Below are 48,944 nucleotides of genomic sequence, written 5' to 3'. Positions count from 1 at the left end.
CGCCACACGGTCGCATCCAGCGCCGCGAGGTAGTCGGCCTTGCGTACGCCGACGTAGAGGATGCCCAGGACCTCGCCGGCGGGATCGAGGATGGGTTCGTATGCGGTGAAGGTCGGGGTGCCGAGAACGTCGGCCTCGCCGCGGTAAGCTTCGCGCCGTACCAGGACGGCGTCGCGGACCGGCCCCTGGGCGAGCTTGGTGCCGGTCGCGCGCTTGCCGTCCGCACCGACGACGTTCGTGGCGAGGCGGGTGTCGCCGACAAAGATTGTGGCGTTGCCGCCCAAGACCTCGCGGACGCGGTCGACGGCCGGCTCGGCCGTGTCGACGACGTGGGTGCCGACGCGCAACTGGCCGTCGACGACCGAGAAAGTCGCCGCGCCGCCCTCGTCGGCGAGGGTGAGACGCAGCAGCCTCATGTTGCGGTCGAGGGCCTCGCCGGCGCGGCGGGCCATATCGGCGCGGAGATCAATGAGCATGAGGGCGAGGGCGCCGGCGCAGGCCAGGGCAGTCACCGTGATGCCGATCAGGCTGATCCGGGTCGTGAGTGAAAGGCCGATTGTCCAGGGTCTGCGCGTCGACATAGAGTGTCCCCGAAGAGCAAGTGGCGGCACTCCTCCGATCGACGAAGTAATCCGCGTTGAAACTCGTCCGCATCGGCGCTGAACGTCTCAGAGGCGAGGCTGAACCCAGGGACATACAGTTGCGGAACACCTTAAAGCAATCTTGTCAAAATCTTAGGATCAACGCTCACGAGGGTATATCACTCAAGTTCAATGGGCTTAGACGAAAAGAGCTAGTCCTAATACTAGATGATGCGATTGCACCAGATTATAGAAGCACTCTTTTAACGCTGTGGCGAATGGCTTGGCGGTTCCGCGTGAGTGCTCGGGGTTGCCGCACACGGTGATGTGCCGCCGTCCTGCGCCATCGGGAACTCACGAAAATCGGCGTCTTAGGCGCGGCGGGGTTTGCGGCGGATCACGACAACTCGTCCCCTTTCCACCGCATCCAAAAAAGAACATCATCACTCGATTTTGAGAACGTTATTGATAGCTTGAACTTACCGCCTCTCAATATTTGAGCGGGCAGCATTGTTGATCCGGGGCAAAACTCCCGTACCCAGTCTGCGATTTCATTATAGAGGCGGCTCGGGAAAATTGGCTGCTTTCGCATCGGAATCGACCTCAATCAATGATTGATGCGTACCGGCTGGCCCGTCCCCCCGTCAAAATGAATCCGCCTCGTCAGTCCGGCCGCGCCAGCAGGATGGCTGTCCGAACGGCCATCCGCCGCTGTCCCTGTGGCGCGCCCTCCCGGGCCAGCGTCTCGCGGGCGTAGGGGTTGGAGAGCATCACGGCCGCGGGGTCGAGGGTGACGCCCTCGGCGATCGTGCGCGGACCCGGCGAGGGATCATCGAGGTCGCCGTGAACGGCCGCGTCGAGCTGCTTGCGCGTCACTCGCTGAAGCTTGAAGAGCTCGCCGATGGTCGGAGCGTCGGGCATGGAACCTCGGATCCGCAGACATCCCCCTGGACACAGGGGGCTGAACGGGAACAGGGCGGAGCGATCCAGCCCGGCCGGTGTGCCGGGATTTGTGCGTTCGTAACCACCGTTTGTTCCGCCCTGTCCGCGATGCCCGCGCATGCAAGGTCCAGGAAACAAAGGAAAAGGTGGCTGGGGCGCCAGGATTCGAACCTGGGAATGGCGGTACCAAAAACCGCTGCCTTACCGCTTGGCGACGCCCCATCGCCCGAATGCGGTTTCCATAGCGGCGGCGCGTCACCCTGGCAACCTCCCGGTGGAGTGGCCGCCGGCCCGGTGCTAAGCCCTGATCCGCGAACAATCAGGGAGGACAGCATGGCCGCGGAGAAGATCGCGCTGGTGACGGGTGCCGGGTCGGGCGTGGGGCGGGCGGTGGCCCTCGGGCTCGCGGGGGCGGGCTACGACGTCGCCCTCTCCGGCCGCAGGCCCGAGCCGCTCCAGGCCGTGAAGGCCGAGATCGAGGCCAAGGGCCGCCGGGCCCTCGCGCAGGCGACCGATGTCGGCGACGAGCATTCCGTCGCGGCCCTGTTCGCGGCCGTGGCCGAGACCTTCGGCCGGCTCGACCTGCTCTTCAACAACGCCGGCATCGGCGCGCCGCCGGTGCCGATCGACGAGTTGCCGGTGGCGACCTGGCGCGCCGTCGTCGACACCAACCTCACCGGGGCCTTCCTGTGCACCCGCGAGGCGGTCCGGCTCATGAAGCACCAGACCCCGCGGGGCGGGCGGATCATCAACAACGGCTCGATCTCAGCCCACGCGCCGCGGCCGAACTCGGCCCCCTACACGGCGACGAAGCACGCGGTCACGGGGCTCACCCGCTCCACCTCCCTCGACGGGCGCGCCTTCGACATCGCCTGCGGCCAGATCGACATCGGCAACGCCGCCACGGACATGACCGCGCGGATGCAGAGCGGCGTGCTCCAGGCCGACGGTTCCACCAAGGCCGAGCCGGTGATGGATGTGCGCCACGTCGCCGACGCCGTCGTCTACATGGCGAGCCTGCCCCTCGACGCCAACGTGCAGTTCCTCACCGTCATGGCCACCAGCATGCCGTTCATCGGCCGCGGCTGACGGGGCGATGGCGGGGGCGGCGTCCCTGCGCTAGAAGGCCCGGGGGCGCTGACGCGGCGCCCCCGACACCCCATCTCCGCGCCATCGTCTCCGCCCGCGCCCGCCGCGCGGCCCCAGGTTTCCCACCCATGCTGATGCAGACCGATCCCACGACCGCGCCGACGCGGCCCGCCGACCCCGTCGCGCGGCGGCGCACCTTCGCGATCATCTCCCACCCGGACGCGGGCAAGACCACGCTCACCGAGAAGCTGCTGCTGTTCGGGGGCGCGATCCAGCTCGCCGGCGAGGTCAAGGCCAAGCGCAACCGCATCGCCACGCGCTCGGACTGGATGGGCATCGAGAAGGAGCGCGGGATCTCGGTCGTGACCTCGGTCATGACCTTCGAGTACGGGGACTGCGTCTTCAACCTCCTGGACACGCCGGGCCACGAGGACTTCTCGGAGGACACGTACCGCACGCTCACGGCGGTCGATTCCGCCGTCATGGTGATCGACGCCGCCAAGGGCATCGAGGCGCGCACCCGCAAGCTGTTCGAGGTCTGCCGGCTGCGCGACATCCCGATCGTCACCTTCGTGAACAAGCTCGACCGGGAGTCGCGGGACCCCTTCGACCTCCTCGACGAGATCGAGAAGACCCTGGCCCTCGACGTCGCGCCGGTGACCTGGCCGATCGGGCGCGGGCGCAGCTTCGCGGGCACCTACGACCTCGCGCAGAAGCGCGTGCGCCGCCTCGACGCCGCGGACGAGGCCGGCACGGTCGCGGTCTCGGGCCTCGACGACCCGCTCTTCGACGCGCTGCTGCCCGAGCCGGGCGAGGCGGAGGCGTGGCGCGAGGAGGCCGAACTCGCCGAGGGCGGCTGCAAGCCGTTCGATCTCGCGGCCTTCCGCGAGGGCCACCTCACGCCGGTCTTCTTCGGCTCCGCCCTGCGGAACTTCGGCGTGCGCGACCTCATCGACGGGCTCGCGAGCGTCGCCCCCCCTCCCCGCGGCCAGTCCGCCGACCGCCGCGAGGTGGTCCCGACCGAGCCGAAAATGACGGGCTTCGTGTTCAAGATCCAGGCGAACATGGATCCCAACCACCGCGACCGCATCGCCTTCCTGCGGGTCTGCTCGGGCAAGCTGTCGCGGGGCATGAAGGCGCGGCTGGTGCGGACCGGTAAGCCGATCTCGCTCTCGTCGCCGCAATTCTTCTTCGCGCAGGACCGCGCCATCGCGGACGAGGCCTTCGCGGGCGACGTGGTCGGCATCCCCAACCACGGCACGCTGCGCATCGGCGACACGCTGACCGAGGGCGAGGATCTCGTGTTCCGCGGCGTGCCGAGCTTCGCGCCGGAGATCCTGCGGCGCATCAAGCTCACCGATGCCATGAAGGCCAAGAAGCTCCGCGAGGCGCTCCAGCAGATGGGCGAAGAGGGCGTCGTGCAGCTCTTCCTGCCGCAGGACGGCTCGGGAGCGATCGTCGGCGTGGTCGGCGCCCTGCAGCTCGACGTGCTCAAGGAGCGCCTCCAGGCCGAGTACGGCCTGCCGATCGACTACGAGCCCACCCGCTTCACGATCTGCCGCTGGATCGACGCGGACAGCGAGACCGAACTCGACAAGTTCATGACCGCGCACGGCTCGTCCATGGCCGCCGACCTCGACGGGGCGCCGGTCTTCATGGCCACCACCGCCTTCTCCCTGCGCTACGAGCAGGAGCGCTGGACCGAGATCCGCTTCACCGACGTGAAGGACTACCAGAAGCGCGCGGCCTGACGGCGCCGCCCGGTCGCGGGGATCCGCGGGACGCGGCGGATCCGCGCGTCAGAGCTTGCCCAGCAGCGGGAAATCGGCGGAGAGCGTGGTCTCCGCCGAGGCGGCGATGCGCTCGCGCTTGCGCGGACGGCGGTTGAGCACCTGCTTGAGCTTCGCCTTCAGCAGGGCGAGGTCGAAGGGCTTGAGGATGAACGCGTCCGCCCCGGCCACGTGCGCCACGTTGATGTCCTCGAAGCCGAACGCCGTCTCGGTGAGGATGAAGGGCGTGTTGACCAGCGCGTCGTCGGAGCGGATCTCGCGCAGGAGCTGGATGCCGTCCATCGGCTCCATCTCCAGGTCCGAGATGACCAGGCCGTACTTGCGCGCGCGGAGCATCTCGAGCGCCTCGGGCCCGCTCGAGGCGCCATCGACCTCGGGAAAGCCCAGGCGATTCATCAGTTCGGTGACCAGGCGGAGCAGCTTCACCTGGTCGTCGACGATGAGAATCGGAGGAGCATCGCTCATGAAGGACCAGCCAACCCGTCGTGTCCCGACGCGCCATCCGCGATGACGCATCCTGTCTCCCGACCCCACACCAAATTGGTTGAGGAAGCGTCACGCGGATGCGGCGCAATCGACCCGCGCGCCTCAGACGAACAGGTGATCGATCCCCTGCTTGGTCAGCGATTCGGCCTGGAGGGCGCGGGCGAGCGAGTGGACGATGGGCGCCTTCGGCGTGCCGCGCTGAAGCATCGGCAGGATATTGGCCTTCTGGAACAGGGCCTCGTTGTTGGCGTTGCGCTGCACGACGTTGAACGAGGTGAAGAACTCGCGCTTGGCGACCTCACGCCACTCGATGATCTGGACGTCCCGGTGACGCCGGTCGTTGCCGATGCGCGTGAACGTGTCCTGGACCGAGTTGCGCTCCCCCTCCAGCACCTGCAGGAAGTAGCCCTGCTCGTAGAGCAGGAAGCTCGTGATCACCGAGAACTCGTTGCGCTTCTGCGCGTGCCGGGCGATCTCCCCGAGCTCCCGCGCGCGCGCCGCCGGTTCGGCGGAGAGCAGCGCGCGCGAGAAGTAGATCAGGTGGATCAGATTGTTCCGCTTGCTGCGCATGCGCCCTGTCCGGCCGAAGAACCGTATATCCCTAGCCCCCGCTGGCTCAACAGGCGGTAAATGTTGCGTCGCCGCCCTCCCGCTGCGGAACCCGGGCGCGGCAACCTTTGCCGACCGGGCGCGGGCGGGCGGCAGGATCTGCCGCCTCCGATCGCGCGCCCCTCAATGAAACCAACGACTTGGCCGTGGCACCGGGCTTGCGGGGCGGGGGCCCAGAATGCTGGCGGGACGGTGCCACGATGGACATTTTCAGCGCGCTGCAGACCGCGGTCTCGGGCCTCAAGGCCCAGTCCTTCTCGCTCGACAACATCTCGGGCAACATCGCGAATGCGCAGACCACCGGTTACCGGCGCATCGATACCAGCTTCGTCGACCTCCTGGCCGAGGAGCCCGCCAACCATCAGACGGCGGGCTCCGTCGCGGCCTTCTCGGAACTCACCAACACGCTCCAGGGCAACCTGACCGCGACGGGCGTGACGACGAACATGGCGCTGAGCGGCGACGGCTTCTTCGTGGTGCAGAAGCCGGACTCGACGGTCGGCGGCGCGCCGAGCTTCTCCGGACAGGCGCTCTACACCCGCCGCGGCGACTTCAAGCTCGACAAGAACGGCCACCTCATGAACGGCGCGGGCTCCTACTTGGTCGGGCAGAGCCTCGACCCGGTCACCGGGCAGGGGACCGGCAGCGGCGTCATCACCATCGCCAGCCAGGCGGTCCCGGCCAAGGCCACGACCAGCATCTCCTACGCGGCGAACCTGCCGAGCACGCCGACCACCACCGGCGCCTCGCTGCTCGGCGCGCTCCCGGGGGGCGACGTGCGCGTGCTCTCGGGCAGCACCGCCAGCCCCGCGACGGTGGCGGCGAGCGACACCGACAGCTTCCTGTCCTCCAGCCTCTCGGGCGGCTCGCTCACCGCCTACGCGCCGACCGGTGGGGCGGTGAACGTGCAGCTGCGCTGGGCCAAGGTCGCCTCGGCGGACAGCACCGCCGGCACCAGCGACACCTGGAACCTGTTCTACGCCAAGCAGAACGGCTCGACCTCGACGTCGACGACCTGGACCAACGCGGGCACGGCCTTCGCCTTCAACGGGAACGGGCAGCTCACCTCCCCGACGGACGGCACGGTCACGATCCCGAACATGACCGTCGACGGCACGGCGCTCGGCTCGATCACTCTGAATGCCGGGTCGGGCGGCCTGACGCAGTACGGGGCCGCCAACGGCCAGGTGACGACGAACACCCTGCAGCAGAACGGCTACGCGTCCGGGAGCCTCTCCGGGCTGTCCGTGTCGAGCGGCGGCAAGGTCACCGGCACCTACACCAACGGCAACACGGTCGCCCTGGCGCAGGTGGGGGTGGCGCGCTTCACGGCTCCCGACGCCCTGAAGCCGCTCTCGGACGGCAACTACGCCGAGACGGCGGATTCCGGCGCCGCCCTCGCCGGCCTCAAGGGCGCGACCATCGTGGGCGGCAACGTCGAGCAGTCCAACACCGACACGGCGGGCGAGTTCTCGAAGCTCATCGTCACCCAGCAGGCCTACTCGGCCAACACCAGAGTGATGTCGACCGCCCAGCAGATGATGTCCGACCTCATCAACATCATCCGGTGAGCGGGGCGCGGTCCGACGGCGAGGTGCGGCCATGGCGTTGAACGCGCTCTACACGGCGACCGCCGGCCTGCAGGTGACGCAGGCGGCGATCGGGATCGTGTCCCAGAACGTCGCCAACCAGGGCACGCCCGGCTACGTCAAGCGCACCCTCACCCCCGTCTCGACGACCGGGAACGCCGGGGTCGCGGCCGGCACGGTCTCGCGCGCGCTCGACGCCACCGCCCTCAATCAGCTGCGCCTCGAGACCTCGGGCGCGGCCTATACGGGGCTCGTCTCCACGACCCAGGCCCAGGTCGACGCCCTCTACGGAACGCCCGGAAGCGCGTCCGCCCTCGACGGCGTGATGAACACCTTCGCGCAGTCGCTTCAGGCGCTCGCCAGCGACCCGACCTCCTCGGCCAGCCGCGCCGCCGTGGTGAGCGATGCCGGGCAGCTCGCGAGCGCGATCGGCCAGGCGGCGACGGGGGTGCAGCAGCTCCGCACGGGCATCGAGTCGCGCATCGGCACCGACGTCGCGACGGCGAGCCAGCTCCTGGCGCAGATCGCCGACCTCAACGTCAAGATCGTGAGCGCGGGCAACGGGACCGGGACGGGGGATCCCCGCACCGCCGACCTCCAGGACCAGCGCGATCAAGCGATCACGCAGCTCGCCCAAACCATGGACGTGCAGACGACCACGGTCGCGGACGGCTCGGTCTCCGTGATGACCGGATCGGGGGTCACGCTCGTCGATCACGGCGCGGCCTCCCGGCTCTCCTTCGACGGGCGCAGCCAGATCGGCCCGCAATCGGTCTACACGGCGGATCCGAGCACGCGGGGCGTCGGCACCATCACCGCGACCACGCCCTCCGGCACGCGGATCGACCTCGTGGCCGACAAGGCGATCCGCTCCGGCACGATCGCGGCGGGGCTGACCCTGCGCGACGACACGCTGGTCCAGGCCCAGCGCCAACTCGACGACCTCGCCTCCGGCCTGTCCCGGTCGATGAGCGACCGCGCCGTCACCGGCACGGCGGCGACCGGCACGGGCGGGAGCGGGTTCGACATCGAGCTCACCGGCCTGCAGGCCGGCAACGCCGTGACCATCGGCGTGCGCACCGCCTCGGGGGCGAACCGGAACGTCATCCTGGTGCCGACCACCGGGAACGCGCCGGCGACGATCGACCCCGCCCAGACGGACGATCCCAGCGCGCTGGTCGTGCCCTTCGACATCTCGGGCGGTCCCGCGACCTACGCCGCCGCGATCGGCGCGGCGCTCGGCAGCGGCTTCACGGTGAGCGCGGCGCCCTCAGGTGGCGCGGGCGCCGTCCAGATCCTGACGAGCGGGCTCACGCTCACCGGCGCCTCCGCCTCCATCACCGTCCCGACGAGCGCCACTGACACGAGGAGCGGGTCGCCCCAGCTCCCGCTCTTCGTCGATTCGGGCGACGGCAACGGCGTCTTCACGGGGTCGTTCGAGGGCGGCTCGCACCTCACGGGCCTCGCCCAGCGGCTCGCCGTCAACCCGTCGCTGAAGGCCGACACGACGCAGCTCGTGGCCTACGCCAGCGACACCGCCTCCGGCGACACGGCGCGCCCGGCCTTCCTGCGCGACGCGCTCTCGTCGACGAACCGCACCTTCTCGGCGTCGAGCGGCATCGGCGGCGTCCACGCGCCCTACAGCGCCAGCGTCCAGTCCTTCGCGCAGGCGATCATCGCCGCGCAGGGCTCCGCCACCACCGAGGCGCAGCAGCTCGACCAGGGGCAGCAGATCGCGCTCTCCACCGCCCAGAGCCGCTTCAGCACGTCGTCGGGCGTCAACATCGACGAGGAATTGTCCAAGCTGATCCAACTCCAATCCGCCTACAGCGCCAACGCCCGGGTGCTGAGCGCGGCCAAGGACATGCTCGACACCCTGATGCGGATCTGACGCCATGGCGATCACCCCCTACGCCGCCGGCACCTACGCGAGCGACCTCAACGCCGCCCGCCTCGTCGGCATGAAGTCGCAGCTCACGGACCTCTCGGCGGAGCTCTCCACCGGCAAGGTCGCGCAGACCTACGGGGGTCTCGGCAACGGCCGGACCACCAGCCTCTCCGCCCACGCGACGCTCTCGGCCCTCGACGGCTACGATTCCGCCATCGGGCTGGGAACGACCCGCATCAAGCTCGCGAGCGCCAGCGTCTCGCAGGCGGCGAGCCTCGCCTCCGACACCTGGAACCAGCTCGCCAATCCCTCCTCGCAAACCGGCGGCGTCGCGCGCACCAACCTGCGGTCGATGGCGGTCGGGCGGCTCGGCGGACTCGTCGACGCCCTCAACCAAGCCTCCGGCGACACCTACCTGTTCGGCGGCCGCGTCACCAACCGCGCCCCGGTCGCCACCGCCGACCAGATCCTCAACGGCGATCCGGGCGCGAGGCTCGACGGCGTCGACGCGGTCATCGCGGAGCGCCAGGCGGCCGATCTCGGGACCGGCACGCCGAAGACCGGGCGGCTCACGCTCGCGGGAAGCGGCACGGACGTGTCGCTGGCGGAGAGCGCCGACCCCTCGGTACGGGCGAATTTCGGCTTCACCCTTGCCGGCGCCACGAGTTCGAACACCGCCGCGCTCGCGGTCACGAGCGTCGCGGGCACCCCCTCCTCCGCCGCCCTGTCCTTCGCCACCCAGCCGAAGGACGGCGACATCGTGCGGGTGACGGTCCGCAACCCGGACGGCAGCCAGGGCTTCTTCGACCTGACGGCGCGCACCGCGCCGGCGGCCGGCAGCCAGAACACCTTCGCGATCGGGGCCGATGCCGCGGCGAGCGCCGCCAATCTCACGGCGGCGCTCGGCGGTCGCGCCGCGGTCGGCGCGCAGAGCGCCGCCCCGCCCGGCGCCGTCGCGACCCTGACGGGCGGCACCGCCGCCTCGGTCTCGGTGTCCGTCGCCGCGCAACCCGCGGCGGGCGACACGATCAGCGTCACGCTCGGCCTGCGGGACGGCACCAGCAAGGTCGTGACCCTGACGGCGGCAGCGGCCGGCACCACCAACCCGGCCGCCGGGAGCTTCGCCATCGGCGCCACCCCGGCCGACACCGCCGCCAATCTCCAGGCGGCCCTCTCGACCGCCCTCGACCGCGCCGCCTCGGCGAATCTCTCGGCGAGTTCGGCGGTGCGGGCGGCCTCGGACTTCTTCGCGGGTTCCGCCTCGCCGGGCCTGGCGCCGCGCCGCGTGACCCTCGACGCCTCGGGCAACGCCACCGGCTTCGCGGCGGACCCGAGCGGCCGGACGGTGATCTGGTACAAGGGGGACGACACCTCCACGGACCCGCGCCAGACCGCGCAGGTGCAGATCGGGGCGGGCGAGTCGGTGGGCGTCGGCCTCCAGGCCAACGAGACGCCATTCCGCCAAGCGATGACCGGCATCGCGGTGGCGGCGAGCGTCAGCTTCAAGGAGGATTCGAGCGACGACGCGCGCTTCGCGGCCTATTCCAGCAGCCTGGAGGGCGTCCTCGACCCCTCCACCGGCCCGACCCTGAAGGGCGTCAACACGGAGCTGAGCCTGGCCTCCGGGCGCCTCGCCGACCAGAAGACTCAGAACGCCTCGACCCGCCTCGTCCTGCAGAATTCCCTCGACGGCACGGAGAACGCCAACACGCAGGACGTGGCCGCCAAGCTGATGACGCTGCAGACGCAGCTCCAGGCGAGCTACCAGGTGACGGCGACGCTCGCCAAGATGTCCCTGGTGAACTACCTGCCGGCCGGCTGATCCCGGCGGCAGGCGAACGCGGCGGTCTCGTACGGGAACGCGACCGTCTCGTGCCCGGCGAGGTCCGGCGTCGCGGCGATCAGCGCCCGCACCTCCGCCTCCACCTGCGCGCGGGCCTCCTCGGGCATCGCGGCGACGAAGCTGACCGAGAGGGTGCGGTCCACGATCACACTGTCGGGCGCGCCGACATGGCGGTGGGCGAAGCGGGTCTCGCGCAGGGGGCCGAAGCCGGGGGCCGGGAAGACGGAGCGCCACGCGCCCGTGTGGAAGCGCGGCACGTCCCCCTCGTGGCGGTTCATGATCCGGGTCAGGGCGGCAACCCAGGGCGTGCGCTCGTCGCGGATGTTCCAGACGAGGCCGAGCGCGCCGCCGGGGCGGAGCACCCGGGCGATCTCCCGCAGGGCGGCCGGGGTTGCGAACCAGTGGAAGGCCTGCGCGCAGACCACCGCGTCGACGCTCGCGTCGGGCAGCGGGATCGTCTCGGCGGTGCCGGCGAGCGCCGTCACGGCGGGGTGGCGGGCGACCAGCTCCGCCCGCATGGCCGCGACCGGCTCGACGGCGACGAGGTCGGCGCCGGTCTCGGCGAGACGCGGCAGGAATTTCCCGGTGCCGGAGCCGAGGTCGAGGGCGGTCCGGCCGGGACCGAGGCCGAGTTCCTCGCGCAGCCAGGCCACGATCTCGGGCGGGTAGCCCGGCCGTCCGGCCGCGTAGGTCTGCGCCTTCGCCGAGAAGCCGGTCGCGGCGGCGTGGTGGATGTCGGGCATCGGGATCTCGCTCGGGCGGCAGGGCCGGGACGAGCGGCCTTGTCGCATTCCGCGGCCGGCCGCGGAAGGGCGCCGGGCGCCGCCGCGAGGGGCCGGCGCGGGACCCTCGCGCCGGCCCTCACGCGATCTCCCGCCGGTGCGCCTCCGCCAGCGCCGCCATGCTGGTGAAGCGGACATCGAAACGGGGCATCGTCCCGGGATCCATCGTCGCCCCGAACCCCTCCTCGGCGTGGCGGCGGTGAATCCAGCACGAGGCGAGGCCGAGGGCGTTGGCCGGGCCGTGGTCGTGGAACAGGCTCTCCGCCGTGTGCAGGATCCGATCCTGCGCGATCCCGCGCGCCGCCAGCGTCTCCAGCATGGACCGGAAGCCGATGAGGCTCGGCTTGTAGGCGCCGGTATCCTCGGCCGTGAACACCGCGTCGAAGGACACGCCGAGCCGGCGGTTGGACTGCGCGAAGGACGCGTTGTCGACATTCGACAGGATCACGAGACGGAAGTGCCGCTTGAGATAGGCGAGCGCCTCGGCCGTGTCCGGAAAGGCCGGCCAATCGCCGACCGAGGCGCCGTAGCGCAGGCACTCGTCCCAGGTGACGGGCAGGTCCCAGTCCTCGGCGAGGCGCCGGTACACCACCGCCAGGACATCGCGGTAGAGCTTCGCGGGCGTCTGGCGCTGCTGCTCGGATTCGTACCGGGCATGGGCCTGCAGCACGGCATTGCGCGGGAGCGGCGCGGGCAGCCGGCCGGTCAGCGGCCGGAGCGCCGCGATCATCCCGCTCTCCCAGTCGATCAGCGTGCCGTAGCAGTCGAAGGTGAGCGTCGAGAAGTCGGACAACCGCATCGCCACCCCTCCTCAGGCCGGGAGTTCGTTCTTCACGAAGCGCCCCGCCATCATGATCGCCGGCATGTGGCGGCCCTGACCGGTGAGGAGCGCGAGATCCGCCAGGGGGTCGCCGTCGACGACGATCAGGTCCGCATGGGCCTCCGGCGCCACGATCCCGACCTTGCCCTCCTGGCGCACCACCGTGGCGGCGTTGACGGTGGCCGAGCGGATCACCTCGATCGCCGGCATGCGACGGCCGCGGATCACGAATTCCTCGGATTGGTGCCGGTGCATCTCGCCCAGGAGATCAGTGCCGTAGGCCATCATCACCCCGGCCTCGCGCAGGGTGTCGAGGGCCGCGAGGCCGGCCTCGCGCACATCCTCGATCTTGGCGACGGAGGCCGGCGGCAGGCCGAGCGCCGCGCCCTCCTTGGCGAGCGCGTCGAAGGTCACGTTGGTGGGCACCACGAAGGCGCCCTTCTCGCGGATCAGCCGCGCGGTGGCCGGCGTCACGAGGTTGCCGTGCTCCACCGAGAGCACGCCGCATTCCACCGCCCGGCGGATCGCCTCGTCCGTGTAGAGGTGGCCGGCCACGTAGGTCTGGGCGTTGCGTGCCTCCTCGACGATGGCGCGGATCTCGTCCACCGAATAGCCGAGGGAGGCGATCGGGTCGGTGGGCGAGGAGACGCCGCCATTCGCCATGATCTTGATGAAGTCGGCTCCCCCCTTGATCTCCTCCCGGGCGACGCGGCGCACGGCGTCGATCCCGTCGCAGACCCGACCCATCGCGCCGAGCTTGGTGGCGTAGTGGCCGACGTCGCGGGCGTGGTAGCGGCCGCGGTAATCGGTATGGCCGCCGGTCTGGGACAGGGCCTTGCCGCAAATGACGAGGCGCGGCCCCGGGATCAGGCCCTCCTGGACCGCGAGCACCAGCCCGTGATCGGCGCCGCCGAGGTCGCGCACCGTCGTGAAGCCGCGCATCAGCATGCCGTGCATGATCCGCGCGGCGCGGAGCGCCACCAGGGAATCCGGCAGATCGGCATTGGCGCCGAGATCGGGGATCGTGGCGATCACGTGCACGTGGCAGTCGATCAGGCCGGGCATCAGCGTGCGACCGCCGAGGTCGATTGCCCGGGCCGACGCGGCGGTGATCGGACGCTCCGAAACCTCCCGGATGGTCCCCCCCTCGACGAGGACGTGGTGTCCGTCGAGGGCGGTATCCTCGCGGCCGTCGAGGATGCGGGCGTTGCGGAACAGGACGAGGTCGGCGGTCATGGGGGCTCTCTGTCGAATGGGGCCGGGGGCGTTCCCCTGCCAAGTCTTCCCCCTTTCCCGGACGACTGCAGCGTCAGCGGAAGGAGATCCGGGAACCAGCACGGGACTCTGCCGCGAAGCGGCTCCGCGTGCGCGCACCGTCGCGAGAAGCGGACGCTTCGCGCCTTCTTGCGCTGGTTTCCGGGTCGCATTCCGCTGGCGCTGCATGCGCCCGGAAAAGGGTGGAGAGGGAAGAGTTCATAGCTTTGGGAGGAGCCGTCTACGCCGCGTTCCGGCTCCGCCATTCCTCGAGTTGCCCGAGCACGGTCGCGAGGTCGGACACGTCGACGTAGCGGCGGCCGAGGTCGCGCAGGTTGTCGCGGTGCGGCCCCTCCTCGATGTCGCCGACGCAATCCTCGGGCACGATCGTCCGGTAGCGGTAGCTGAAACTGTCGATCGCCGTGGCCCGGATGCAGCCGCTGGTGTTGCAGCCGGTCACGATCACCGTGTCGACGCGCTCCTTCGTGAAGTAGTCGGAGACGCCGGTGCCGAAGAAGATCGACGGTCCCTTCTTGGTGACCGCGAGGTCGTAATCCGCCTGGTAGATGCGCGGGTCCAGGACCACGCTGGGATGGTCGTGCAGGAAGGTCTCGCGCACGGCGGTGATCTTCCAGTACGGCATCTCGCGCTGGTTCATGTAGGCGGTGTTGCAGACCGCGACGGGCACGCCGGCCCGGCGGGCGGCCGTCAGCAGCGTCGCGGTGCTCTCGACCGCCCGGGCAACGAGCGGGGCGCCGCCGAGCGGGTAGCGCGGGTCGGTGAACCCGACCTGGAAATCCACCACCACGATCCCGGGCTTGGCGCCGAAGCCGACCGGGATCTCGCCGTAGCTGCGGTTCGCGTAATCGTCCATCGGATCCTCCCGGGTCGGGCGTGCCGCCGGGGAGAGACTGGACAGGGCGAAAAAAACAGGCAAGCTTGTTTTTTTAGCAGGCGCCTGTCGGCGCGCGGGCGGTCACGGATGAGGGATCGGTGACGCGGACGGGACGGCAGCAGCAGGCGCGCAGCCTCGCCACGCGGGAGCGGCTCATCCGGGCGGCGCTCGATGAGATCCACGAGGTCGGCTACCACGCGGCGACGACTCACCAGATTGCCGAGCGCGCCCGCGTCTCGCGCGGGGCACTCCTCCACCACTTCCCGACGCGCGCCGACATCATCCAGGCCGCCCTGGAGGCGCTGCTCGCGGAGGGGACGGCCGAGATCAAGGCGGTCTCGACCGATGTCCGCGCCGGGGCGCTGCCGCTCTCGGACTTCGTCGAGTTCCTGTGGCAGCTCTTCTCCGGCCGCTTCTTCTACCTGTCGCTGGAGATGATCACGGAGGCGCGCAACGACCCCGATCTGCGCGCGAGCCTGATCCCGGTGGTCCAGCGTTTCCACGCCGCCCTCGACGGGATCTGGGCCGAATTCTGCGACGCCGACACCCGGCCGCCGCGCGAAGCGCGGATCATCCTCAACCTGACGGTGAACCTCGTGCGCGGCATGGGCGTGCAGACCGTGCTGCGGCCCGATCCCGACTATTATCGCGACCTGATCGAGGCCTGGAAGGCGGTGCTGCCGCAGCTCATCGCCGGGCCGGCGGGCGACGCGGCCTTCGCGGGCCCGCGCTTCCGGGCCGTCGCCGGAGAGCCCGTCGCGTGAGCCGGGTGCGCATGCCTCTCAGGTCGGACTCGATGTCGGGCGCGCCATGTGGCATCCGTCTTGCGCACGGGAGGGCATTCCGATGAGCGTCGCATCCCTCTCCCCCGCCTCGAATGCGGCCACCGCCGCCAAGCCCGGCCTCTCGGTCGCGATCGGCCGGCTCGCCTTCGTCGCGGCCGTCATCCTCGCCTACGCGATCGTCTTCGCGCCGATCGTGGCGGTGATCGCGATCTCCTTCTTCGAGCAGGAGATCGTGACCTTCCCGCCGGACGCCCTGACCCTGCGCTGGTACGTCAACGCGTGGTCGCAACGCGACTTCGCCCGCGGCTTCCTGACCTCGCTGGAGATCGCGCTGGCCGCGACGGCAATCGGGGTGCCGATCGGCACGGCCGCCGCGCTGGCGCTGGTGCGCGGCCGCATCCCCGGGCGGGGGCTGATCAGCACCTTCCTGCTCGCCCCGCTGGCCGTGCCGGCAATCGTCGCGGGCTCGGCCCTCTACATGTTCTATCTGCGGGCCGAGGACTGGCTCGACATGGACATCAAGGCGACGCTCGGCGGCCTCGTGGCGGCGAACGTGCTGATCACCATTCCCTGGACGGTGCGCCTCGTCACCGCGAGCCTGTCGGGTCTCGACCGCTCGGCCGAGGAGGCGGCGGCCAATCTCGGCGCCCGGCCCTTCACGGTGTTCCGGCGCGTGACCCTGCCGATGCTGCGGCCCGGAATCGTGGCGGCCGCCCTGTTCTCCTTCGTGTCGAGCTTCGAGAACCTCGAACTCAACCTGCTTCTGGTCGGGCCGGGCCGCACGACCCTGCCCGTCGCCATGCTGAGCTACCTGGATTTCCGAATGGACCCGACGCTCGCCGCCGTCGCCACTGCGCAGATCGTGATGGTGTCGATCCTCATGCTGGTCACCGACCGGTTCGTGAAGCTGTCGCGGATCGTCTGATGGGCACGCTCCTCCTCGATGGCGTTGCGAAACGCTATGGCGAGGCGACGGCGGTCGCCCGCGTCGACCTGGACATCCGGCAGGGCGAACTCGTCGCCCTGCTCGGGCCCTCGGGCTGCGGCAAGACCACGACCCTGCGGATGGTGGCGGGCTTCATCGAGCCGAGCGCCGGCAAGGTGTTCATCGGCGGGCGCGACGTCACGCGGCTGCCGCCCTATGCGCGGGACACCGGCATGGTGTTCCAGTCCTACGCCCTGTTCCCGCACATGAGCGTCGCCGACAATGTCGGTTTCGGGCTGGAGATGCGGAAGGTCGGGCGCGCCGAGCGCGACCGGCGCATCGCCGAGGCCCTGCGCCTCGTGCGGCTCGACGCGCTGGCCGACCGGCTGCCGCGGCAGCTCTCGGGCGGGCAGCAACAGCGTGTCGCCCTGGCGCGCGCGCTGGTGGTGAGCCCCGCGGTGTTCCTTCTCGACGAGCCGCTGTCGAATCTCGACGCGAAGCTGCGCGCCGAGGTCGGGCTGGAGATCCGCGAGTTGCAGCGGCGGCTCGGCCTCACCACCCTGATGGTCACCCACGACCAGGACGAGGCCCTCGCCATGGCCGACCGGCTCGTGGTGATGGAGCACGGCCGCGTCCTGCAGGTCGGCAGCGCCGAGGATCTCTACGAGCGCCCGGCCAACACCTTCGTGGCCGGGTTCGTCGGGCGCTGCAACCTGCTCGCGGGCGAGCGGGAGGGCGCCGACCTGTTCCGGCTGAACAGCGGCGCGGCGGTCCCCTGCGCGCCGGATGGCACGTCGCGCGCCGGCATGCTGGCGATCCGGCCCGAGCGGATCATCGTCTCGCCCGATCCCGCCGACGCCGGCTCGCCCGGCACGCTCAAGGCCCTGACCTATCTCGGCGCGCGCACCGAATACCACCTCGACCTCGCCGGCGAGGCCATCGTCGCCGTGACGTCGACGCCGCTCGCGGGGGATCCGCGCCGCCGCCTCGCGGCCGGCGATCCCGTCCGCATCACCTGGTCCGCCGACGCGGCCCGCGTCATCCCGCTCGACACCGCAGGAGTCCCCGCCCGATGATCTCCCGTCGCACTCTCCTCGCCGGCGGCGGCGCTCTCACCCTCGCCGGCACCCGCTCCCTCCCGGCGCTGGCGGATTCCGCCTCCATCGTGGTCGGCACCTGGGGCGGCGACTACGGTGCGCTCCTGCAGCAGAACATCGACATCCCGCTGGTGAAGCCGCTCGGGATCGAGGTCTCGCAGGACATCGCCAACAACGACCCGCGCCGCACCAAGCTCATCGCCGAGAAGACCAGCCGCCGCGGCAGCATGGACGTCGCCTGCATCAACGACATCGACAGCTACATGCTGAGCCAGCTCGGCGTGCTGGAGACAGTGCCGAGCGCCGAGGTGCCACGGCTGCCACAGGTTCTCGACGTGTTCCGTAAGCCGCACTCTGTGCCGCACATCTACTCGGCGCTGGTCGTGCTCTACAATCCGAGCAAGGTGACGACCGCGCCGACGCGCTACGCGGACATCTTCGACCCAAAGTACAAGGGCCGGGTCGGCTTCTCCGACATCCTCTCCAGCTACAACCTGGCGGGCGCGAATATCGGCGCCGGGGGCACGCCGGGCGACTTCGCCAAGGGCAAGGCGGCGCTCATGGACCTGAAGAAGCTCGGCCCCAAGGTCTATCCCTCGAACGAGGCGCTCGCCGCGGCGCTCAAGTCCGAGGAGGTCTGGCTCACCCCGATGTGGCTCGCCCGCGGCTTCATGTGGAAGCAGGCTGGCATCCCGGTGGAGATGGCGGTGCCTGAGGAAGGGGCGTTGCCGATTCTGTTCGAGGCCGGCGTGCCGAAGAACTCCCGCGCCAAGGACGCTGCCTTCAAATACCTGAACGCCATGCTCGACCCGAAGGCCCAGGTCGCCTTCGCGGCGAGGATGGGCTACGTGCCGACCGTGAAGGACGCCAAACTGCCCGAGGATCTCGCCAAGCAGATCAGCCTCACGGAGGCGCAGCAGGCCAAGCTCCACCCGCTCGACTACGCCTATATGCAGCAGCAGCAGGCCGCCTTCACCGATTTCTGGAATAAGGAGTTCAAGGCCTGAGCCGGAGCCGGCCATGATCCCGCTGATCCTGCCGGCCGTCCTGGTCGTCGCCGCACTGTTGGTCGGGCCGATGGTGCTGCTCGCGCGCATCTCGCTCAACCTTTACAGCCCGACGCAGCTGATGATCGAGGCGACGACGGCGCAGAACTACCTCAACGCCATGACCGACCCCTATTACCGCGGCGTGATGGGCACGACGCTGGTCATGGCCTTCACTTGCACGGCCCTGACCCTGGCGCTCGGCTTCCCGGCGGCCTATCGGCTCGCCCGGATGCAGAGCCGCTGGAAGAGCCTCGCCACGGTGCTGACGCTGATCCCGCTCCTCGTCGGCAACGTGGTGCGGGCGGCGGGGTGGATGGGGCTGCTCGGCCATGATGGGTTCATCAACGCCACGCTCCAGGGGCTGCGCATCACCTCGGAGCCCCTGCGGCTGATCTACACGCCGGGCGCGGTGGCGGTCGGCACGATCGCGGTGGTGCTGCCCTACATGATCCTGACCCTGTCCTCGGTGATCGAGAGCATCCCGCGGGCGGTCGAGGAGGCGGCGGCCAATCTGGGGGCCGGCGCCCTCACGGTGTTCCGCCGCGTGGTGTGGCCGCTCGCCCTGCCCGGCACGGTGGCGGGCTGCGTCCTCGTATTCATCCTGTGCATGAACACCTACGCGACCGCCGTCCTGCTCGGCGGCTCGCAGTTCAAGATGATGGCGCCCGCCGTCTACGACCAGTTCTCGAAGGGGATGAACTGGCCGTTCGGCGCCGCCCTCGCCTTCATCCTGCTGGCCGCGACCCTGGTCCTGACAGTGCTCGGCACCGCGCTGCTCGGCCGCCGCTACGCGCGATGAAGAGAGAGAGGCACTCCCGGAGATCAGGATGGCCTGATCCCATACCGCCCCCTTTTCCGGACGACTGTAACGAAGTGGAAGGAGATCCGGAAACCAGCGCAAGACTCCGCGAAGCGTCCGTATGTTGCAACGACTCTCCTATACGGAGCCGCTTCGCGGCTGATTCCTGTGCTGGTTTCCGGATCTCCTTCCGCTGGCGCTGCCGTCGTCCGGAAAAGGGGAGCTTGAGGTGACGCAGGCGCCTTTCGATTTCGTTCGCCGAGGTCCGCCTCGCCGATAAGACACTCTATCAGGGAGAGAATACCATGAGCGACGCGGCGATCCCGGCCGGCAGCCTGCCCGGCAACGAACTCGCGGCCGAGCGGGCCAAGGCCGGTCAGCCCTCCCTGGTCCCGGCGAGCGCGCGCGACCGCGGGATCGGCCCGCACCGGCGGCTGGTCCTGCGGGGCGCCACGGTCATCGACGGTACCGGCGCGCCGCCGATCGGCCCGACCGACATCGTGGTCGAGAACGGCCGCATCACGCTGATCAAGAAGGTCACCGGCAACCTCGCGACGAGCGCCAACCGCCCGGCGCCGGGCGACCACGAGATCGATTGCCGCGGCAAGTGGGTCACGCCCGGCTTCGTCGACTGCCATGCCCATGCGGGCGTCGCCTACCATGCCGCCAACGGCTGGGTGCCGCCGGTCGAGTACGTCTACAAGCTCTGGCTCGCCCACGGCGTCACCACGGTGCGCGAGATGGGCTCGTTCAACGGCCTCGACTGGATGCTCGACCAGAAGCGACGCTCGGCCGAGAACACGATCGCGGCGCCGCGGCTCCTCGCCTACAGCTACTTCCCGGCCGTGAACGACATGCTGAAGCTCGTCCACACCCCCGAGGAGGGGCGGGCCTGGCTGCGCCGACTCAAGGAGCGGGGCGCCGACGGGGTGAAGTTCTTCGGCGCGCCGCCGGCCATCATGGATGCGGCCCTCGACGAGTGCCGGAAGCTCGGCCTGCGGTCGGGCTGCCACCACGCCCAGATGGCGGTGACGCGCATGAACGCGCTCACCACCGCCCAGTGGGGCCTCACCAGCGCCGAGCATTATTACGGGCTGCCCGAGGCGCTGTTCGAGGACCGCGTGGTCCAGAACTTCCCGCTCGATTACGACTACAACGACGAGTATTTCCGCTTCTCGGTCTCCGGCCAGATGTTCCGCCAGGGCGCGGAGCCCGGCTCGAAGAAGTGGAACGAGGTGCTGGAGCGATTCCTGGAGATCGGCTTCACCTTCGTGCCGACCTTCACGATCTACGACGCAAACCGCGACCTGATGCGGGCGCGCCAGGCCGACTGGCACAAGGAGTACACCTGGAAGTCGATGTGGGACTACTTCACGCCGCAGCGCGGCGGCCACGGCTCGTACTGGTATCGCTGGTCGACCCAGAACGAGATCGAGTGGAAGGAGAACTATAGACTCTGGATGGCCTTCATCAACGAGTACAAGAACCGCGGCGGCCGGGTCTGCGCCGGCTCTGATTCCGGCTTCATCTACCAGATCTTCGGCTTCGGCTACATTCGCGAACTGGAGCTGCTGCAGGAGGCCGGCTTCCACCCGCTGGAGGTGATCCGCGCCGCGACCTCGCAGGGCGCGGCCCTGTGCGGGCTGGAGGACGAGATCGGCACGGTCGAGACCGGCAAGCGGGCCGACCTCCTGATCCACGACCACAACCCGCTCACCGACTTCAAGCTGCTCTACGGGACGGGAGCCCTGCGCCTCGACGAGGCGACGAACGGCGCCACCTGGCATCGCGGGCTCACGCATACGATCAAGGACGGCGTGATCTACGACACGGCCGAATTGCTCGCCGATGTGCGCGCCCTCGTGAAGGCGACTTGGCAGGAGGACGTTCCGGCCCAGTACGCGGGCGCGGCCGAGCCCACGGACGGAGCGCCGGTCCGGTGACGGAGCCCCTCGATTTCGTCGTCCTGACGGGCTTCCTCGGCTCGGGCAAGACGACGCTCCTGCGGGATTTCCTCGCCCGTCCGGAGGCGGCGGACACGGCGGTCATCGTCAACGAGGCGGGCGAGATCGGGCTCGACGGGCTGATCCTGCGCGAGACCGGCGGCGACGTGCCGATGACGATGCTGTCGAACGGCTGCGTCTGCTGCCAGATGACGAGCGACCTCGCCCGGACGGTCGAGGCGCTGCTTTCGGCCGAGCGGCCGGAGGCGTCGGGGCCCCTGCGCCGGATCGTCCTTGAGACGAGCGGACTCTCGAAGCCCGGGCCGGTTCTGCGCCAACTGGCGAGCCTCGCGGCCCACCGGATGCGGGTCGCGGTGCTGGCGACCTACGACGCCCTGTGCGGCATGGAGAATGCCGGGTTCGAGGAGGCGGCCGCGCAATGGGCCGCCGCCCACCGCATCGTCCTGACGAAGCGCGACGCGGTGACGGACGAGCGCTCCGGCGCGGCGCGGGCGGAGATCGCCGCGCTCAATCCGCTCGCCGAGACGGTGGCGGATCCCGATCGCGCCGCCGCCGTCCTGGCCGCCTTCGCGCCGCTCATCCGCCCGGACCCGTCCGCCCTGCCCGCGCGGCCGGACAGCGGCGGCCCCCACCCGCGCGTCGCGGTGCGGCTGGCGCGGCCCGTCCGGTCGCTCACCTACGACGACCTCGCCGCCTGGCTCGACAACCTCGCGGGGCGGCTCGGCGAGCGTCTGCTGCGCCTGAAGGGTCTGGTGCGCGTCGCCGAATCCGACCGCCCGCTCCTCGTCGAGAGCGTCGGCACCCTGTTCTCCCCGCCCCGTCCCTTCGGGCGCCCAGGCGAGGACGGCCCGCCCTTCGTGGTGATCATCGCCCGCGATCTCGCCGCGGCGGACCTGGAGGGCGTGGATCCGGTCGGGCTGTTCCGGTTCTCGCCCTGGACGGAGGGCGACCCTTTCCGGCGCCCGGCGGCGGGCGTCCCGCGGGCCGAGCGGGTCGGGTGATGCGGGATCCGCTTGAGCAAAGCGGATCCCGTCTCACTCCTTCCCTCGTCCGGCCCGCCGCAGCGTCACGGCCAGCAGCTCGATCTGGGCCGCAATGCGGGTGAGCGGCTCGGCCTCGGGGGCGTCGGGACGGGGCGGCGGCGCCTCGCCCGAGGCGATGCGGGCGAGCGCGGCGGCCATCCAGGTCCCCCAGCCCCGCCACGCCTCCGGGGGCAGTCCCCGCGGCTCCGGATCGTGCCGCAGGCTGGAGAGGCGGCCGGCCATGCGCCGGAGCGTCGCGTCGGCAACCATCGCGGCCTCGATCCGGGAGCGCCTCCGCCGCCGCGGCTCCTGCAGGGCGCGGGACAGGGAGGCTTCGAGGTTGTTGGTGGCGAGGCCGGCCGCCCGGGCCGCCGCCTCGGCGCTGCCCTCGCCCAGGCGCTCGGCCACCACGGCCTCGGCGTAGCGGGAATGCGTGAGGAGCGCATTGCGCAGCTCGGTGCGCACCCGCTCCGGCTCCCAGATCGGCCACAGCACGAGGCCGCTCAGCACCGCGACCGCCCCGCCCAGCACCGTGAACAGGGCGCGCATGCCGACGATCTCCCAGGACGAGTGGCCCGGCTCGACGAGTTCGACCAGCACCACCACCAGGGGCGTCAGGCAGGCGATGAAGGTGCCGTAGCTGACCCCCCGGGCCGCGAAACCCACGACGCTGAGCGGCACCATCATGACGGCGAGCACCAGGGGGGATGTCGCGAAATAGGCGAGGAACGCCCCGATCACGCCGCCGAGCACCGTGCCGCCGATGCGCTCCAGCGCCCGCTGCCACGTGGCCGCGTAGAAGGGCTGCATGGTCAGCACCACCGTGATGGTGAGCCAGTGGGTGAAGGGCCCCGGGAACAGGAAGGTGACCGCCAGCGCGGGCAGCGCCACCACGGTCGCCCGCACCGCGTGGCGCAGATTCGCCGAGGACCACGTCAGGTTGGCGCGCAGCGGCTGCATCACCCGCTCGCGCCAGGGCGGGGCCGGCGCCCCCGTGAGGCCGCTGTCGCCCGCGAGGTCGCTCGCGCCCGAGAGCTTGGCGGCGATGCGCAGGCGGTCGAGCGCCCGCTCCGCCATCCGCCGCAGGGCCGGGTCGGAATCGGCAGGCGGACGCGCGCGCGCCAGCACCCGCTCGACGCGGGCGAGGTCCACGGGCCGGTCCTGGCGGATCGCCTGGGACAGGAGGCGCAGGAGCGGCGGCAGCAGGCGCAGGAAGCGCGCGGCCTCGGCGCGCCGCGCCGGCCCGGCCCGCTCCAGGTGATCGGACAGACCGATCAGCACCCCGAACAGCTGCTCGGCCGCCTCCAGGCGGATCAGCGCCCGGGCATTGCGCTCCGACAGCCGGGCGCGGCTGCGGGCGAGATCGAGCACCAGGGTGCGGGCGGCCTCGATCGCGTCGCGCACCGCCCGGCGATGGCCGCGGGCATGCCGCTCCCACACGACCGCGTCGGCCCCGTCGGGGCCGGCCGCGAGCTGCCGCAGGTCCTGGGCGAGGCGCTCCAGGCCGGACCACACGCGGGCGATGGCCTCGTGGGCGGGCCGGTACGGGTGGAGGCGCCAGACCACCAGGGCCAGGACGGTCGCCCAGAGCCCGCCGGCCCAGAACATCGCGGCGATCACCGCGCCCTCGACGGGGCTGAGCGCCCGGTCGAGGGCGATGGCGAGCACCACCACCAGCACGTTGCCAACGGTCTGCGCAGGCACGCCCCAGATCCGCGCGAAGGTGCAGCAGAACACCACCGCGCAGGCGGCGGGCAGGACCACGGCCGGCCCTGCCGCCTCCATCACCCCGAAGGCGCCCCAGACCACGCCGCCCAGCCCCGCGAAGGCCGCGAGCGCCCGCAGCCGCGGCCCGATCGGCCCGCCGATGTCGCAGAAGCAGGTCATGTTGGCGGCGAGCGCCATGGTGAGGAGCGGCGGCCAAGCCAGCCACTCGTTGAGGAGGATGATCGCCGCGAAGGCGACGGCCGCCCGCAGCCCCTCCTCCACGTTGATGCCCGTGAGGTCCGGCGCCACCGGCAGGCGGGCGAGGTCGGGACCGGGGTTGCGCAGCGTGCCGCGGCGGATCGGGGCGGACTTCATCGGGGCGCGGGGACCGGTGCGGCACGCTCCGCGCCGTGATCGCCGGTCGGATGCCCAACCCGTGTCCTCACGCTCCCACTCCCCCGCTCCCGCGCGCCCATCCGGAGGGCTCCCGCGCGATCTCCCGCGCGGCCCGCGGCGGCGAGAGGGGGGCGAGCGGAGGCACTCCGGAGGACCCTCGCAATATCGGTCGCGCGCCCGTCGCGGCTAGCCCAGCCACGCTCCCGCGATACGCCCGCCCCGAAGCAAGTCCGGCGCCGGTCCCAATCCGGCGCACCCCGCCGCGTCGGGGCACGCCGAGCAGGTGCCCGACCCGGCCGGAGCCGCCGCTCGCGGATTGACAAGCGGCCCCGCCCGGGCGCATAATCGTCTGGTATACAGTCGACCTGATACAAAGACGTCGACGGATCTGAGCCCGCCCGCACAGCGCGCCGGCTGCCCGCCGCGAGGAGGAACGCCGATGCCGCATGCCCCCTCGTCCCCTTCGGAGTGAGCCGGGTCCCCACCCCCATCGCACCGTCCTTTCCGCGCAGCCTCCTCCCGCGAGCCGGGAGCCGCACCCGGCCGAACACCCAACCGTACACAGGGGATCCACCATGGAAACCACCGTCAAGACGCCGCTCGAACCCGATCACGACCTCCTCGCGGCCGGCTTCGACGCGGCCGGCGCGCCGGCCGAGCCCGAGCTGACCGACGGCTTCCACCTCGTCATCGACGCCCTCAAGCTCAACGGCATCGACACGATCTACGGGGTCCCGGGCATCCCGATCACCGATCTCGGCCGCCTCGCGCAGGCGGCGGGCATGCGGGTGATCTCCTTCCGGCACGAGCAGAATGCCGGCAACGCCGCCGCCATCGCGGGCTTCCTGACCAGGAAGCCGGGCATCTGCCTCACCGTCTCGGCGCCGGGCTTCCTCAACGGGCTGACCGCGCTCGCCAACGCCACCACCAACTGCTTCCCGATGATCCTGATCAGCGGCTCCTCGGAGCGCGAGATCGTCGACCTGCAGCAGGGCGATTACGAGGAGATGGACCAGCTCGCCATCGCCAAACCCCTGTGCAAGGCCGCCTTCCGGGTGCTGCACGCGGCCGATATCGGCATCGGCGTCGCCCGCGCCATCCGCGCCGCCGTGTCGGGCCGCCCGGGCGGCGTCTATCTCGACCTGCCCGCCAAGCTGTTCGCGCAGGTGATGGACGCGCAGGCCGGCGCCAAGTCGCTGGTGAAGGTCATCGACCCGGCCCCCGCCCAGATCCCGGCCCCCGCCTCGGTCGCCCGCGCCCTCGATCTCCTCAAGGGGGCCAAGCGCCCGCTGATCATCCTCGGCAAGGGCGCCGCCTACGCGCAGGCCGACGAGGCCGTCCGCGCCCTCGTGGAGCGCAGCGGCATCCCGTACGTGCCGATGAGCATGGCCAAGGGCCTCCTGCCCGACACGCACCCGCTCTCGGCCGGCGCGGCCCGTTCGCTGGTCCTCAAGGACGCGGACGTGGTGCTGCTGCTCGGCGCCCGCCTCAACTGGCTCCTGTCCCACGGCAAGGGCAAGACCTGGGGCGAGCCGGGCTCCAAGAGATTTATCCAGGTCGACATCGAGCCGCGGGAGATGGACTCGAACGTCGAGATCGCCGCGCCGCTGGTCGGGGATATCGGCTCCTGCGTCGAGGCGCTGCTCGCCGGGATGGGCGCCGACTGGCCGGCCCCGCCCGCCGACTGGACCGGGACCATCGCGCGCAAGAAGGAGGAGAACGCCTCCAAGATGGCGGCGAAGCTCGCCAAGACCGCCTCGCCGATGGACTTCCACGGGGCGCTCGGGGCTTTGCGCGAGATCATCCGGCAGCGGCCGGACGCGATGCTGGTGAACGAGGGCGCCAACACCCTCGATCTCGCCCGCTCGGTCATCGACATGTACCAGCCGAGGAAGCGCCTCGACGTCGGCACCTGGGGCGTGATGGGCATCGGGATGGGCTTCGCCATCGCGGCCGCGGTCGAGACCGGCAAGCCGGTGCTGGCGGTCGAGGGCGACAGCGCCTTCGGGTTCTCCGGCATGGAGATCGAGACGATCTGCCGGTACGACCTCCCGGTCTGCGTGGTGGTGTTCAACAACAACGGCATCTACCGGGGCACCGACACCGACCCGACCGGCCGCGACCCCGGCACGACGGTCTTCGTGAAGGGTTCCCGCTACGACCGGATGATCGAGGCCTTCGGCGGCGTCGGCGTCCACGTCACCACGCCCGAGGAGCTGAGCCGCGCGGTCACCACGGCGATGGATTCGGGCCGCCCGACCCTGATCAACGCGGTGATCGACCCGCGCGCCGGCACCGAGAGCGGCAATATCGGCAGCCTCAACCCGCAGAGCAGCGTCCGCAAGAAGAAGTGAGGCGCCCCGGCCTCTCGTCGCGGCGGGTGCGTGCGGCCCGCCGCCTTTCCCCGCCGGCGCGTCCCGCCGGCGGGTTTTTTTCGGTCCGCCCGGGAGGCCCCATGATCGACCCCGACCTCGCCGGCTGCCTCGCCTTCGCGCACCGGCTGCCGACGCGCCCTCCCCTGCCGCCGGGCCGGCAGGCCCTCGGGCTGTTTCCCGAGCGCGACGCGCTCCTCGTCGTGCCGCCCGGCGTCGCGCCGCGGCGGCCGACGCCTCTCGTGGTCCTGTTCCATGGCGGCGGCGGCAGCGCCGAGCGGATCCTCCCGATGCTGGAGGCGCACGCCCTGGCCCGCGGCTTCCTGCTCCTCGTGCCGCAATCGCTCTTCCCGACCTGGGACCTCGTCATCGCGGGCCACGGCCCGGACCGCGAGCGCCTGGACGTGGCCCTCGCGGCGGTCGCGGACCGCTTTCTCCTCGCTCCCGACCACCTCGCCTTCGCGGGCCACTCGGACGGGGGCAGCTACGCGCTGTCGATCGGGCTCACCAACGGGCACCTGGCGAGCCACCTCCTCGTCTCCTCGGCGGGTTTCCTCACCGTGCAGGTCCAGCGCGGCGCGCCGCGGATCTTCCTCGCGCACGGCACCCGGGACGCGCAGATCCCGATCGACCGCAGCGCCCGGCGACACGCACGGCTGCTGCGCGAGGCGGGCTACGATCTCACCTATGTCGAGCATGACGGGCCGCATGCGTGGCAGCCGGACGTGGTGGCGCGCGGGGTGGAAATGATCCTGGCGGAGCGGCATCATTACCCTCCCCCCTCTGCGGGGGAGGGTGCCCCGCTGCGAGTGCGAAGCACTCGTGCCGGGGCGGGAGAGGGGAACCCCGCTTCAAGAGAGGCCTGAACCGTTGTGACGCGCTCCACACCCTGAAGCGTGGTTCCCCTCTCCCGGCCTGCTCCGCAAAGGGGAGAGGGTTCCTCTGCGCGCATCCTCCGCCCTACCTTCCACGAGGCCCCGACGGCTGGAACGGAGACACAGGATGGAGATCAAGCGCAGCGGCTCACGCCCGTCCGAGAAGGGTTCGCCGGATTACTTCACCGGTTCGGTCCGCATCGATCCGCTCCTCAGCCCGCCCGATCCAGCCCGGGTCGCGGGCGCCCACGTGACCTTCGAGCCGGGCGCGCGCACCGCCTGGCACACCCATCCGCTCGGCCAGACGCTGATCGTCACCGCCGGCCTCGGCTGGGCGCAGCGGGAGGGTGGGCCCGTCGAGGAGATCCGCCCGGGCGACGTGGTCTGGTTCTCTCCGGGCGAGAAGCACTGGCACGGCGCCACCGCCACCACCGGGATGAGCCACATCGCCATTCAGGAGAAGCGGGACGGCAAGACCGTCGAATGGCTGGACCCCGTCACCGACGCCCAGTACCGGGCCTGATCGGCGATCAGGCGGCCCCGGCGAGCACGCCGCCGGCGGCCGGGGTCGCGGCCATGCGCGCGCCGTTCGCGAGCAGCAGCGCATGCGCCACGTCGGCCTGCGAGACGAGGCCGATCAGGCGGTCGTCGGGGCCGATCACAGGCAGGTGGAGCAGCCCCGTGCGCGACATCCACAGGGCCGCATCCGCCAGCGGCGTCTCGGGACGGACCGGCACCACGGGGGCCGTCATCACATCGGCGACGCAATGGTGCGGGGCGCGGCCGCGCTCCAGGGTCAGGCGCAGGCGGCGGGCCAGGCCGAGCCGTGGCCCGCCGCGGTCCCAGGCAGCCTTGTCGATGAGGTCGTGGTGCGTGACGAGGCCGAGCACCCGCGCGCCCTCGTCCGTGACCGCGAGCGCCCGGAGGCGCCGCCGCCGGAACAGCGCGAGCGCCTGGTCGAGGGACGCCTCGGGCGCGATGCCGACCACCTCCCGCGACAGGACCGAGGCGCAGGTGGCGGAGCCCAGCGCCCGGCGGGAGGCCCGCAGCAGGGCGTGATGCAGGAGCGCGTCGAGGTCGGCGCGGCCGACATCGAGCACCTCGCCGAAATCCTGCAGCGCCGCGTCGAGATCGGCGGCGGTGAAGCCGAGGCTCGTGAAGGGCGACGGCGCCGCGCCGCCCGAGGGCGCGGCCTGGGGCGCGCGGTGCGGGTAGCTGCGCCCGGTGAGGTTGTTGAACAGGAGCGCGGTCGCGAGCAGCAGCAGCGAGTTCACGCCGACCGGCCAGAGCACGAAGCCGTAGCCGAGGTCGCGGATCGCCGGGCCGCCGAGAACCGCGGTCAGCGCCACGGCGCCGCTCGGGGGATGGACGCAGCGCAGGGCCGTCATCAGGGCGATCGCGACGCTCACCGCCACCGCCGCCGCCACGAACGGATCGGCGATCAGCCCCGCCGCCGTCACGCCGATCAGCGCCGCCACCGCGTTGCCGCCGAGGATCGACCAGGGCTGGGCGAGCGGGCTCGCGGGCACCGCGAAGAGCAGCACCGCGGAGGCGCCCATCGGGGCGATCAGCACCGGCAGCGCCGCGTGGTCGCCGAGGATCGCCCGGCTGATCAGGCCGGTCGCCAGGATGCCCAGCAGGGCGCCGAGGGCGGCGCGGGCGCGCTCGCGCAGGCTGACGGGGGCGAGGTCCGGCAGGAGGCGGCGCAGGCTCTGGAGCATCGACGACGGATCCTCGCGGCGCGGGACGGACGGCCCGCCCGGGTGGGGCACCCGGGAGAGCGGGCGCCGGAGACACGACGACGGCGCGCCCGGGGGCGCGCCGTCGCTGGTCGCGGGGTGTCTATCAGACCGCACGCTCCTGGTGCAGCATCTCGATCTGCTGCTCGGTGTAGCCGAGGTCGCGCAGCACCTCGTCGGTGTGCTCGCCGAGCAGCGGCGAGGGCTTCACCTCGACGGCGAGGTCCGAGAACTTGATCGGGCTGCCGACGGTCAGGTAGGTGCCGAGCTGCGGATGCGGCACCTCGACGATCGAGCCGCTCGCCCGCAGCGAGGTGTCCGCGGCGATCTCCTTCATCGACAGCACCGGCGCACAGGGGATGTCGAACTTGCGCAGGATGTCGACCGCCTCGTACTTCGTCTTGTCGGCGAGCCAGCTCTCAATGAAGGCGAAGATGTCGAAGATCTTGTCCTGGCGGGCGCGGGGCGTGTTGTAGGCTGGATCCTCGATCCATTCCGGCTTGCCCAGCGCGCGGCAGATCGGTGCCCAGGCGTGGCCCTGGATCGTGAAGTAGATGTAGGCGTTCGGGTCGGTCTCCCAGCCCTTGCACTTCAGCACCCAGCCCGGCTGGCCGCCGCCGCCCGCATTGCCGCCGCGCGGCACCACGTCCCCGAACTCGCCGTGCGGGTATTGCGGGTACTCCTCCAGGTAGCCCAGCGCGTCGAGGCGCTGCTGGTCGCGCAGCTTCACCCGGCAGAGGTTGAGCACGGCGTCCTGCATCGACACGGCGACCTTCTGGCCCTTGCCGGTCTTGGCGCGGCCGTGCAGCGCGGTCAGGATGCCGATCGCGAGGTGCATGCCGGTGTTGGAATCGCCCAGGGCCGCGCCGCTGACGGTCGGCGGTCCGTCCCAGAAGCCGGTGGTGGAGGCCGCGCCGCCCGCGCATTGCGCCACGTTCTCGTAGACCTTCAGGTCCTCGTAGTGGTGCCCCTCGCTGAAGCCCTTCACCGAGGCGACGATCATGCCGGGGTTCAGCTCGTTGATCCGCGCCCAGGAGAAGCCCATCCGGTCGAGGGCGCCGGGGCCGAAATTCTCGACGAGGACGTCGGATTCGCGGATCAGTTTCTCCAGCACCTCCTTGCCCTGCGGCGTCTTGGTGTCGAGGGTCAGCGAACGCTTGTTGGAGTTCAGCATCGTGAAGTAGAGCGCGTCCGCGTCGTCGACGTGCCGCAGCTGCGAGCGGGTGACGTCGCCCGCCCCGGGCCGCTCGACCTTGATCACGTCGGCGCCGAACCACGCGAGCAGCTGCGTGCAGGCCGGCCCCGCCTGGACGTGCGTGAAGTCGATGATCTTGATGCCTTCGAGCGGCTTGCTCATGGGTCACTCCTCCGCTGGGGTGTTCGGCGGCTCACTCCGCCTTGGAACGATGGGGGCCGGGGCGGCCCGTCCTCAGACAGCGATCCCCCTCAGCCCGCGGCTTCGAGGTCGCTGATCCGCTGGCGCAGGGCCTTCTCCTCGGCCCAGCGGCTGGTCTCGTCGCGGATGGAGGCGACGATGCCCGTGACCCGGCCATCCTCTCCGCGCAGGAGCCCGACCGTGAAGGCGATCGACAGCGACCGCCCGTCCTTGTGCAAGGCCGGCACGCGCAGGAGCGTGGTCCCGTACTTGGTCACGCCGCTCGCCATGGTCCGGGCATAGCCCTCCCAGTGGCGGGCGCGGTGCCGGTCGGGCGTGATCAGGTCGAGCGTCTGGCCGAGGGCCTCGCGCTTGGTGAAGCCGAAGATCCGCTCCGCCGCCGCGTTCCAGGCCGTGATGCAGCCCTCCGCATCGGACACCACGATGGCATCGCCCGCCGCTTCGACGACCTGTTCGTAATCGCACGCGACCAGAAGCATTGAGGCACCCCTCATAGACGATCAACTCGGCCCCGGATCGGCCGCTTCACCGTGGCACGAACCGGAATTCGGACGCATGATCTTGCGAACGCCAGAGGTGTTCGGTCCGTTTCTCGAAAGAACAGGCCGCATTCCTCCCGGTTCGTCTTCAACCAACGGCACCTATAGGGTCGGCGTCGCAGCGAGTATTTGTGTTTCGCTGTTGGCATGTGGTATGCCAGGACTCAGACGGTGTCAAGCGGAGGTTCTGCGGATGCCGGGCACGGCCGTGCAGGAGGATCGCCGATGACCGAACCCGACGGGACGCCGCGTCCCCGGCCCCGCGCCCGATCCGTCGCGCTGCCGGTGACGCCGATCCCGGTGGCGGCCAATCTGCGCATGCGCGTCTACGCGACCCTCAGGGCGTCGATCGCCGAGTTGGACGTCTACGGGGCCTCCGGGGAGATCCGGCTCGACGAGCGCCGCCTCGCCCGCGACCTCGGGGTGAGCCGCACGCCCGTGCGGGCGGCCTTCACGGTGCTGGAGCAGGAGGGGCTGGTGCGGTCCGAGGCCCGCCGCGGGGTCTTCGTGGTGAAGAAGACCCGGCGGCAGATCATCGACATCATCCACGCCTGCGCGGCGCTGGAGGGGATCGCGGCCCGGCTGGCCTGTCGACACGCCAGCGACGCGGAGCTGGCGGAGCTGGACACCCTCTTCGCGGCCTTCCCGGACAACCCGCCCGCGGAGGCGCTCGACGCCTATTCTGAGGCGAATCTCCGCTTCCACCAGACGGTGGTCGCACTGGCGGGCTGCGCGGTGTTCGACGGGCTGGCGGGGCACCTGCTGGTGCATCTGCGCGGCATCCGCCGACTCGCGATGCGCAGCGAGGGACGCGCGGCGCGCTCGCGCGAGGAGCACCGGGCGATCCTGGTCGCCCTGCGGGCGCGGGACGGCGCCGGGGCGGAGGAGCTCGTCCGCGCGCACGGGCTCGGCCTCGCGGCCCATCTGGAGAGCTGCGGCGACGCCCTTCCGTAACGGCGCGCCCCGAACCATCGCGCCGCAGGGCGCTTGTCTCCGGCGCTCCGCGTCCCGACGATGAGGGACGACTTCGCCGCCGAGAGGCCCGCCCGCGATGACTGCCCTGCCCTTCGACAACAGCTACGCGCGTCTGCCCGACCGCTTCTACGCCCGCACGCCGCCGACCCCGGTCGCGGCCCCGCGGCTGATCCGCCTGAACCGGCCTCTCGCAGAGGCGCTCGGCCTCGATCCGGACTGGCTCGCGGGCCCGGACGGAGTCGCGATGCTCGCCGGGAACCGGATGCCGGCGGGCGCGGAGCCGCTGGCGGCCGCCTATGCCGGCCACCAGTTCGGGCAGCTCGTGCCGCAGCTCGGGGACGGGCGCGCGATCCTCCTCGGCGAGGTCGTCGGCCGCGACGGGATCCGGCGCGACGTCCAGCTCAAGGGCTCGGGCCCGACCCCCTTCTCCCGGATGGGCGACGGCCGCGCCGCGATGGGGCCGGTTCTGCGCGAATACGTGGTCAGCGAGACGATGGCCGCGCTCGGCATCCCGACGACCCGGGCGCTCGCCGCCGTGGCGACGGGCGACCGGGTGATCCGGGAGGAGATCCTGCCCGGCGCGATCCTGACGCGGGTCGCCTCCAGCCACATCCGGGTCGGCACGTTCCAGTACTTCGCGATCCGCCGCGACACGGAGGCCGTCCGGGCGCTGGCCGATCACGTGATCGCGCGCCACTATCCGGAGGTGGCCGGCGAATCGAATCCCTACCGGGCGCTGCTCTCGGCCGTGATCGCCCGGCAGGCGGCCCTGGTGGCGCGGTGGCTCTGCGTCGGCTTCATCCACGGGGTGATGAACACCGACAACATGTCGGTGGCGGGCGAAACGATCGATTACGGCCCCTGCGCCTTCCTGGACGCCTACGACCCCGGGGCGGTGTTCAGCGCCATCGACGCGCAGGGCCGCTACGCCTACGGCAACCAGCCGATGATCGCCCAGTGGAACCTCGCGCGCCTCGCCGAGGCCCTGCTGCCCCTCCTCGGTGAGGAGACGCAGGCGGCGATCGAGGACGCGCAGGAGCGGCTCGGCGCCTTCGTGCCGCTGTTCGAGGCCGCCTATCATGGCGGCTTGCGGCGCAAGATCGGGCTCGCGACGGAGCCCGAGGAGGACGTGGCGCTGGCCTCCGACCTCCTGGCGGCCATGGCCGAGAACGCGGCGGACTTCACGCTCACCTTCCGGCACCTGGGCGCCGCCGCCGAGGACCCGGCCGCGGATCGGGCCGTGCGGGACCTCTTCGTCGACCCGACCGCCTTCGACGCCTGGGCGGGGCGCTGGCGGCAGCGCCTCGCGGCCGAGCCGATGCCGGGCGCGGAGCGGCGGGCGGCCATGGACCGGGTGAACCCGCTCCTGATCCCGCGCAATCACCAGGTCGAGGCGGTGATCGCGGCGGCGGTCGGGCAGGAGGATTTCGGGCCGTTCCACAGGCTGGTGGAAGCGCTCGGCGAGCCCTACACGGAGCGGCCGGAGGCGGCGCCCTACGCCGCGCCGCCGGCCGAGAACGAGCGGGTGCTGCGGACCTTCTGCGGGACGTGAGTCTCGCTCGCCCTCAAACACCCCTTTTCCGGACGACGGAAGCGTCAGCGGAAGGAGATCCGGAAACCAGCATGAGACTCTGCCGCGAAGCGGCTCCGCATGCCAGCAACGGCGCTGAAAAGCAGAGGCTTCGCGGAGTCTTGCGCTGGTTTCGGGGTCGCATTCCGCTGGTGCTGCATGCGCCCGGACAATGGGAGCGAGCCTTCAAGCCCCGCCGGACATCGTCCGTCCGGGCTTCACGGATCCAGTCAGGGCTTCGCCCCGCCCGACATCTTGGCCTTCTGCTGCGCGGCGAGGTCCTTGTAGTCGTAGGTCGGGTAGAACTCGGTGCGATAGGGGCCCCAGGCCGTGTTCTCCAGGGCGACGTTCACGTCGCGCAGCTTCGCGGCTGGGACGCGCAGGGTCACAACCTGCCCGATGCCCATCATCACGTACCAGGACACGACCTCGGTCCCGGCGGGCGGGAACTGGTCGTAGTAGCCGTTCTTCTGGAGCTGCGCGTTGATCTCGTGCAGGTTCTTCGACTGGTCGTGCTTGAGGAACACGGTGAGCAGGACCGCGTCGCTGCCCGCGGCCGGAGCCGTCTGGGCGGCGGCCGGACCGAGGCAGGACGCGGCCAGGAGCATCGCCAGACACGCACGTTTCACAGCCATCGTCTCATCCTCGCGGAGCCGGATCGCGCCGGTAACTGCGCCCGGACGGACGCACGGCAAGGGTGATCAGGGCTGATTTCGCAACCGTTCGAGGAGAGCCGGGTCGGCGTAGCCGTCGGGCGGCAGCCCGATCTCCTTCTGGAACGACCGCAAAGCGGCCCGGGTCCGCGGCCCGATCCGGCCGTCGACGCCCCCGGCCGGGTGGCCTTTCGCCTCCAGGCGGGTTTGGAGGTCGCGGCGCTCGTCGCGGGTGAGCGCCCGGTCGCCCCGCGGCCAGGGCTGGACCAGCGGTCCCTCCCCGCGCAGGCGGTCCGACAGGTGCGCGACCGCAAGCGCGTAGGAGAGGGCTGTGTTGTAGCGAAGGATCACCTGGAAGTTCGGCAGCAGCAGGAAAGCGGGCCCCCGGATGCCGGCGGGCAGCACGAGATGGGCCTTGGAGGGCACCGGCGCGAAGGGCTGCCCGTCCGCGCGCCGCACGCCGAGGGTGTCCCAGTCCGCGATCGTGCGCTCGACGCTCTCGTCGGAACCCGCGAGGTCGAAGCCCGGCGGCAGCACCACCTCGTCGCCCCAGCGCTCCCCGGCCCGCCAGCCCTCCGCCTGAAGATACGCCGCGGTGGAGGCCAGCGCGTCCGGGACCGAGTGCCAGATGTCCCGCCGCCCGTCGCCGTCGAAATCCACCGCGAAGCGCAGGTAGGTCGAGGGCATGAACTGGGTATGGCCCATGGCGCCGGCCCAGGAGCCGGTCATGTCGGCGACGGGCACGGGCCCCTCCGCGGCGATGCGCAGGGCGGCGACGAGTTCGTCCCGCCAGTAGGCGGCCCGGTCCCCCGGCGTGCAGGCGAGCGTCGCGAGGGAGCGGAGGACCGGCCGCACCTTACCGGGCTTGTCGAGCACGGCCCCGTAGCCCGACTCGATGCCCCAGATCGCCAGCAGCACGAACCGGTCGACCCCGGTCCGCGCCTCGATCGCCGCCAGGGTCGCGTCCCAGGCCGCGCGCTTGGCGCGCCCGTCCGCGACGGTCTCCTCCGTCACGGCGGCGTCGATGTAGTCCCAGAGCGTCTTCTCGAACTCGGATTGGTGACCGGCGGCGGCGATGACCTCCGGGTCCGGGGTGAGCCCCACCACGAGGCCGTCCGCAACGGGTCTCGGGACGCCGCGTCCGGCGGCGTCGCCGGCCACTCCCTCCAGGCAGGCCGCGAAGGACGCGGCGTCGGGCGGCGGCCCCTGGGAGGTCTGGGCTCGGGCGAGGGGCAGGAAAACCGTCGTCACGGCGACGGCGAGCGCCGCCGGGCGGATCACCCGCGGCCAGCGGAGGATGAGGGCTGTGCGCATCGGCGCGATGCTCGCACGGGACCGGGCGGCCACGCAAAGGGCCGGCGCTGCTCCTTGACCTAGGGCTGCGAGCCGCGCAGACCGATCTGCCTACCGGTCGGCAGATCCGCGCCCTGCGCGGGGTCGACGGGGCCGGTGTCGAACAGCGCCATCCCCAGATACCCGGCGGCGAAGGCGACGAGCAGCGCGACGTGGATCAGGCGCGCTCTCGGGGGGGCCGCGCCGAGGATGCGCGCCCGTCTGTCCCGACCGGATCCCCGATCCGCGGTCATCGCCCCGCCGCTGGTCATCGACTTTCCCGTCGGAGGGAGGGGCATGAACCGGCCTGGCCACGAACCGGCCGAAGGATCCGAAACACGAACGAACGCCGGAACGGATAGGGGACGCAAGGGCAGGGCACAAGCCCCGTTCCGCGCGGCCGCCCGAGCCGGCGGAGCGACCCGCCGCGACCGGGCCCGCTCACGGCGACGAGGGCGCCTCGTCGGCGATCCGCGCGAAGGTCTGCTGCAGGCCATCCCGTGCGGCGGAAAGGCGCGCCCGGGTCGCTCCGAGCCAGGCCGCGTCGGCCTCGCGACGCTGGCGCGCGGCGGCGATCATGCGCCGGACTTCGGGAGGCTGAGGGCCGCCCAGTCCCCTGGCGCCCTCCACCATGCCGCGGGCGCTCAGCGCCTCCCGGAAGCGGGCCTCGGTCAGCGGGAAGGCGGTCGGGAGCCGCGCCTCACCGGCCGAGGCCGCGTAGATCTGCTTGACGTCTTCGAAGGCGAGGTCGGCGGGCCGCAGGTGCCGGCCGCGGCCGAAGGTGACGAGGTCCGAGGCGAAGTGATGCCCGAGGCGGAACGGCACGTCGGCCTCCCGCTGGAGCACGTCGGCGAGTTCGGTCGTGGTGGAGTAGTCCGCGTCCACCTCCGCCGCCGCGCGCTCGGGATCGACCACGAGGCCGTCGAGCAAGCGGTCCAGGCGCCGGAGCATCGCCGCGGCGAGGTCGAGCGTCCGCGCCGGCGGCTGCAACTGGTTGCGCTTGTAGTCCGGCATGCCGGATTCGACGTTGTGGGCCATGATCACGAAGGCCCCGGCCGCCCCCACCACCTCGCTCGCCTGCATCCGCAGCTGGTAGAGCGCGACCGGGTTGCGCTTCTGCGGCATGATGCTGCTCGGCCCGGTGAGCGCGCCCTCCCGCAGGAGGATCCAGGGCGAGGGCTGGTGGTACTGGGCGGCGAGGTCCTGCGCGAAGGCCCCGACCGTCGTGGCGAGGGTGGTGGAGAGGCCGGTGAGGTCCAGGCCGACATCCATCGGGGCGAGTTGCCCGGCATCGTAGCTGTTCTCGACCGGGCGGGCGAAGCCGAGGAGCGACGCCAGGCGCGCCCGGTCGACGGGGAAGCTCGACGTGCCGAGGGCGGCGGCCCCGAGGGGCGATTCGTCGACCCGCTCCCAGACCTCCCGCAGGCGCGCGGCGTCGCGGGCGAGCGCCCCGGCATAGCCGAGCAGGACGTGACCGAACGTCGTGGGCTGGGCTTGCACGCCGTTGGTGTAGGCGGGCACGATCACGTCGGCGTGGCGCTCGGCGAGGTCGATCAGCTTCGCCCGCGAGCCGTCGAGGGCCTCCGCGAGGCGCAGCAACCGCTCGCGCTGCTCCAGCTTCAGCACGGTCGGGATGATGTCCTGCCGGCTGCGGCCCGAATGCAGCCGGGTCGCGTCCGGCCCCGCCCGCGCGACGATGAGCGGTTCGAGCTGCAGGTAGTCGTCCGGCCGCGTCGCGCCGGGCTTCTCGCCGTCCGCGATCACCTGGGAGACGGCCCTGGCGATCCGGGCGCCGAGCGGACGCGGCACGATCCCGGTCTCGACGGTCATGATCAGGGAGGCCTTGTTGATCTCGTTCATCCAGTGGAACGGATCGTGCCGCTCGGGCTCCCCGGCACGCGCGGCACCGCCGGCCAGCAGGCCGATGATCAGGATCGCTCGCCGCATCGTCCCCTCCTCCCGCGTCCGCTCGCCGGCATGTCCGGAATGCGCCGCCGGCTCCGGCTAGAGCATTTCCGGTCCGGGCGGAACCGGACCTCACGGCGCCTCGACCCGTTCGGGCGTCGGCCCGAGGCCTCCCAGCGCACCATCGCGGCGCCCCGTCAACTTTCGGATATCCTCGGTTCCGCCCGGCTCATCCTTCCCTCGCAGATATTTCCCGCCCCATCATCTATTTGATGGACGCGAGGCACTCGGTCAGGTGGTCAGAATGCCGGCTAATCAAGACCGGGCCGGGTGCGCACAATGATCTCCTTCCTGACATGCGAGGAGAGCTACAAGACTCTCTGGACATCCCTGACCATCCGACCCGACAGGTTGGCCGAGGCCGAGAAGCAGGCCGCGCGCATCCTGCAGGGAAAGGCCAGCTACCAGGCGGTCGAGGCTCGGACCGGGGTTCCCTGGTGGTTCGTCGGCCTGTGCCACTACCGGGAAGCGAACCTCAACTTCGGACGTTACCTTGGGAACGGGCAGCCGCTGGGGCAGGTAACGACGATCGTCCCGAAGGGCCGCGGTCCGTTCACGGGCCCGGCGGCCTTCCTGGACGGGGCGGTCGACGCCCTCAAACTGCAGGGCTTCGCCGGCGCCAAGGATTGGAGCATCGCCCGGGTCCTGTACCGCCTGGAGGGGTTCAACGGCTACGGCTACCGGTTCCGGGGCGTCAACTCACCGTATCTCTGGGGCGGGTCGACGGCCTACGGCCCTCCGGCTCCGGGCGGCAAGTACATCCGCGACCACGTGTTCGATCCGACCGTGGTGGACACTCAGCTGGGCACGGCGGTGATCCTGCGGGCGATGGCGGACAAGGACGGCACGATCGCGATCGGCGCAGAGACCCCGGCCGGGCTCACCGCGACCGAGCCGGACGACGATCTGGCCGACACGATCCTCTGGGTCCAGCAGGCGTTGAACCAGCTCGGCGCGTCCCCGCCCCTCGTCGAGGATGGCGTGAGCGGGCGGAACACGAAGACCGCCCTCGCGCAGTTCCAGGTCAGGCGCGGCCTGCCGGAAACCGGGCTGGCCGACGACCAGACCGTTGCGGCGCTCCGCACCGCCCTGCGCCCGGCCGGCACCACGGAGACCGACGCGCTCAGGAAGCGGATCGAGGACATCGAAAGGCTCGTCGCCAGCAGGGCCGGGGGGCCGGTGGTGGTTCATTCGTCCCCGGTTCCGCAACCGCTCCCGCAGATGCCGCTGGAGATCCTGACGCTGATCGACAAGCTCGCCGCCATCCTGAACACGGTGGGGCCGGGCGCGATCCCGGGCGCCGGCCTGGGTGCCGGCCAGACCGGTGCGGGCACGCCCCCGCTCGGCCAGGTCAACGGGGCACTCGGGGAGACGATCGGCAACCTCCTCAACGGCAAGAAGACGGCGATCGGCATCATCGGCGCCGTCCTGACCCAGATCCTGTCCCAGGTTCCGGCCGGGACGGGGCTCGGGCAGGTGCTGACGCAGCTCACGCCGGCGGCGGGCCTCAGCCCCTACACGCTGCCCATCTTCCTCGGGCTCGCAGCCTGGGGCGTGCTCGGCAAGATGGAGAAGTGGCAGCAATCCCCTCCTCAGCCGGCGAAGTGAGACCCCGGACAGGGGATTCGCCGGCGAGCCGACGCCATCATCCGGAGGAATGGTCCGTGACGAGCGACGACGATGCGGTGACGCCTTCGGTCGAGGAGGGCGGGACGGCCGCGCCGAAATCGATCCTCCTGTTCGCGGACGGGACCGGGAACAGCGCCGCGAAGCTGTTCAAGACGAATGTCTGGCGGGTCTACCAAGCCGTCGACACCGGACCCACCACGGCCTCCGGCCAGCGGCGCCAGATCGCGTATTACCACGGCGGAGTCGGCACCTCGGCCTTCAAGCCGCTGCAGCTGCTCGGCGGCATCTTCGGGATCGGCCTGAAGAACAACATCATCGACATGTACTGCTTCGTCTGCCGGAATTATCGGGAGGGTGACCACCTCTACTTCTTCGGCTTCAGCCGCGGCGCGTTCACGGCGCGGGTTCTGGCCTCGCTGATCCTCACGCGGGGTATCGTGCAGTGCGAGACGGACGAACTCCTGCGGGCGCATGCCGCCGATGCCTACAGGGCCTATCGCCGCCGCTACAAGCTTCCCCTCCTGGGCGGGACCAAGAAAGATTTCGAGAAGGATGTCCCGTCCGAGGCGAAAGCCGCTCCGACGACGGACGACTACTATCTCAAGGCCAAGGTGGGCCTGGTGGATCGCATCCGGGACCTGCGGGACGGGATGCTCGAGCTCTGGAGGCAATGGGCCTGGACGACGGAGCAGCGCGAGACGCGCTCGCCGCTCGAGGTCAAGAAGGTCGCGTTCATCGGTGTCTGGGACACGGTCGCCGCCTACGGGCTGCCCCTCGAAGAGCTGACCCGGGCCATCGACGACTGGGTCTGGCCCCTGTCGATGCCGAACACCGCCTTGGCGGACGGGGTTCGCTGCGCGCGCCACGCGCTCGCCCTGGACGAGGAGCGCGACAGCTTCCAGCCCCTGCTCTGGGACGAGCTGTGGAACCGCGAGCGCGTGGCGAAGGGAGTCGTGCCGGAGGACCGGCTGCGCCAGGTCTGGTTCGCGGGCGTCCATTCCAATGTCGGCGGGGGCTACGCCGACGACGGTCTGTCCCACGTGCCGCTCCTCTGGATGATGGACGAGGCCGAGCTGGCGGGCGTCCGCTACAAGCCGCAGACCGAATGGGGATGGACGCCGAGTCCCGACCCGTTCGGGCATCTCTACGATTCCCGCAGCGGCGTCGCCGGCTACTACCGCCCGCAGACCCGGCGGATCGACGCGAAGATCGAGCAGGATCCCGCCGATCCGCACCTGCTCCTGCTGCAGGATCCGAGAGTCACGCCGCCCGGCCTGCTGGTGGAGCCGATCCTGGTTCACGAGAGCGTGCTGGAGCGAATGTCCCGCGGCACCGACCGCTACGCGCCGATCGCGCTGCCGGCCCGGTTCGACGTCGTCGGGAGGGGGCCGCGCCGGCCGCTCGATCTCGCGGACTCGGGACAGGTGCACTGGCCCACGCAGGTGGAGAAGGTCTTCGACCATTACTGGCTGCGGCGCGTCATCTACTTCGCGACGGTGGCCGCCTCGCTGCTCCTCGCAGCCTTTCCGGTGATCGAGGCGGTCCTGCCGCCCTCGGCCTGCGCCGGCCCGCAATGCCTCGCCTCGCCCCTGATCTCCGCGGCGGGCGGGCTGCTCCCGTCGCTGCTGGCGCCGTGGGTCGAGGCCTTCGCCCGCTCACCCGGACTGTTCCTCGTGAACGTCGCGCTCATCGTCGCCCTGATGGCGCAGGGGGCCGGGCTCAAGCGCCGCGCCTTCGACACCATGCGGGACCTCTGGACCCGGGCGCTGGGGCTGCCGGCTCCCGCGATCCCGCCCGTCGCGGCGCACGCCCCCCTCCCCGCCCGCTGGATCCGCCCGCTGCGGACCAGCGCCCGCTATCAGGGCTTCATGCAGACGATGAAGTGGCAGCTCATCCCGAGCGTGTTCGGCATCCTCTTCCTCGGCCTCATCGGCGCCGCCGCCGTGATCGCCGGATACCGGGGCTCCGTCGCGGTCGGCGAGTCGGTCGATGGCTGGGGCGTCTGCGGCGAGCCGGGCGCCGCCTCGCCGCGCTTCGACACGAGGGATCCCTGCTGGCCGCTCGCGGGAGGGCTGCAGGCGAACCGGCGCTACCGCATCACGCTCAGCGTGGTCGAACCCTGGAACGATGGCGGGACCATCCCGGCGAGCCCGATGGGCAGCACCTTCATCGACGTGAAGGACCGGGTGGTGATGCGGGTCTTCGCCTGGACCCGCCGCGTCCTGGCGGCGGCCTGGTTCCAGCCGATCCTTCGCACGACGGCGCCCGGGGTCCCCGTCCACCTCACGCCCCTGGTCTTCACCCCGGTCGATCCCGGGGCGGCCGGCGGCGCGGCGGGTGAGCGGTTCTCGGCGGATTTCGTCGCCGAGCGCAGCGGGGACGCGTCGCTCTTCGTGAACGACGCGCCGTTCGCGTTCGCCTACGCGAACAATTGCGGTACGGCCGACGTGCTGCTCGAAGCGTGGAACGTCCAGTCGCACGCGTTCGAGCCGATGGCACCGCGCCGATCCGAGGCAGCCAGGGTGGCGCCAGCGGCGGGCGATCCACGCTGCCGCGCGAATGCTCACGCGTCTGCGCCGTAGGATCAGCCGTAACAGCGGGCGGAAAGTGGTGGGGGAAGTAGGACTCGAACCTACGAAGGCATAGCCAGCGGATTTACAGTCCGCCCCCTTTGCCGCTCGGGACATTCCCCCATCGCGGCGCGAGGCCGCGGTGCCGACGCCTGCCGGCGCCGACGGGCGTCCTTATGGTGGAGCCGCGCGTCCGGTGTCAAGCGCGAACCGGGCCGCGCTCACGCGGCGTCGGCCGCGTCGCAGAGGCGAAGCTGCACCCGCTCGCCGCCGCGCCAGCGGTCGCGGGCCAGGGTGCCGGCGGCGTGAATGTCGCGACCGATGCCGCGCAGCAGGAGCTGGCCCAGGGGGCCCTCCGCCGCCCGGAAGGCGATCGCCCCGACCGCGACGCCGTCCCGCCCGCGCAGCTGCGCCTTGACGTGGCCGTTGCCGACCACGCGGGCATCGGCGATGCGGTGGCGCGCGAGGGCGAAGACCGGCTCCGGCGAGCCCTGCCCGAAGGGACCGGCGCGCTCCAGGGCGTCGAGGAGATCCGTCTGCACGCCGCCCGCCGAGAGGATCCCGTCGACGAGCAGGGCCTCGGCCGCGCGCGCGTCGCCGACCGCGGCCGCGAGGTCGCGGGCGAGGCCGTCGCGGAAGCGGTCGAGATCGATCGCGGCGATCGTCGCCCCCGCCGCCATGGCGTGGCCCCCGCCCTTCACGGCGAGGCCCGATTCGACGGCGCGGCGCACCGCCCGGCCGAGATCGGCCCCGATGATCGAGCGGCCCGAGCCGGTGGCGGTGCCGTCCTCGCGCAGCGCGAAGGCGAAGGCCGGGCGGCCGAAGCGCTCCTTGAGGCGGGCGGCGATCAGCCCGACCACGCCCGGATGCCAGTCGGGGCTGCCGGTGACGATCACCGGCTGGTCCGGATCCCGCTCCAGCCGCAGGGCCGTCAGCGCCTCGGCCTCCTGCACGGCGGCGGCCTCGATCGCTTGGCGCTCGCGGTTGAGCTGGTCGAGCTGGGCGGCGATGCCCGCCGCCTCGATCGGGTCCTCGCAGAGGAGCAGGCGGGCGCCGAGGGTGGACTCGCCGATGCGCCCGCCCGCGTTGATGCGCGGGCCGACCAGGAAGCCGAGATGCCAGGCCTGGGGCGGCTCGGCGAGGCCCGACGCGTCCAGGAGGGCGGACAATCCGAGGCGCCGCCGCCCGCGCATCACGGCGAGGCCCTGGCGCACGAAGGCGCGGTTGAGCCCGGCCAGCGGCACCACGTCGGCGACGGTGGCCAGCGCCACGAGGTCGAGGCTCCCCATCAGGTCGGGGAGGTCGATCCCCTCCCGGCGCAGCCGCCGCTTGAGGGCGACGAGGGTGAGGAAGACCACGCCGGCCGCGCAGAGGTGGCCGAGGCCCGAGAGGTCGTCGAGCCGGTTCGGGTTCACGACGGCGAGGGCCGGCGGCAGCGCCTCCGGGGCGCCGTGGTGGTCGAGCACGACCACGTCGAGGCCGAGCCGCGCCGCCTCCTCCAGGGGCGCGTGGCCGGCGGTGCCGCAATCGACGGTGACGAGGAGGCGCGCGCCCTCCCCCGCCAGCATCCGCACCGCCTCGACGTTCGGGCCGTAGCCCTCGGTGATCCGGTCGGGGATGTGGAGGCGGAAGGGCACGCCGAGCTCGCGGAGCGTGCCGGCGAGCAGCGCGGCGCTCGCGGCGCCATCCACGTCGTAATCGCCGAAGATCGCGACCTTCTCGCGCCGCAGGATCGCGTGGGCGAGCCGGTCGGCCGCGGCCTCCATGTCGAGGAGCACGGCGGGATCCGGCATCAGGTCGCGCAGGCGCGGCTCCAGGAAGCCCGGCACCGCGGCCGGCGCGACGCCCCGCCCGGCGAGCACGCGGGCCAGCACCTCGGGCAGGCCGTGGCTCTGCGCGATGGTGATCGCGGCGGCCTGGGGCGCGGCCTCGGCGCAGCGGTCGCGCCAGGGGCGGCCGAGCACCGAGCGGTGGACGTCGAGGAGCGGGCGGGGGTGGTCGATCAGGGTGGTCACGGGGCGGGAGTGTACCGGGATTCCCGGGTCGCCGCTGCCGCCCGCGTGCGACACCCCCCGAACGAAGAAGCGGGGCACAAGGGCCCCGCTCCATCGTCCCGTGTCGCGCCGGTGGCGGCGCTCAGAAGTTCTTGTTGATCTCGTCGACCACCTTCTTGGCGTCGCCGAACAACATCATGGTGTTGTCGCGGAAGAAGACCTCGTTCTCGACGCCGGCGTAGCCGGAGCCCATGCCGCGCTTGATGAACAGCACGGTCTTGGCCTTCTCCACGTCGAGGATCGGCATGCCGTAGATCGGCGATTGCGGATCCGTCTTGGCGGCCGGGTTGGTGACGTCGTTGGCGCCGATCACGAAGGCCACGTCGGCCTGCGGGAACTCGCCGTTGATGTCCTCCAGCTCGTGCACTTCGTCGTAGGGCACGTTGGCCTCGGCCAGCAGCACGTTCATGTGGCCCGGCATGCGGCCCGCCACCGGGTGGATGGCGTACTTGACGTCGACGCCGGCCTTCTTGAGCTGGTCGGCCATCTCGCGGAGCGAGTGCTGGGCCTGCGCCACCGCCATGCCGTAGCCCGGCACGATGATGACCTTCTCGGCGTTCTTCATGATGAAGGCCGCGTCGTCCGCCGAGCCCTGCTTGACCGGCCGGGTCTCGACCTTGCCGCCCCCGCCCGCCGCCGCGGCGTCGCCGCCGAAGCCGCCCAGGATGACCGAGATGAACGACCGGTTCATCGCGTGGCACATGATGTAGGACAGGATCGCGCCCGAGGAGCCGACCAGCGAGCCGGTGATGATCAGCGCGAGGTTGCCCAGCGTGAAGCCGATGCCCGCGGCCGCCCAGCCCGAGTAGGAGTTGAGCATCGAGACCACGACCGGCATGTCGGCGCCGCCGATCGGGATGATCAGGAGCCCGCCCAGCGCGAAGGACAGGAGCACGATCAGCCAGAACACCACCTTGCTCTCGCCCGCGATGAAGGCGACGAGCAGCGCGACGAGGACGACGCCGAGCACGATGTTGATCGTGTGCCGCTGCGGCAGCATGATCGGCTTGCCCGACATGCGCCCGTCGAGCTTGAGGAAGGCGATCACCGAGCCCGTGAAGGTGATGGCGCCGATGGCGACGCCGAGCCCCATCTCGAACAGCGACTGCTTGTGGATGTGGCCGTTCTCGAGGATGCCGAAGGCCTGCGGCGCGTAGAGGGCGCCGGCCGCCACCGCCACCGCCGCGAGGCCGACCAGCGAGTGAAAGGCCGCGACGAGCTGCGGCATCGCCGTCATCGGCACGCGCCGGGCGATCACCGCGCCGGCGCCGCCGCCGATGCCGAGCCCGAGCAGCACCAGGAACCACGCCCCGATCCCCGCCGGCGGATGGCCGATCAGCGTGGTCAGGATCGCGATGCCCATGCCGACCATGCCGTACAGGTTGCCCTGCCGCGACGTGGTCGGGTGCGAGAGGCCTCGCAGCGCCATGATGAACAGGACGCCGGCGACGATGTAGAGGAGGGACGATACGTTCTCCGACATCGCGTCACGCCTTCTTCTTGTACATGGACAGCATGCGCTGCGTGACGAGGAAGCCGCCGAAGATGTTCACGCTCGCGAAGACGAGCCCGAGGAAGCCGAAGAAGCGGGCGACCCCGGTGCCCTTCTCGATCAGCGGGACGCCGACGGCGAGCAGCGCGCCGACCACGATCACCGAGGAGATCGCGTTGGTCACGGACATCAGCGGGGTGTGGAGGGCCGGGGTCACCGACCAGACCACGTAGTAGCCGACGAAGATCGCCAGCACGAAGATGGCGAGGCGGAACACGGTCGGGTCGACCGCGCCGTGGGTGACGACGGCGATGCCGTGGCCCGCCGCGTCGGCGATGGACTGCGCCTGGTCGGCGGCCTTGACGGCGATGTCGGCGGCGGTGCGGGCCGCGGCGGCGGCCGCGCGCGCCTGCTCGGCCGCCTGGTCTGGGGGAAGCGTGGCCATGACGGTCTCCGCGGGAATCAGGCTTTGGGCTGGAAGTTCGGGTGGACGACGGCGCCGTCGCGCGTCAGGCAGGTCGCCTTGACGAGTTCGTCGTCCCACTTCACGGCGAGGCTCTTCGAGCCCTTGTCGACGAGCGTCTCGACGAAGGCGTAGAGGTTGCGCGCGTAGAGGCTCGACGAGGTCGCGGCGAGGCGGCCCGGCACGTTGGCGTAGGCCACGATCTTCACGCCGTTCGGAGTCTCGACCACCTCGTCGGGCTTGGCACCCTCGACGTTGCCGCCGCGCTCGACCGCGAGGTCGACCAGCACCGAGCCGGGCCGCATCGCCGCGACCATGTCGGCGGTGACGAGGCGCGGGGCCGGACGGCCCGGGATCAGCGCCGTGGTGATGACGATGTCCTGCTTGGCGATGTGGCTCGCCACAAGCTCCGCCTGCTTCTTGCGGTACTCGGCCGACATCTCCTTGGCGTAGCCGCCCGCGGTCTCGGCCTGCTTGAACTCCTCGTCCTCGACGGCGACGAACTTGGCGCCGAGGGATTCCACCTGCTCCTTGGCGGCGGGCCGTACGTCGGTCGCCGTCACCACGGCGCCCATGCGGCGGGCGGTGGCGATGGCCTGGAGGCCGGCGACGCCCGCGCCCATCACGAAGAGGCGCGCCGCCGGCACGGTGCCGGCCGCGGTCATCATCATCGGCAGGGCCCGGCCGTAGACCGCGGCCCCGTCGACCACCGCGCGGTATCCGGCGAGGTTCGCCTGGCTCGACAGCACGTCCATCACCTGGGCGCGGGTGATGCGCGGCATGAGTTCCATGGCGATGGCGGCGACGCCCGCATCGGCCAGCGCCTTGACCTCGGCCTCGTGCCCGTAGGGATCCATGATGCCGACCACCAGGGCGCCGCGCTTGAGCGCCGGCAATTCCTCGGCGCCGGGACGGCGCACCCGCAGCACCACGTCGGCGTCCTTGGCGGCCGAAGCCGCGTCCGGGGCGATCGTCGCGCCGGCGGCCTCGAACTCCGCATCGGGGAGGCCGGCCTGGCGGCCCGCGCCGGCCTGGACCGTCACGTCGGCGCCGAGCGCCTTGTATTTCTTGACCGTCTCGGGGATCGCCGCGACGCGCGGCTCCGCCGGGTCGGTCTCCGATAGCACCGCGATCCGCATCCATTCATCCTTCGGTCGCGTGTGGAGAACGGCCGTCGGCGAGGCCGAGGCCGCGGGGAGACCCACACAACCGTGACACCGATTCCTCCCGCCAAGATCGGCTCTAGTGTATTTTTTATGGCTTTGAAAGCGCCGCAAGCGGTCGCGCGCAATGCGAAAGGCCGCCGTCGGCGGAGGACGGCGGCCTCTTCCGGCCCTGACCTAGGGGTAGAACGGCTCAGTAGAGGGCGAGCAGGATCGCGAGGAGAATCGCCACCGCGGCCGGGGCGCGCCAGCCGAGCCCGGAGGCGAGCGCGCCGACCGCGCCCGCGACGCCCGACAGCACCACGCCGAAGATCGCGGTGAGCCACGCCTCGCGCACGCCGCCGATGGCGAGGGAGAGCACCCAGCAGATCACCACCGTGGTGGCGATCTCGACGAACCGCACGAAGCCGCGATAGGTCGCCTCGTGGGTGGCGCCATCCATGTCCGGGCCGTAGGCGTCGTTGGAGGCGTTGTTGGTGCTGGCCATCTGTGCGGGAGCCCCGGTCTTCTCGCGAGTTTGGAGGCGCTTTAACCCATGGCTCCGGTTGCGGCAATGCGCGTCGGGCGCGGGCCGCACCCCTCCTTCGGAGGGGGCGGCGCCTCACGCCGGCAGGGGCAACCCCGCCGCCTCCAGCACCGTGGTCTGGCGGGCCGCCAGCTCGTCCAGGGAGAAGCGGTCGATCTCGGCCTCGAACAGCCGGTGGTAGTTCAGCTCCGAGCGCAGGTGGAGGAACACCGCGCCGAGCCCGACCGCGGCCCGGTCCATGAACACGAATTCCCGCGGCACCGTCACCGGCCCGCGCTCCTTGAGCGCGCGGTGCACCTCGAAGGCCTGGCGCCGCCCGTACTCGCCCGGCTTCACCCCGTCGGCGACGGTGCGCACCCGGTCCTCCAGGAGCGGCCCGTAGATGAACTTCGCCCAGATGTTCAGGATATCGATGAGTTCGCGGTTGAGGCGGCGGAAGCCCCAGATCTCGTAGGCATGGACCACCCGCTCCTCGTCCCCGTGCAGGAGGCCGCGGTAGAGGTCGACCACGCCGCCGACGAAGCGCGGATGGAAGATCCGGATGCAGCCGTAATCGAGGAGGTTGATGCCCTGCGGCTCCCCGCCCTCGGAGAAGACCGTGTAATTGCCGAGATGCGGGTCGCCGTGGATGACGGCGGCGCGGCTGAAGGGGTGCCACCACGCCTTGAACATCGCGTGGGCGAGGCGGTTGCGGATCTCCAGCGGAGCCTGCGCGAAGGTCAGGATCTTCTCGCCGTCGAGCCAGCCGAGCGTCAGGAGGCGCTTCGTGGAGAGGTCGGGATGCACGCCCGGGACCCGCACCGTCGCGATGTCGCGCAGCACCTCCGCGTAGAGGGCGGCGTGCTTGGCCTCGCGCTGGTAGTCGAGTTCCTCGCGCACCCGGTCGCCGATCTCCTGGGCGATCTCGCGGGTGTCGATCGCGACCCGCAGGCGACGGTGCAGCGCGAAGGCCACCTCCAGCTGCTTGAGGTCCGCCTCCACGGCCGATTGCATGTCGGGATATTGCAGCTTGCAGGCGAGGGCCGCCCCGTCCCGGGCGGTCGCCCGGTGGACCTGCCCCAGGGAGGCGGCCGCGGCGGGGCGCAGGTCGAAGCTGCCGAAGCGGCCCTGCCAGTCGGGGCCGAGCTCGGCGGCCATGCGGCGCTTCACGAAGGCGGCGCCCATCGGCGGGGCTTCCGACTGCAGCTTCTGCAGCTCCGCGGCGTATTCGGGCGGCAGCAGGTCCGGCACGGTGGCGAGGAGCTGCGCCACCTTCATGATCGGTCCCTTGAGGCCGCCGAGCGCCTGCGCCAGGGCGGCGGCGTTCGACAGGTCCTCGC

At 71.3% G+C, this 48,944-nt stretch carries 41 protein-coding genes and 2 tRNA genes (1 of these 43 only partly in view); 19 read left to right on the top strand and 24 right to left on the bottom strand.

All coding sequences use genetic code 11. The features are described from left to right. From ACW9J6_RS28835 to ACW9J6_RS28825, 3 genes are all read right to left on the bottom strand, one after another. A partial coding sequence (locus ACW9J6_RS28835; RefSeq protein WP_457119786.1) for a cache domain-containing protein occupies positions 1 to 581 on the bottom strand: 581 nt, incomplete at its 3' end. A 663-nt stretch (positions 582 to 1,244) separates the two neighbouring features. Further along, the gene (locus tag ACW9J6_RS28830) at positions 1,245 to 1,502 is read right to left on the bottom strand and encodes a hypothetical protein (RefSeq protein ID WP_457119785.1); all 258 of its coding nucleotides are present in this window, start codon (positions 1,500 to 1,502) and stop codon (positions 1,245 to 1,247) included. A 168-nt stretch (positions 1,503 to 1,670) separates the two neighbouring features. Further along, positions 1,671 to 1,745: transfer RNA gene (locus ACW9J6_RS28825), tRNA-Gln, on the bottom strand. 111 nt (positions 1,746 to 1,856) lie between these two features. On the opposite strand from ACW9J6_RS28825, the gene ACW9J6_RS28820 reads away from it, so the two are divergent. Continuing rightward, positions 1,857 to 2,612, top strand: coding sequence for an SDR family oxidoreductase (locus tag ACW9J6_RS28820; RefSeq protein WP_457119784.1), 756 nt, complete (start codon positions 1,857 to 1,859; stop codon positions 2,610 to 2,612). Between the two features lie 128 nt (positions 2,613 to 2,740). Then, positions 2,741 to 4,363, top strand: a complete 1,623-nt coding sequence (locus ACW9J6_RS28815; protein ID WP_457119783.1) for a peptide chain release factor 3 — start codon at positions 2,741 to 2,743, stop codon at positions 4,361 to 4,363. Between the two features lie 48 nt (positions 4,364 to 4,411). Here ACW9J6_RS28815 and ACW9J6_RS28810 read toward each other — a convergent pair whose 3' ends face one another. Together ACW9J6_RS28810 and ACW9J6_RS28805 are read right to left on the bottom strand one after the other, a co-directional pair. Next, positions 4,412 to 4,867, bottom strand: a complete 456-nt coding sequence (locus ACW9J6_RS28810) for a response regulator (RefSeq protein ID WP_457119782.1) — start codon at positions 4,865 to 4,867, stop codon at positions 4,412 to 4,414. A 123-nt stretch (positions 4,868 to 4,990) separates the two neighbouring features. Then, positions 4,991 to 5,458, bottom strand: a complete 468-nt coding sequence (locus ACW9J6_RS28805; RefSeq protein ID WP_457119781.1) for a BLUF domain-containing protein — start codon at positions 5,456 to 5,458, stop codon at positions 4,991 to 4,993. Between the two features lie 239 nt (positions 5,459 to 5,697). On the opposite strand from ACW9J6_RS28805, the gene ACW9J6_RS28800 reads away from it, so the two are divergent. The 3 genes from ACW9J6_RS28800 to ACW9J6_RS28790 are packed head-to-tail and all read left to right on the top strand — an operon-like array spanning position 5,698 to position 10,796. Continuing rightward, the gene (locus tag ACW9J6_RS28800) at positions 5,698 to 7,068 is read left to right on the top strand and encodes a flagellar hook protein FlgE (protein WP_457119780.1); all 1,371 of its coding nucleotides are present in this window, start codon (positions 5,698 to 5,700) and stop codon (positions 7,066 to 7,068) included. Between the two features lie 31 nt (positions 7,069 to 7,099). Continuing rightward, the gene (gene flgK / locus ACW9J6_RS28795) at positions 7,100 to 8,977 is read left to right on the top strand and encodes a flagellar hook-associated protein FlgK (protein WP_457119779.1); all 1,878 of its coding nucleotides are present in this window, start codon (positions 7,100 to 7,102) and stop codon (positions 8,975 to 8,977) included. 4 nt (positions 8,978 to 8,981) lie between these two features. Next, a complete protein-coding gene (locus ACW9J6_RS28790) occupies positions 8,982 to 10,796 on the top strand; it encodes a hypothetical protein (RefSeq protein WP_457119778.1) in 1,815 nt (604 codons plus the stop codon). Here ACW9J6_RS28790 and ACW9J6_RS28785 read toward each other — a convergent pair. From ACW9J6_RS28785 to ACW9J6_RS28770, 4 genes are all read right to left on the bottom strand, one after another. Next, complete coding sequence (locus tag ACW9J6_RS28785) at positions 10,778 to 11,560, bottom strand: class I SAM-dependent methyltransferase (protein ID WP_457119777.1); 783 nt, start codon at positions 11,558 to 11,560, stop codon at positions 10,778 to 10,780. The genes ACW9J6_RS28790 and ACW9J6_RS28785 overlap by 19 nt on opposite strands. A 118-nt stretch (positions 11,561 to 11,678) precedes the next feature. Continuing rightward, positions 11,679 to 12,398 carry a haloacid dehalogenase type II gene (locus tag ACW9J6_RS28780; RefSeq protein WP_457119776.1) on the bottom strand — a complete coding sequence of 240 codons (720 nt, stop codon included), beginning with the start codon at positions 12,396 to 12,398 and terminating at the stop codon, positions 11,679 to 11,681. Between the two features lie 12 nt (positions 12,399 to 12,410). After that, positions 12,411 to 13,655, bottom strand: a complete 1,245-nt coding sequence (locus ACW9J6_RS28775) for an amidohydrolase family protein (RefSeq protein ID WP_457119775.1) — start codon at positions 13,653 to 13,655, stop codon at positions 12,411 to 12,413. Positions 13,656 to 13,914: 259 nt separating this feature from the next. Continuing rightward, complete coding sequence (locus ACW9J6_RS28770; RefSeq protein ID WP_457119774.1) at positions 13,915 to 14,547, bottom strand: isochorismatase family protein; 633 nt, start codon at positions 14,545 to 14,547, stop codon at positions 13,915 to 13,917. Positions 14,548 to 14,666: 119 nt separating this feature from the next. On the opposite strand from ACW9J6_RS28770, the gene ACW9J6_RS28765 reads away from it, so the two are divergent. The 7 genes from ACW9J6_RS28765 to ACW9J6_RS28735 all read left to right on the top strand — a co-directional run bounded on the left by ACW9J6_RS28765 (position 14,667) and on the right by ACW9J6_RS28735 (position 22,188). Next, positions 14,667 to 15,332: a TetR/AcrR family transcriptional regulator gene (locus tag ACW9J6_RS28765; RefSeq protein WP_457119773.1), complete on the top strand. Its 666-nt coding sequence runs from the start codon at positions 14,667 to 14,669 to the stop codon at positions 15,330 to 15,332. An 82-nt stretch (positions 15,333 to 15,414) separates the two neighbouring features. Beyond that, positions 15,415 to 16,278 (top strand): ABC transporter permease, encoded by an 864-nt coding sequence (locus ACW9J6_RS28760; RefSeq protein WP_457119772.1) that lies wholly within the window; start codon positions 15,415 to 15,417, stop codon positions 16,276 to 16,278. Further along, on the top strand, positions 16,278 to 17,354 hold the full coding sequence (locus tag ACW9J6_RS28755; RefSeq protein ID WP_457119771.1) for an ABC transporter ATP-binding protein: 1,077 nt from the start codon (positions 16,278 to 16,280) through the stop codon (positions 17,352 to 17,354). The genes ACW9J6_RS28760 and ACW9J6_RS28755 overlap by 1 nt, the downstream gene beginning before the upstream one ends. After that, positions 17,351 to 18,382, top strand: a complete 1,032-nt coding sequence (locus ACW9J6_RS28750) for an extracellular solute-binding protein (RefSeq protein ID WP_457119770.1) — start codon at positions 17,351 to 17,353, stop codon at positions 18,380 to 18,382. Before ACW9J6_RS28755 ends, ACW9J6_RS28750 begins: the two co-directional genes overlap by 4 nt. 13 nt (positions 18,383 to 18,395) lie before the next feature. Beyond that, complete coding sequence (locus ACW9J6_RS28745) at positions 18,396 to 19,223, top strand: ABC transporter permease (protein WP_457119769.1); 828 nt, start codon at positions 18,396 to 18,398, stop codon at positions 19,221 to 19,223. A 305-nt stretch (positions 19,224 to 19,528) separates the two neighbouring features. Continuing rightward, entirely contained in the window at positions 19,529 to 21,166 is a 1,638-nt protein-coding gene (locus tag ACW9J6_RS28740) for an amidohydrolase family protein (protein WP_457119768.1), read from the top strand. Further along, the gene (locus ACW9J6_RS28735) at positions 21,163 to 22,188 is read left to right on the top strand and encodes a CobW family GTP-binding protein (RefSeq protein ID WP_457119767.1); all 1,026 of its coding nucleotides are present in this window, start codon (positions 21,163 to 21,165) and stop codon (positions 22,186 to 22,188) included. The genes ACW9J6_RS28740 and ACW9J6_RS28735 overlap by 4 nt, the downstream gene beginning before the upstream one ends. 33 nt (positions 22,189 to 22,221) lie before the next feature. Here the strand turns inward: ACW9J6_RS28735 and ACW9J6_RS28730 are convergent, their stop codons facing one another. Next, positions 22,222 to 24,291 (bottom strand): FUSC family protein, encoded by a 2,070-nt coding sequence (locus ACW9J6_RS28730; RefSeq protein WP_457119766.1) that lies wholly within the window; start codon positions 24,289 to 24,291, stop codon positions 22,222 to 22,224. A gap of 596 nt (positions 24,292 to 24,887) precedes the next feature. Here ACW9J6_RS28730 and oxc point away from each other — a divergent pair. The 3 genes from oxc to ACW9J6_RS28715 all read left to right on the top strand — a co-directional run bounded on the left by oxc (position 24,888) and on the right by ACW9J6_RS28715 (position 28,082). After that, positions 24,888 to 26,666 (top strand): oxalyl-CoA decarboxylase, encoded by a 1,779-nt coding sequence (oxc, locus tag ACW9J6_RS28725; RefSeq protein WP_457119765.1) that lies wholly within the window; start codon positions 24,888 to 24,890, stop codon positions 26,664 to 26,666. Between the two features lie 101 nt (positions 26,667 to 26,767). Further along, entirely contained in the window at positions 26,768 to 27,550 is a 783-nt protein-coding gene (locus tag ACW9J6_RS28720; protein ID WP_457119764.1) for an alpha/beta hydrolase, read from the top strand. A gap of 136 nt (positions 27,551 to 27,686) precedes the next feature. Continuing rightward, positions 27,687 to 28,082 (top strand): (R)-mandelonitrile lyase, encoded by a 396-nt coding sequence (locus ACW9J6_RS28715; protein ID WP_457119763.1) that lies wholly within the window; start codon positions 27,687 to 27,689, stop codon positions 28,080 to 28,082. A gap of 7 nt (positions 28,083 to 28,089) precedes the next feature. On the opposite strand, the gene ACW9J6_RS28710 is transcribed toward ACW9J6_RS28715, so the two are convergent. The 3 genes from ACW9J6_RS28710 to ACW9J6_RS28700 all read right to left on the bottom strand — a co-directional run bounded on the left by ACW9J6_RS28710 (position 28,090) and on the right by ACW9J6_RS28700 (position 31,173). Then, positions 28,090 to 29,280 (bottom strand): HPP family protein, encoded by a 1,191-nt coding sequence (locus ACW9J6_RS28710; RefSeq protein ID WP_457119762.1) that lies wholly within the window; start codon positions 29,278 to 29,280, stop codon positions 28,090 to 28,092. A 124-nt stretch (positions 29,281 to 29,404) separates the two neighbouring features. Further along, positions 29,405 to 30,655 (bottom strand): formyl-CoA transferase, encoded by a 1,251-nt coding sequence (gene frc / locus ACW9J6_RS28705; protein WP_457119761.1) that lies wholly within the window; start codon positions 30,653 to 30,655, stop codon positions 29,405 to 29,407. An 89-nt stretch (positions 30,656 to 30,744) separates the two neighbouring features. After that, positions 30,745 to 31,173, bottom strand: coding sequence for a PAS domain-containing protein (locus tag ACW9J6_RS28700; RefSeq protein ID WP_457119760.1), 429 nt, complete (start codon positions 31,171 to 31,173; stop codon positions 30,745 to 30,747). Positions 31,174 to 31,458: 285 nt separating this feature from the next. Here ACW9J6_RS28700 and ACW9J6_RS28695 point away from each other — a divergent pair, with 285 nt between their 5' ends. Beyond that, on the top strand, positions 31,459 to 32,187 hold the full coding sequence (locus ACW9J6_RS28695) for a GntR family transcriptional regulator (RefSeq protein WP_457119759.1): 729 nt from the start codon (positions 31,459 to 31,461) through the stop codon (positions 32,185 to 32,187). A 97-nt stretch (positions 32,188 to 32,284) separates the two neighbouring features. Further along, a complete protein-coding gene (locus tag ACW9J6_RS28690; protein ID WP_457119758.1) occupies positions 32,285 to 33,760 on the top strand; it encodes a protein adenylyltransferase SelO in 1,476 nt (491 codons plus the stop codon). Positions 33,761 to 34,008: 248 nt separating this feature from the next. Here ACW9J6_RS28690 and ACW9J6_RS28685 read toward each other — a convergent pair whose 3' ends face one another. The 4 genes from ACW9J6_RS28685 to ACW9J6_RS28670 form a co-directional block, all read right to left on the bottom strand. Further along, entirely contained in the window at positions 34,009 to 34,413 is a 405-nt protein-coding gene (locus ACW9J6_RS28685) for a hypothetical protein (protein WP_457119757.1), read from the bottom strand. A 66-nt stretch (positions 34,414 to 34,479) separates the two neighbouring features. Beyond that, positions 34,480 to 35,745 carry a lytic murein transglycosylase gene (locus ACW9J6_RS28680; RefSeq protein WP_457119756.1) on the bottom strand — a complete coding sequence of 422 codons (1,266 nt, stop codon included), beginning with the start codon at positions 35,743 to 35,745 and terminating at the stop codon, positions 34,480 to 34,482. 59 nt (positions 35,746 to 35,804) lie between these two features. Then, positions 35,805 to 36,035 (bottom strand): hypothetical protein, encoded by a 231-nt coding sequence (locus tag ACW9J6_RS28675; RefSeq protein ID WP_457119755.1) that lies wholly within the window; start codon positions 36,033 to 36,035, stop codon positions 35,805 to 35,807. Between the two features lie 169 nt (positions 36,036 to 36,204). Then, positions 36,205 to 37,710, bottom strand: coding sequence for an argininosuccinate lyase (locus tag ACW9J6_RS28670; protein WP_457119754.1), 1,506 nt, complete (start codon positions 37,708 to 37,710; stop codon positions 36,205 to 36,207). Between the two features lie 297 nt (positions 37,711 to 38,007). Between ACW9J6_RS28670 and ACW9J6_RS28665 the strand changes: the two genes are divergently transcribed. Then, positions 38,008 to 39,336 (top strand): peptidoglycan-binding protein, encoded by a 1,329-nt coding sequence (locus tag ACW9J6_RS28665; protein WP_457119753.1) that lies wholly within the window; start codon positions 38,008 to 38,010, stop codon positions 39,334 to 39,336. Positions 39,337 to 39,392: 56 nt separating this feature from the next. Next, entirely contained in the window at positions 39,393 to 41,939 is a 2,547-nt protein-coding gene (locus ACW9J6_RS28660; protein ID WP_457119752.1) for a DUF2235 domain-containing protein, read from the top strand. 26 nt (positions 41,940 to 41,965) lie between these two features. On the opposite strand, the gene ACW9J6_RS28655 is transcribed toward ACW9J6_RS28660, so the two are convergent. The 7 genes from ACW9J6_RS28655 to ACW9J6_RS28625 all read right to left on the bottom strand — a co-directional run. Beyond that, positions 41,966 to 42,050, bottom strand: a tRNA-Tyr gene (locus ACW9J6_RS28655). Between the two features lie 98 nt (positions 42,051 to 42,148). Next, positions 42,149 to 43,942 carry a single-stranded-DNA-specific exonuclease RecJ gene (gene recJ / locus ACW9J6_RS28650; protein ID WP_457119751.1) on the bottom strand — a complete coding sequence of 598 codons (1,794 nt, stop codon included), beginning with the start codon at positions 43,940 to 43,942 and terminating at the stop codon, positions 42,149 to 42,151. 121 nt (positions 43,943 to 44,063) lie between these two features. Then, positions 44,064 to 45,464 (bottom strand): NAD(P)(+) transhydrogenase (Re/Si-specific) subunit beta, encoded by a 1,401-nt coding sequence (locus tag ACW9J6_RS28645; protein ID WP_457119750.1) that lies wholly within the window; start codon positions 45,462 to 45,464, stop codon positions 44,064 to 44,066. A gap of 4 nt (positions 45,465 to 45,468) precedes the next feature. Further along, positions 45,469 to 45,918, bottom strand: a complete 450-nt coding sequence (locus tag ACW9J6_RS28640) for a proton-translocating transhydrogenase family protein (RefSeq protein WP_457119749.1) — start codon at positions 45,916 to 45,918, stop codon at positions 45,469 to 45,471. Between the two features lie 17 nt (positions 45,919 to 45,935). Further along, positions 45,936 to 47,075 carry a Re/Si-specific NAD(P)(+) transhydrogenase subunit alpha gene (locus ACW9J6_RS28635; protein ID WP_457119748.1) on the bottom strand — a complete coding sequence of 380 codons (1,140 nt, stop codon included), beginning with the start codon at positions 47,073 to 47,075 and terminating at the stop codon, positions 45,936 to 45,938. 217 nt (positions 47,076 to 47,292) lie between these two features. After that, positions 47,293 to 47,586: an aa3-type cytochrome c oxidase subunit IV gene (locus ACW9J6_RS28630; protein ID WP_457119747.1), complete on the bottom strand. Its 294-nt coding sequence runs from the start codon at positions 47,584 to 47,586 to the stop codon at positions 47,293 to 47,295. Between the two features lie 114 nt (positions 47,587 to 47,700). Beyond that, a protein-coding gene (locus ACW9J6_RS28625; protein WP_457119746.1) for an ABC1 kinase family protein crosses the window boundary here: on the bottom strand, positions 47,701 to 48,944 show its 3' portion. 124 nt of this gene lie beyond the right edge of the window; the window shows 1,244 of its 1,368 coding nt (coding positions 125-1,368); its start codon lies off the right edge, out of view — the gene reads right to left on this strand; its stop codon occupies positions 47,701 to 47,703.

The sequence above is a fragment of the Methylobacterium sp. JK268 genome (assembly GCF_054052225.1).
The sequence above is the reverse complement of the archived record's forward strand: the minus strand, read 5'-3'. Positions and strand labels throughout refer to the sequence as shown.

Bases quoted from the DNA above. Each gene is read 5' to 3' on its own strand.
- ACW9J6_RS28630 (WP_457119747.1), bottom strand. From the start codon at position 47,586: ATGGCCAGCACCAACAACGCCTCCAACGACGCCTACGGCCCGGACATG.
- frc (WP_457119761.1), bottom strand. From the start codon at position 30,655: ATGAGCAAGCCGCTCGAAGGCATCAAGATCATCGACTTCACGCACGTC.
- ACW9J6_RS28815 (WP_457119783.1), top strand. From the start codon at position 2,741: ATGCTGATGCAGACCGATCCCACGACCGCGCCGACGCGGCCCGCCGAC.
- ACW9J6_RS28820 (WP_457119784.1), top strand. From the start codon at position 1,857: ATGGCCGCGGAGAAGATCGCGCTGGTGACGGGTGCCGGGTCGGGCGTG.
- ACW9J6_RS28750 (WP_457119770.1), top strand. From the start codon at position 17,351: ATGATCTCCCGTCGCACTCTCCTCGCCGGCGGCGGCGCTCTCACCCTC.
- ACW9J6_RS28715 (WP_457119763.1), top strand. From the start codon at position 27,687: ATGGAGATCAAGCGCAGCGGCTCACGCCCGTCCGAGAAGGGTTCGCCG.
- ACW9J6_RS28800 (WP_457119780.1), top strand. From the start codon at position 5,698: ATGGACATTTTCAGCGCGCTGCAGACCGCGGTCTCGGGCCTCAAGGCC.
- ACW9J6_RS28805 (WP_457119781.1), bottom strand. From the start codon at position 5,458: ATGCGCAGCAAGCGGAACAATCTGATCCACCTGATCTACTTCTCGCGC.
- flgK (WP_457119779.1), top strand. From the start codon at position 7,100: ATGGCGTTGAACGCGCTCTACACGGCGACCGCCGGCCTGCAGGTGACG.
- ACW9J6_RS28740 (WP_457119768.1), top strand. From the start codon at position 19,529: ATGAGCGACGCGGCGATCCCGGCCGGCAGCCTGCCCGGCAACGAACTC.
- oxc (WP_457119765.1), top strand. From the start codon at position 24,888: ATGGAAACCACCGTCAAGACGCCGCTCGAACCCGATCACGACCTCCTC.
- ACW9J6_RS28775 (WP_457119775.1), bottom strand. From the start codon at position 13,655: ATGACCGCCGACCTCGTCCTGTTCCGCAACGCCCGCATCCTCGACGGC.
- ACW9J6_RS28675 (WP_457119755.1), bottom strand. From the start codon at position 36,035: ATGACCAGCGGCGGGGCGATGACCGCGGATCGGGGATCCGGTCGGGAC.
- ACW9J6_RS28780 (WP_457119776.1), bottom strand. From the start codon at position 12,398: ATGCGGTTGTCCGACTTCTCGACGCTCACCTTCGACTGCTACGGCACG.
- ACW9J6_RS28710 (WP_457119762.1), bottom strand. From the start codon at position 29,280: ATGCTCCAGAGCCTGCGCCGCCTCCTGCCGGACCTCGCCCCCGTCAGC.
- ACW9J6_RS28830 (WP_457119785.1), bottom strand. From the start codon at position 1,502: ATGCCCGACGCTCCGACCATCGGCGAGCTCTTCAAGCTTCAGCGAGTG.
- ACW9J6_RS28785 (WP_457119777.1), bottom strand. From the start codon at position 11,560: ATGCCCGACATCCACCACGCCGCCGCGACCGGCTTCTCGGCGAAGGCG.
- ACW9J6_RS28700 (WP_457119760.1), bottom strand. From the start codon at position 31,173: ATGCTTCTGGTCGCGTGCGATTACGAACAGGTCGTCGAAGCGGCGGGC.
- ACW9J6_RS28720 (WP_457119764.1), top strand. From the start codon at position 26,768: ATGATCGACCCCGACCTCGCCGGCTGCCTCGCCTTCGCGCACCGGCTG.
- ACW9J6_RS28695 (WP_457119759.1), top strand. From the start codon at position 31,459: ATGACCGAACCCGACGGGACGCCGCGTCCCCGGCCCCGCGCCCGATCC.
- ACW9J6_RS28690 (WP_457119758.1), top strand. From the start codon at position 32,285: ATGACTGCCCTGCCCTTCGACAACAGCTACGCGCGTCTGCCCGACCGC.
- ACW9J6_RS28665 (WP_457119753.1), top strand. From the start codon at position 38,008: ATGATCTCCTTCCTGACATGCGAGGAGAGCTACAAGACTCTCTGGACA.
- ACW9J6_RS28810 (WP_457119782.1), bottom strand. From the start codon at position 4,867: ATGAGCGATGCTCCTCCGATTCTCATCGTCGACGACCAGGTGAAGCTG.
- ACW9J6_RS28670 (WP_457119754.1), bottom strand. From the start codon at position 37,710: ATGCGGCGAGCGATCCTGATCATCGGCCTGCTGGCCGGCGGTGCCGCG.
- ACW9J6_RS28760 (WP_457119772.1), top strand. From the start codon at position 15,415: ATGAGCGTCGCATCCCTCTCCCCCGCCTCGAATGCGGCCACCGCCGCC.
- ACW9J6_RS28645 (WP_457119750.1), bottom strand. From the start codon at position 45,464: ATGTCGGAGAACGTATCGTCCCTCCTCTACATCGTCGCCGGCGTCCTG.
- ACW9J6_RS28745 (WP_457119769.1), top strand. From the start codon at position 18,396: ATGATCCCGCTGATCCTGCCGGCCGTCCTGGTCGTCGCCGCACTGTTG.
- ACW9J6_RS28640 (WP_457119749.1), bottom strand. From the start codon at position 45,918: ATGGCCACGCTTCCCCCAGACCAGGCGGCCGAGCAGGCGCGCGCGGCC.
- ACW9J6_RS28680 (WP_457119756.1), bottom strand. From the start codon at position 35,745: ATGCGCACAGCCCTCATCCTCCGCTGGCCGCGGGTGATCCGCCCGGCG.
- ACW9J6_RS28685 (WP_457119757.1), bottom strand. From the start codon at position 34,413: ATGGCTGTGAAACGTGCGTGTCTGGCGATGCTCCTGGCCGCGTCCTGC.
- ACW9J6_RS28770 (WP_457119774.1), bottom strand. From the start codon at position 14,547: ATGGACGATTACGCGAACCGCAGCTACGGCGAGATCCCGGTCGGCTTC.
- ACW9J6_RS28790 (WP_457119778.1), top strand. From the start codon at position 8,982: ATGGCGATCACCCCCTACGCCGCCGGCACCTACGCGAGCGACCTCAAC.
- ACW9J6_RS28730 (WP_457119766.1), bottom strand. From the start codon at position 24,291: ATGAAGTCCGCCCCGATCCGCCGCGGCACGCTGCGCAACCCCGGTCCC.
- ACW9J6_RS28635 (WP_457119748.1), bottom strand. From the start codon at position 47,075: ATGCGGATCGCGGTGCTATCGGAGACCGACCCGGCGGAGCCGCGCGTC.
- ACW9J6_RS28755 (WP_457119771.1), top strand. From the start codon at position 16,278: ATGGGCACGCTCCTCCTCGATGGCGTTGCGAAACGCTATGGCGAGGCG.